Raw genomic sequence first — 56,817 nt, forward strand, 5'->3', positions numbered from 1 at the left:
ACGCCGGCTTCCCCTGCCAGCCCGCGCGGCGACGATGGCGCTCTTTTTCGTCAACGGTGCAACGTTTGCGACCTGGGGTATCCACATTCCCACCGTGAAAGCCCGCTTCGGGCTGTCCGAAGCGTCATTGTCACTGGCGATGTTCATGGTGGCCGCGGGCGCCATCCTCACCATCAAATTCGTGGGCCGCTGGGTGGCGCGCGTCGGCACGCAGCACGCCAGCATGCGCGGCGGCATGGCGTTCGCCGCGATGCTGGCGCTAATCATGCTGATGCCCAGCTACCCGGCGCTGCTGGTGGCGCTCTTTGTGTTCGGCATCAGCACCGTGGGTTTCGACGTGGCCATCAATGCGCAGGCCACCACGGTGGAGGCCAACCACCACAAGCCGATCATTTCGTCGTTGCACGGCATGTTTAGCCTGGGCGGCATGGTGGGTGCTGCCGCGGGCGGCGTGCTGTTGGAGTTGGGCGTGCCGCCGGCCGTGCATTGCGGCGGCATGGCGCTGATCTTGATGGCGACGGCGCTGGGTGCGGGGCCGTTCATGCTGCCCGATCACGCACATGCGGACGGCGACCCCGCGCACCCGAACACGGGCCGCACGCTGTTTGTGCTCGGCCTGCTGGCTTTCTTCGGGCTGCTGGGCGAGGGTGCCATGTACGACTGGACCACCGTCTACATGCGTGAGATTGCGCAATCGCCCGAGGCCATCGCCAGCGGGGGGTATGCAGCGTTTTCAGGCGGCATGGCGCTGGCGCGTTTCGGTGGCGATTTCGCACGCGGGCGCTGGGGCAACATGCGGGTGCTGGGCGCTAGCGGCGTACTGGCCACGGGCGGCATCCTCCTGGCATTGCTGTGGCCGGACCCGGCTGCCGTGCTGGCCGGCTTTGCGCTGATGGGCGTGGGCGCGGCCAACATGGTGCCGATTTTCTTCATTACCGCATCGCGCCTGCCTGGCGTGCCGGCCGCCGAGGGTATCGCCGCCGTGGCGCGCTTTGCCTACGTGGGCTTGCTGATCGGCCCCGTCATCATCGGGTTGATTGCCCACCGCTCAGATTTGCGCTGGGGGCTCTCGGTGGTGGCGCTGACGATGGCGCTGATTGCCGTGGCCGGGCCGGGGGCGATTCGGCAGAAAGGCTCTAAGGGTCAACACTGATTTTGCGCAAATCGCCAATAAAATAGGCACTTCCTGTGCGTTGACTTTCGCTTGCGCTTGCCATAGCTTACGGCGAGGAGAGGGGGTTTCCCGACGCCCTGTCACAGCCAAACCGTGACGACGGCATCGGGACACGTTCAAAACGAGGCTGCACCAAGCGATCAGCCCAAACGACCCATAGGAAAGGAGCTTCAAATGCCGTACAAACGTCTCAACCTCGTGGCAGCGGTTGCTGTCGTGGCAGCCATCAGTGGTGTGGCGCACGCACAAACCGATAAGAAGTTCGACCCCTACAGCCAAGGCGCCAACGCCGACAAGAAGTTCGATCCGTATACCCAAGGGGCGAAGGCCGGCGACAAATTTGACCCGTATTCGCAGGGTGCCAACAAGGATGACAGCACCGCCAGCGCACTCAACCCGGGTGCCCAGCCGGCCAATGTCGAAAAGGGCAAGTACGATACGTACACGCAGGGTGCCAAGGCCGGCGACAAGTTCGATCCGTACAGCCAGGGCGCTCGCCAAGGCGATGCAGCCAGCCCGTACTCGAAGGATCAGAACAAGCAGTAAGCCCATGCCGTTCGGGTTCATGAAGACGCTGATGCATCGCCAGATGCATCGGCGTTTTTCTTTATGGGTTGCAGCCGTGGCGGCCTGTGCCGTGTTGCCCGCGCACGCTGCCGGCCTGTGCTCCGCGCCCTGGGTGCACGATGGCAGCCGCCTGCGGCTGGACGGCAATGGCAAGACGCCGATGATCGTCGAGTTCACGCTGCACGACGTCAATCGCGACATTCAGGACGGCTGCGAGATCGGCCTACACATCTACGCCAAGTCGGGCCTCGTGGCCCTGGGCGGTCGGCCGATCGAGACGGTGCAGGAGCATCAACTGCTGGTGGACGAGGCCGGCGTCGTCACGCGCGTGGTCAGCATCAACGGGCGTGTGTTTGCGCAAAGCGAGCATGCTGACCTGGTCGGTACCGTCAGCACGGCCATCTCCGGGATGTTCCTGTACGGCGCAGGCCTGGCGCCCGAGGCCGAGATGCTGCCGGGCGATACCTATGAATCGAGCTTCGACTTTGATGTGGTATCGCCCCGCCTGGGGATTTCGGTGGGCCGCATGCGTGCCGAGCGCGCCAAGGTGGAAGTGTCCGAGCGCGAGGTCGGGGCGCCGGAGCCGATGAACACGGTCGTCGGCATCCTGCAGTGCAGGCCGATCCGCTATACGCGCACGGCCACGCTGGGGGTGCTCCGGTTGGGGAATGAATCGCTCGAACCCGAGCCGACGGTCGCCCACATCACCGATTGGTTCTGCCCGGAAGCCGGGGTGGTGATGCGTCAGGAAGTCGAGCAGCACGGTCAAATACAGGTGATCGACGTGGTCGACCTCAAGCGCTGAACGGTCGTCCATCACAACAACGCTGTCACCACATCATTCAACGTCGCCGTTGAAGCGATACACGCGCGCCACTGTAAAGGGCGCCTCGGGTTCTGGCTGCGTGAACAGCGCAATGTTGTCGATGGGCATGGTGGGCGGCAGGACCACGCTGCCGGCTTCCAGTGCGCGGTAGCAGGCCAGTTGCTCTGCGTGGCCCAATCGCCCGGTCAGCGTGATATGGAAGGTGAACGTGTCAAACACGTATGGATAGCCCCAACGCTGCAGGTGGCGCTCCTGCGCGTCGGACAGGCCGGCCTGGCGCCGTCGCGCAAGTTCGGTGGACGGGGCTGGGGCGCGGAAGGCGTCGAACTCACGCACGCAGGCATCAGCGAACTGGTGGAGCGCATCGCGCGCCGGATCGCCGTGGCGCAGGCGCCAGGCCAAGAAGCCGCGCAGTGTCTGCAATGCCGGTTCGATCGTGAACGGGGTTTGCTCGGGCGCGAACCGGCGCAGCGCCGCATCCAGGTCATCGACGGTATGCGTCTGTGCCAGGCGGAAGGGCGGCTTGAAGGTGGCATGCAGCCCGTAGTGGCGCGGGGCTTCGGTCCAGCGGTCGAGCGTGGTGAGGTCGATGCGGGCGTCGCGGGCCAGCGGTTGACGCGCGTCGGTGTCGATTGGTGCGCCGTGCCGTGCACAGCGGCCGAGCCAGCGGGTGCCGAGCGTGTACCAGGGCTCGGGCGGCAGCAGGTAGAGCGCGTATCGCCAAGCGTTGGGGAGTGCCGGTAACGGTGGCAGCGGCGCGTCCATCGGCAACAACGCTCTCAGGCGATGAGCGGCAGGTGCCCAGTGGCGTGGCGCAGGCGCCCACCCACCACGGCAGCGACCACGCGCGGCAGGCCGGGGCGGCGGTCGTCGACCACGATGGCATCTGCACGCAGGCCGGTAGCGAATCTGCCGCGGTCAGTTAGACCGGCCGCTTCTGCCGGGTTGGCGGCCACCAGATCCCACGCCCGCGCCAACGGCGCGACACCGCGTTCGGCCAGCTTGAACGGCGCGGCCAGCAGGGCCGGGTAGTAGTAGTCGGAGGCCAACACCGTGCCCAGCCCGGCCGCCACCATGGCAGCGGCATTCGGTGCGCCGTTGTGGCTGCCGCCGCGCACCACGTTGGGCGCACCGAAGACGATGTGCCCACCGTGTCCACGCGCGGCACGCGCCACCGCCTCGGTCAGCGGGAACTCAGTCACGGTGCAGCCATGCGCGTGAAAGGTGTTGCGCGTGGCAACGTCCGGTTCGTCGTGCGAGGCCATGCGGATGCCGTGCTGCTGTGCCGCGCGTGCCAGGGTGCCGAGCACCTCGTCGAGCTTGTGCACGTTGACCGCGGCGGCGTCCAGACGTGTGCGGAAGGTGTCGACGTCGCACTCGGCGCGGTCAGCGTATTGCGCGAGCTTGCGCGCATCGCCCAGCTTGTCGCGCATCATCGGCAGGTGGTCGTTGAACGACAGAAAATGCACGCGACCCGCCGCCATCCAGGCCAGCGCATCGGCCACGCCATCGGCATGGTGCAACTCGAAGCGCAGGTGCATCAGGTGCTCGGCACCCAGGTGCGGGCGCATGGCTTCGAGCGTTTCGAGCATGCGCAGTGCATACGCGTGGCCGCGCAGGCCGCCTTCCCAGGAGTACGTCACGCCGTGGAATTCGGTGGTGATGCCGTTGGCCAGCAACTGGCCGTCCACATCGGCCAGCGCGGTGTCATACGGAAAGGCCACGCCCGGGCGCGGCATGACGGCGCGCTCGAAGGCGTCGCCATGCAGATCGACGATGCCGGGCAGGACCAGCAAATCGCCGCAGTCGAGCATGCCACGCGTCGGGTTGGCATCACTCGCGGCAGTTTTGGCGATATGGCCGTCACGAAACTGGACTGCCGCTTCCACCAGCCCTTCGGCCAGGAGCGTGCGGCGCGAAACGAGGCCGGCCAAGTGACCGACAGAGGACGAAAACGATTGCATGGCCCGTACCTGAGAGAAAGTGTGCGCAATGCAGTGCTCGCGCGCATCGAAGTTGTGTCGGCATTGTGCCGCAACTCACGTGCCATTCGATCTGACATCGGTCATTTGCCCCACTCTGAAGTGGGGAAGACCATCCAAACGCCTTAACTTTCCTGAAACCATTGTCGATAGCAATAGAAACAGGCCCCCCCGCCCATATGGACGCCACTTCCGCAGAGCGGCCCGACCGTCCCGAACCGGACACGACCAGGCCGTTACCGCTTGCTGATGACCGCTACGAGGCGCTTGTCCGGCAGATGCCGGATGCGCTGTATATCGTGGCGGACGACATCATCGTTTTCATCAACGAGGCGGGTGTTCGGCTGCTTGGCGCGCAGCATGCCCGCGACATCGTTGGTCACGAGCTGGACGAGTTCGTGCATGGGGACTCGGTGCACCTGGCCCGCCAGCGCCGGGAGTGGATGGTGGCGCACGGCACAGGCCTGCCGCCGGTGGAGCAGACCTTGCTGCGCCGCGATGGCACGCCGGTCGACGTGGAGGTGCTTTCCGCACCGGTGCAGCTCGGCTGGCGCACTGCCATCCAGGTGGTCGCGCGCGATATCACGCAGCGCAAGCAGGCTGAACAGGCCCTGCGTGACTCCGAAGCCAATTACCGCGCCCTGGCCGCAGAGACGGCGCGTGCCAAGGAATTGTTGCGCTGCGAAAAGACCGTGCTCGAACTGAGTTCGCGCAACTTGCCGCTGCTCGACCTGCTGGCCGAGGTATGCAGGCTGGTGGAGGCGTTGCTCGACGACGGCGCAATGTGCTCCGTCCTGCTGAGCAGCGACGGCGAGCACATTACGCAGGCCGTGGCGCCGTCGCTGCCGTTCATGCTTTCTCAGGTGTTGATCGGGCTAGCGATCGGGCCGGCACACGGCTCGTGCGGCACGGCCATGTTCCTCAACAAGCGCGTGGTCGTGGAAGACATCGACACCGACCCACTGTGGGACGACTACCGCGACATCGTTCAGCCGCTCGGATTGCGTGCCTGCTGGTCCACCCCCATCCGTGGCGACAACGCGCAGATGATCGGCGCGATGGGCATCTACTACGACACGCCGCGCACGCCCACGCACGACACGATGGGCTTGCTCGACGGCATCACCGACATCGTCGGTGTGGCGATCCAGAAGGCACATATCGCGCGCGAGTTGCAGGAGAGCGAAGAGCGCTACCGCCTGGCCGTCGACAACCTGACCGAAGGCATCGTCGTGCAGGCGGCCGACGGCACCATCCTCGCGTGCAACCCGAGTGCGCGGCGCATCCTTCGGGCGGGCAATGTGTCGCCGGTTGGCACGAGCCACCTTGCGCTGATGCGCCGGTCCTTGCGTGAAGACGGCAGCGAGATCCCCTTCAACGAACGGCCCACGCACGTCGTGCTGAGCACGGGCCGCCCATTGCTGGGCCTGACCATCGGCCTGGAACTGGTGGATGGCGATGTGGTGTGGGTGCACGAGAACGTGCTGCCCATTGCGCGCCCCGGCGACGATGCGCCCACCGCTGTGCTCATTTCGTTCAATGACATCGGCCCCGCGCGCCAGGCGCAGCAGCAGCTCAAGTTCCTGGCGCAGCGCGATGCGCTCACCGGCTTGTACAACCGCGCCTATTTCTCGCAGCGCATGCAGGTCGTGTTGGACGAGGCGGCCGCCGATCGTCGTCAGGTGGCCGTGCTGTTCCTGGACCTGGACGGCTTCAAGAAGGTCAACGACACGGCCGGCCATGAAGCGGGCGATCATCTGCTGCGCATCGTCGCGCAGCGGCTAGCGGCCTGCGTGCGGCAGAGCGATACGCTGGCGCGCCTGGGCGGCGACGAGTTTGTCGTGCTGCTCGACAACGTGCGCTCGCTGGGCGAGGCCGAGCGCCTGGCCCAGCGCATCGTCGGGGCCATCGCGCAGCCGTTCTCTACCAGCGGCACGGAGTACTACCTGGGCGCGTCGATCGGCATCGCCGTGTACCCCGAGCACGGCAGCGATGCCGCCACACTGCTGCGCTGTGCCGATGCCGCCATGTACAACGCCAAGCAGAATGGGCGCAACCAGCATCGCGTGTACACCGCACGGCTGTCGCAGCGGGCACAGCGGCGCTTTCAGCTTGAGTACCACTTGCGCCGCGCGCTGGCGGCCGAAGAGTTGTCGCTGCGTTTCCAGCCCATCGTCGATGCAACGTCAATGGAGATTGTCGGCGCTGAAGTGTTGCTGCGCTGGCACAGCACGGAACTGGGCGAGGTCTCACCCGCCGAGTTCATCCCTGTGGCCGAGGATTCGGGGCTCATCGGTGCGATCGGCGAGTGGGTGCTGGCGCAGGCATGTCACAAGGCTGCGCACTGGCGGGCCACCTGCATGCCGAACTTCTTCGTGGCCGTGAACCTGTCGCCGCGCCAGTTTGGCGAGGGGCTGGTGCCGACCATCTCGCGCTGCCTGACCGACGCCGGCCTGCCCGCGTGCGCGCTGGAGATGGAGATCACTGAAGGCCTGCTCATGCGCGACACCGCCGCCGTAATGCCCGTGCTCGATGCGCTCACCGCGCTGGGCATCCGCATCTCGATCGACGATTTCGGCACGGGGTATTCCTCGCTGTCGTATCTCCAGCGCTTCCCGATCGACAACCTGAAGGTGGATCGCTCGTTCGTCTCGGGCATTCCGCGCCATCGCGATTCGGTGGTGATCTCGCGCGCCATCGTGGCGATGGCAGCGTCGCTGGACATGACCGTGACGGCCGAGGGCGTCGAGACCCTGGAACAGGCTGAATTCCTGCAGGCCGCCGGCTGCGACAAGCTGCAGGGCTTCCTGTTTGGCCCACCCATGACGGCGGCTGCCTACGAGGCACGCCTGCGCCGTAGCCGTGCTGCGCAGGCATGACCCCGTCGTAATGCCAGCGTAAGTCTGGGCGCGTAGCGTCTCTCAAGCGCGCATCCGCCCGCGCCGATATGCCCCATAGAGGGTTGCTCCGCCAACGTTGCGCGGGCGCACAGAACAACAACACTTGGAGACCACCGCACGTGAAGCCATTCACCTGGGGCCGCGGCCCCAAAGCCTCTTCCGAATTGATTGCCCGCATTGCCGAAGAAGCCGGCCGCGTGGGCATGGGCATCTGCGAAGTGTCCGGCAACGTGGAGGACGTGGCCGTGCGCCTGCGCCGCCAGGCCGATGTGTTCGATCAGTTGCGCAGCGCCGCCGACGCCACCATGCGCGGCAACCACGACATTGCCGTGGCCGCGCGCCATGCGCGTGAAGTGGCGTCGCACGCCAGCGAAGAGGTGAGTGGCTCTCGCGCCACGGTGGAGGCCTCGTTGCGCGACATCCGCGAGCTGGCGATTGGCGTGGCCAGCATGGAGCAGCAGATCGCAGCGCTGCGCGAAGCGCTGATGCAGGTGGCACAGGCGTCTGAACAGATTTCGCAGATTGCCAAGCAGACCAACCTGCTGGCCATCAATGCCGCCATCGAGGCGGCGCGTGCCGGAGAATCCGGTCGCAGCTTTGCCGTGGTGGCCGGTGCGGTCAAGCAGCTTGCCGGCCAGACGGCAGAGGCCACGCAACGCATTGAGACCACGCTGGCGGATTTGTCGGGCCAGACCGATAAGCTGATCGGTGACAGCAGCGCCAACGTGGCGCGCGCCCAGCGTGTGGACACGGGCACACAAGCCATCGGTGCGGTGATCGGTGTGGCCGGCGAGGCCATCGCACGGTTTGATGCCGAAGCCACCAGCATTGCCGATTCCACCGCCGCCATCGAAGACGAGTGCGCCTCGCTGGCCCACGAGGTGGAGGCCATGGCCGAGGGCGTCAAGCAATCGAGCCACAACATCGACAGTGCGCAGCAGCAGTTGTCGGGCTTGCTGGCGGTATCGGAAACGTTGATCCGGCACACGGCCGCCACCGGTGTACAGAGCGCCGATACGGCGTTCATTGATGCCGTGCAGGCGACGGCGCGCAAGATCGGTGCGCTGTTCGAATCAGCCGTCGCGCGTGGTGACATCAGTGAAGGCGACTTGTTCGACCGCGCGTATCAGCCCGTTGCCAATACCGATCCGCCGCAGTATCTGGCGCGTTTCACGGCGTTTACGGATCGCGTGCTGCCAGCGCTGCAGGAGCCGCTACTGGGGCTGGACCCGCGCGTGGTGTTCTGCGCGGCGGTGGATGCCAACGGCTATCTGCCGACGCATAACCTGAAGTTCTCGCAGCCGCAGGGCAGTGACCCTGTGTGGAACGCGGCCAACAGCCGCAACCGCAGGCTCTTCACCGATCGCACCGGCCTGGGCGCCGCGCGCAATACGGAGGCCTTCCTGCTGCAGACCTATCGGCGTGACATGGGCAATGGTGCCTTTGCGATGATGAAGGATGTGTCGGCGCCGATCTATGTCAAAGGGCGGCACTGGGGTGGGTTGCGGATTGGGTACAAGGTGGCGGGGTAGGGCGCTGGGTCTGCTTCGGAAAGATGCATGGATGGGGGTGGGAACCTTGCCGATGGCGTTCGGAACCTTATGGGTCGTAGTTCGGAACCTGGGCAATGGAGTCTGGAACCCTTTTGATGGGGTTCGGAACTTCAAGCGCGGCGTTCAGAACCTCACCCGTGGTGTTGGGGAACTTCGCCAGTGGCGTTCTGAACCTCATCGGTGGTGTTCGGAACCCCGTCAGTGGAGTTCTGAACCTTGTTGATGGAGTCCGGAACTTCAATCCGTGGTGTTCTGAACCCCACACGTGGCGTTCAGAACGTCGTCGATGGGGTTCTGAACTTCCCTCTGGGGGCGTAGGGTGCTGATTGGCACTAGTGATGTGTCCCCCGTTTCGTCCCCTGCCGGGGCCGACTCACTTTCTCTGTCTTGCCAGAGAAAGTAAGCAAAGAGAGGCGCGCCCGAGATGGCGACTTCCCCTTGAATTTCCGTAACCGGGCGGAGACGGGGAAAACTCGCTGCGCTCAAACAGCTCCCCGTCTTTTTTCCGCCCGCTTACACAAATTCAAGGCGCCATCTAGGGCAGGAACGTCAAAGGACAAACCATCGCGGCGCAGGGGTTTGCGCTGCGATGGTTTCTTTTGGGGCTTGGGTGTTGGGCTTAGTGCTTGCGCGTGCCCAGGATCACCAGCACTGCTGCACCCAGCTCAAGTACGGCTACGAAGTACAGCCCCGCCGACAGGTGGCCCGTGCTCGTCTTCAGCCAGCCGATCATGTACGGCGCCACGAAGCCGGCCAGGTTGCCGATCGAATTGATGAGCGCGATGCCGCCAGCGGCTGCGGTACCGGCCAGGAACACGGCTGGAATCGACCAGAACACCGGGAACGCGGCCAGGATGCCGATGGCCGCCACGGTGAGTGCAACCAGCGCCAGCACCGGGGTGCCCAGCGTTGCACCCGTCGCGATCAGGCCCGCGCTGGCGATGATGGCGGCGATGGCGCAGTGCATGCGGCGTTCACCCGTGCGGTCTGAATGCGCGCCGTTCCACACCATCGCAATTGTGCCGGCGATAAACGGAATGGCGCTGATCAGCCCGATGTGGAAATTGCCCTGCACGCCCAGCTCCTTGATGATCGACGGCGTCCAGAAGGCGATGGTGGCGTTGCCGCTGACCACGCAGAAGTAGATTGCTGCGCAGATCCACACGCGGGCGTTGGACAGTGCCGCGCCAAACGAGGCGTGCTTGGCGGGGTCGCGGTTTTCCGCGTCGATGGCGCGGACGACGGCCTCCTGTTCAGCGGAGGAGAGCCACTTGGCCTGGCGCGGTGTTTCAGGCAGCCAGGCCAGCACGGCAAAGCCGGCCAGCACCGAAGGAATGCCTTCGAGCAGGAACAGCCATTGCCAGTTGGCGAGGTGGCCCACGCCTTCCATGGTGCTCATGATGAAGCCCGCCACCGGGCCACCCACCACGCCCGCAATCGCAAACGAGGTCATGAACAGGCCATTGATGCGCGCGCGGTAGGCCGACGGGAACCAGTACGTCAGATACAGCACCACGCCCGGGAAGAAGCCCGCTTCAAAAATGCCCAGCAGAAAGCGCAGCGCATAGAACGAGGCCGGCGTTTTCACGTAGATCATCGCCATCGAGGCCAGGCCCCAGAGGATGGTGATGCGCGCCAGCGTCTTGCGTGCGCCGATCTTCTCCAGCAGCAGGTTGCTCGGCACTTCAAACAGGAAGTAGCCGATGAAGAAGATGCCGGCACCCAGGCCGTACACCGCTTCGCTGAACTGCAGGTCCTGCAGCATCGACAGCTTGGCAAAGCCAACGTTGACGCGGTCGATCCACGCAAGGATGAACAGGAAGACCAGGAACGGCACCAGCCGCCAGGTGATGCGGCGGTAGGTGGCGTCCAGTGCGGTGCCGTGGGGTGGGCTGCTGGCCGGGTCCGTGCGGTCGGCCGGCAGGGCTTGGGTTTGCGACATGGTTTCCTCCAATAGCGTGCAAGGGCGTCTGCGCGTTGTTGTCAAAACGCAGGCGTGAGTGGGGCCGGACGCGTCTGTAGCGCGCCTTGTCTTCGTGGCTTAGAGAACCGCCTGCGTGGCCCGGACGCCGGCGGGGAAGGTGCTGTCTAGTCGATCACCGCAGCGCAGCCTCCACCGCCCGGCCGACGCGCAGGATGCGCGCATCGTCATTGGCGAGACCGCACAGCGACAGGCCAACCGGCAGCTCGCCGGCGGCATGGACAGGCAGCGTCAGCGCGCAGCCGTCCAGGAAGTTGATGACGCTCGGGTTGCGCAGCGTCAGCGCATTGGTGCGGAAGAACTGGGCGTCATCCGCTTCGAGCGGAGCCACTTCCGGCGGCACGATGGCTACCGTCGGCATCAGCCACGCATCGAAGTTGCCCAGGCGCTTGCGTGCTGTGGCGATCATGCGCTCGCGTGCGTCCAGCACGTCGATGTAGGCGGCGGCGCCCATCTGTTCACCACGGCGGATGCGTGCGGCTACGCGCTGGTCGTATTGCGCCTCGGCACGCGCCAGCACCGGGCGATGCCACGCCCAAGCTTCAGCCGCCGTGAGGCCGCCACCACCGTTGATTTCGGGCAGTTGCAGCAGTTCGGGAAAGTCGAAACGCACGATATGCGCGCCTGCACGTTCGAGGCGTTCTACGGCGCGGTTGAATGCCTTGGAGACGACGTCGTCGAGATCCGCCCCCACGTAGTCCTGCGTGATGCCGAAGCGCAGGCCGGCCAGCGGTACTGCATCTGTGTCGAGCGTTTCACCGCTCAGGATGGCATCGACGATGGCGCAGCAATCCACCGAGTTGGTCAGCGGCCCACCGGAATCGAGCGAGGTGGACAGCGGCACGCCGCCCGTCATCGGTACGCGGCGTGCGGTGGGTTTGAAGCCAGTCAGATTGCAGAAGGCCGACGGAATGCGGATTGAGCCGCCCGTGTCGGTGCCCAGGGCCGCCACCGCCATGCCACCCGCCACCGTGACTGCGCCGCCCGAGGTGGAGCCGCCCGCCGCACGCGTGCCGTCTGCCGGCGTGCGCGGCGTGCCGTAGTGCGGGTTCAGGCCCAGGCCCGAGAACGCGAATTCGCTCATGTTGGTGCGGCCGAGCAGCACGGCCCCGGCAGCACGCAGGCGGGCGACTGCAGCAGCATCCGCAGTGGCGGGCGGTTGATGCGCCAGCGCACGCGAGCCTGCAGCCGTCACCTGGCCCGCCACATCAAACAGATCCTTGATTGACACCGGCAGGCCTGCCAGCAGCGACGGCACGTTGCCCGCCGCGCGGGCGGCATCAGCGGCGCGCGCCATGGCGAGCGCCGCTTGCGCGTCGATGCTCACATAGGCGGCGCCACCGGCAGCGCGATGCGATTCGGCACGCTGCAGCGCGGCTTCCGTCAGCGCAACGCTGGTGGTGCGGCCGCTGGCAAGTTCAGCGGCCAGGGCGCGGATCATGTTCGGGCGGGGCGTCATCATGCGGGGAGTCTCCGATGTTTCCGATGAGGTGGGGCGCTTCAGCCTTCAACAGGCAGCGTGTCGACAGCATAGCGATGACGCAGCTCGCTGCCCGACACGGGGTCGATCAACGCCATGTCAAAGGCCTCGCCAAAACCGAGTTCGCCGATGATGGGCTGCGTGCCGCAGAACATGGCGGTGCCCACCGGCAGCGTGTCGGCACCGGTGTAGCGGCGGATCAGGTCGCGCGGGTCGAGCATGCGCGTGACGCTGCCTTCCTGGTACAGCGCGGTCTGGCCGTCGCGGGTGCGCCAGGTTTTCATCTGCAGGCGGTCCCAGTGATCGGCCAGCGCTTCGAAGCGCCACACGTCGCGGCTCACGGGCTTGGCGCACATCTGCTTGGAGACCGTCACGCCATAGGCTTCGACCTTGCGATCGGTGTGATCCGAGCCGATGCCGACCAGCAGGCCCATCGGCGTGGAATACAGCACGAACTCTGCCTCGCCCGACGAATCGGCACCGGGGATCTCTACGCGCGCATCGGTGGTCAGCAGCGCGTGCGATACGCGATAGAAGCACGGCACACGCGCCGGGCGTGCCACGCCAATGGCTTCCAATTCGGCGATGTGGTGTTCCACGGCTTCGGCATCGCGGCCGGTCCAGCCGGCAATGACGAGGTGGTCGACGGTCACGTCAATGGGGCCGTGGCCGATCAGGTTCAGGTGCAGCGTGGTCATGCGGTATCCGGGAAAGACAGGGGGGAACGGGAAATCAGAGCGTGCGGATGATCGTGCGGCGGAACTCGTCGATGTGCTCGCGGATGGCCTCGCGCGCGGCGGGCACGTCGCGGCGCTCCAATGCATCGAGCACGGCGAGGTGCTCGTCGTACACGTTCTGCAGGTGTTGCGGCTCCGATAGCGAAAGGAACCAGAAGCGCGCCTGCTTTTCATGCAGACCGCGCAGCAGTTCGGCCAGCACGCGGTTGCGCGAGGCGGCCGAGATTGCGAGGTGGAACTTGAGGTCCAGCGCCGCCAGCGCGGCAATGTCGCGGTGCTCGATCAGCGCGGGCGATGCATCGACGATGGCGCGCATGGCCTCAAAGTCGGCCGGGTGGGCGCGCTCGGCGGCCAGCGTCACGCACAGGATCTCGTTGGTCGCGCGCACCTCAATCATGTCGAGCACGTCGTTGAGCGACAGCGGCGTCACCAGCACGCCCTTGCGCGGCAGGATCTGCACCAGGCCTTCCACTTCCAGGCGATGCAGGGCCTGGTGGACCGGGGTGCGGCCCAGACCAAGCAGCGTGCCGAGCTGCGCCTCGTTGAGCGGCTCCCCGGGGCGGAATTCACACGCCATGATGCGGCGCTTGATCTCGCCGTAGGCAAGCTCGCGCAGGGCAGCGCCCTTGGGGGCATGCGCGGTGGGTTCAGCAGCGAACGGCGCGGGCGCTTCAGCGGTAACAAGCTTGATCGGGCGCGACATGAGAGGGTCTCGTGTTCCGTAAAAGTCGAGTGATGGTATTGTGATATATCACTGAGCGTCAAGGCATCCACACGCCACATTGGCCTAGGGATTGCCCTGATCCGGCACGCTCTGGTTGTCTCTGATATTTGTTATAGACTGCAACAAATTTCACGGAGACAGCCATGAAGATCGCCATCATCGGCGCGGGCATCGGCGGGCTCACGCTCGCGTTGATGGCCGAGCGCCAGGGCTTCGAGGTCGAGGTGTGGGAGGCGGTGCAGACGCTGCGTCCGCTGGGCGTAGGCATCAACCTGCTGCCGCACGCCGCGCGCCAATTGTGCGAGCTGGGGCTCGAAGACACACTCAGTGCGTTGGCGATCCGCACCTCCGCGCTGGCTTACTACAACCGGTTCGGTCAGCCGATCTGGCACGAGCCGCGTGGGCTGGCAGCGGGCTACGACTGGCCGCAGTTCTCCATCCACCGCGGCCAGTTTCAGATGGCGCTGGCTGATGCCGTGAGTGAACGGCTTGGGCCCGATTGCATCCGGCTCGGTCACAGCTTTGATGCCATCCAATCGACGGGTGAGGGTGGCGGCCCGGTGCGCTTCACGTTACGCGATCGCGCCAACGACACGCTCGTCGAATCATCGGCCGACGTGCTGATCGGTGCCGATGGCATCCACTCTGCCGTGCGCCGCCAGTTCTATCCGACCGGTGACGCACCGCGCTTTGCGAGTCGCATGCTCTGGCGTGCCACCACGGAAGCCGCACCCTACCTCGATGGCCGCACCATGTTCATGGCCGGCCATCAGGACCAGAAATTCGTCGCCTACCCGATCTCGGAGCCACTGCGGCAGCAGGGCCGCTCGCTCATCAACTGGATTGCCGAGCTGCGCGTGCCCGACGAAGCGCCGCCGCGCAGCGACTGGAACCGCGAGGTCGACCGCGCCATCTTCCGCAGCGCCTTTGCCGACTGGAAATGGGATTGGATCGACATTCCCGCGCTCATCGACGGCGCGCAGGCGGTGTATGAGTTTCCGCTGGTCGACAAGGACCCGCTGCCGCGCTGGACCTTCGGCCGCGTCACGCTGCTGGGCGACGCAGCGCATCCGATGTATCCGATTGGCTCGAACGGCAGCGCGCAGGCCATTCTCGATGCGCGTGCGCTGGTCGAGTGCCTGCTCGCCACGCGCGACACCGGCATCGCCCTGCGTGAGTATGAAGCCGATCGCCTGCCGCGCACGGCCGGCATCGTGCTGCGCAACCGGCTGAACGGCCCGGAGCAGGTCATGCAGCTCGCACACGAACGCGCGCCGCAAGGCTTCGCTCGCATCGATGACGTGATCCCGCGCGCCGAGCTGGAAGGGATTGCGATGCGCTATAAAAAACTGGCCGGCTTTGATCCGCAATCGCTGCGTGACCAGCCGGCGATGCCGGAACGCACACGCGTACCCGCCTGACCCAACACCGCCGGAACACCAGAAGAGGAGAGGAGACCCATGATCATCCGCCGCACCATCTGCGCCGCTGCCGCGCTCTTGCTCGTGACTGCCGCCCATGCCGAGATCGTGGTTGGCGTGAGCCTGTCGACCACCGGGCCGTCGGCCTCGCTCGGCATCACGCAGAAGAACTCGCTGACGTTCTATCCGGACGCCATCGGCGGCGAGAAGCTGCGGTTGGTGCTGGTGGACGACGCCTCCGACCCGAGTACCGGTGCACGCATGGCGCGCAAGCTGGTGACGGAGGACCACGTGGACCTGATCGTCGGTTCGTCCGCCGTGGCGCCGTCGATAGCAATTGCGGAAGTCGCCACAGAATCGCAGACGCCGCAGTTGTCGCTCGCCCCCGTGGAGCTGAAACCGGGCAAGGGCGATTGGACGTATCGCCTGGCGCAGCCGATCTCGCTGATGGCCGAGGCGATTGCCGCGCGCATGGCGTCGAGCGGCGTCAAGACCGTCGGCTTCATCGGGTTTGCCGATGCGTACGGCGAGAGCTGGTTGAAGGACTTCACCGCCGCCGCCACGCCAAAGGGCCTGAAGGTGGTGGATGTGGAGCGCTATGCGCGCGCCGATACCAACGTGACCGGGCAGGTTGCCAAGCTGATCAGCTTCAAGCCTGATGCGATTCTCGTGGCGGGTGCTGGTACGGGCGCCGCGCTGCCGCACACTTCGCTGCGTGATCGCGGCTATGCCGGGCCGATCTATCAGACGCACGGTGCTGCCACCAAGGACCTGATCCGTATCGGCGGCAAGGCCGTCGACGGGGCGATCCTGCCGGCCGGGCCGGTGATCGTGGCCGAGCAGTTGCCAGACAGCCATCCGAGCAAGAAGACTGCGCTGGAGTACGTGACGCGCTACGAAAAGGCCTACGGGCCTGATTCGCGCACGCAATTCGGCGCCCACACGTGGGATGCGCTGCAGGTGCTCCAGCGCATCGTGCCGGTGGCGCTCAAGACGGCCAAGCCGGGCACGCCGGAGTTCCGCCGCGCGCTCAAGAACGCGTTGGAAACCGAGCGCGACATCGTCGTCTCGCACGGCGTGCTGAACTACACGGCGGCCGACCACTTTGGCTTTGACGCGCGCGGCCGTGTGCTGCTGACCGTGGATCACGGCAAGTGGAAGCTGCTGCCCGCCGATCAAGCTGTCGTGAAGAACTGAAGTTCTTCTCAGTTCATGGCTGACGGGCACGCGGCCAACGATAATCGACGGATTCCGTATGCCTGACGCCACCATGCCGCGCCATCCCAGAGCCGACGATTTGTACCCAGCCGTTGCTGAATCCGGTCAGTTCAATCCGCATATCGCGGACGTGGAGTACGGCGCGCTCGACGGGTTGATCGGCTATGCGGTGCGGCGTGCGCAGTTGCATATCTACGAAGATTTTGTGCGCTCGCTGCAGGCGTGGAACATCACGCCGCCGCGCTTCTCGGCCATGACCGTGATCGCGCACAACCCCAATCTCAAGCTGACCGAGCTGGCCAACATCCTGGGGGTAGCGCGCTCTGGTGCGGTGCTGCTGGTCGATACGTTGGAAGCCATGGGCATGGTCGAGCGGCAGCCGTCGCCGACGGACCGGCGTGCTTTCCGGCTGGTGCTGACGGCCAAGGGCGCGACCACGCTCGACGAGATTACGCGCGCGGTCACCGCACACGACGCCCGTGTGACGGCCCATCTGTCCGGTGAGGAGAAGCAGCGCCTGCTGGCGTTGCTCAACAAGTTGGCATCGGGACCAGATGCCGGTTGATGGCGCCTGAATGAAAACGGCCCGGGGTTTGAACCGATTCCGGGCCGCAACATCGTCTTTGGGTTGGCTTAGCGCTTGTCTGCGTCGATGGCCTTTTGCCAGAGGTCTTTGTCGGGCGGGTAGAGCGAATCGAAGTGTTCGCGCAGTGTGCAGATCTCCTGCACGATCTCGAACGGAAAGCCCTGGCGGCCACCGCGGTCATCGATCTGCAGGCTGTCGAGGTAGCGCCGGCAGCCAATGAAGTCGACCCATTTGGCGGCGATGGTGTTGATGATGCGTGGGAATTTGCGGCCGAGCTCAATCGGCCGGACCCCCTCCGGCAAGGACGCAAGCCAGCGGATGGCATCGCGGTTGAGCGCGAAGTCATCGGGTTTTGCTTCTTTGCGTTGGGACACGGGATCGTGAGTCATGTCGGATGCACTTCCATGGGACTTAGTGTACGCCGCCATCGGCCCGATCGGCAGCCCGACGGGCGTGGGTCTTGACGCACCACCTGTTTGATTCGACCGTTGCGCACGCCGACGTTCCCCCGGTGTTTCCGGTTCGAGGCGCGCTACGCGCCGCCTGATCCAGTCTTACCCTCAAGTTTTGTGCAGGGCTGCCGATAAGCCAAGCGCGGTTTGGTTCATTGGTGGCCCCGAGCATCCACCTGGGTCGTAGACCCGAATGGCCAAAACGACGTCAGTGTCGGCTGACGTGCCGCATCCCTATTTCAATCAAAACCGGACTTCGAGCCGAGGCGGGCAGGGTATGAAGCGAATCGATGCGAACCAATTGCGTGTCGGTATGTTTGTGATGAAGCTGGGTGGGTCCTGGCTGAAGCATCCGTTCTGGCGTTCGCAGTTTCAGTTGTCGCACCAGGGCCAGATCGATGACATCCTCAAGGCGGGGATCACCGAGATCTGGATCGACCCAGAGCGCGGCGAGGACATTGTTGCTCAGGGCCTGATGCCCAAGCTGGCACCGGTTGCCGCACCCGAGCCCGAACCGCTCACGCGCGAGACCCTGGCCGCCCGTCCGCCGATCACGCCCACGTCGCTCAAGGAAGAGTGGCAGCACGCCCAGAAGCTGATGCAGAACGGCAAGGCGACGCTCGGCCACATGTTTGCCGAAGCCCGCATGGGCCGTGCACTGGAGACCGACAAGGCGCTGCTGCTGGTGGACGACGTGTCCAACTCGCTGGCGCGTAACTCTTACGCACTGATCGCCCTGGCGCGCCTGAAGAACAAGGATGACTACACCTACCTGCATTCGTTTGCCGTCTGTGCGCTGATGGTGGCGCTGGCGCGCACGCTGGGCCTGCCGGAAGACGAGATCCGCGAATGCGGCCTGGGTGGTCTGGTGCATGACATCGGCAAATCTGCCATGCCGCGCACGCTGCTCGACAAGAGCACGGCGTTGACCAAGGATGAGCTGGCGCTGCTGCAGACCCACGCCGTGGGCGGCCATCACCTGCTGTTGGGTACCGGCCAGTTCAGCGAGATCGCACGCGAGATCTGCCTGCACCACCATGAGCGTATCGACGGCAGTGGCTATCCCGATGCTCAGAAAGCCGACGGGATCAGCCTGTGGGCCAAGATGGGCGCCATCTGCGACGTGTACGACACGCTCACCTCCAGCAGCCCGTACCACCATGCGTGGTCGCCAGCGCAGGCGCTCAAGTACATGATGGCCCGCACCGACACGCAGTTCGATCGCACGGTCTTCCAGGCCTTCACGCGCAGTGTGGGTATCTACCCGGTCGGCACGCTGGTCAAGCTGCGCACCAACCGCCTGGGTGTCGTCGTCAACCAGAACGAGGCGTCCGCCCTCAAGCCGGACATCGTGGTGTTCTATTCCGGCAATACCAAGACCCGCGTGCGCCCCGAGCGCATCAGCCTGGGCAAGTCGGACGATTCCATCGTTACCGTGGAAGATGCCGCCACCTGGGGCCTGTCGGACGAGGAAGTCTCCGACATGTGCTTAGTCTGAACGTGAACCGAAGCGCCGCCCAAGTGCGGTGCTGTTCATTTGGCAAGCCCCTTCAGTTTTTGTGTCTTTTTCTTAACACGGTCTTCAATAAACTTCATGTCGCACCCCTCTAAAGTGGGGTACCGTTGAGTCGTTGATTTTTACGTTGTTGATCGATTGCCACAAAGAGCAACGGCAGCAACCTGTCAAACAAACGATTCGGTCTTCCGGGGGGTGACATGAACGTTTCCAACATGCTGCATGCGGTCTCGGACTGGGCAATCCGGTCGCGGGCCTTCAATGTCACGCAATCGGTTGCGCACCATCGCACCGAGAGCGATGCACTGTCGCACTGGAAGCTCGATATCTGGCACAAGAGTGTGCCGTTCCTGTTCGAGGGCGGGCTGGCCGAGCCCGCGCACCAGCTGTTTCCCAAGCATCTGGCACACGCCGATTGGGTGGACGATCTCCATCACCATCTGAGCCAGCTGGTGGGCGTGCGCCGCGAGCAGTGCCAGATCGACATCCGTGCGGTGACGGGGCTGGCGCAGTCGCCGTGCTCGGTGCACTCGTTTCCGAGCATGCTGGTGTTTGCGCATCAGCATTGCCGGCGCATTCCGCACAGCACCGATGCCGACTTTGCCGCCAACAAGCGCCACGTGTTCCGCTACGCGGATCAGACCAACGTGTTCCGTGCCTATGACTTTGCGGGCGGCGAACTCTTCTTCATGAACGAGTGGGGCGCGCACCATTTCGCCGCGCTGGCGCTGCAGGCACGCACGCAGAATCGCGTGTTGCTGGTGGATGCCGAGGTGCGCCATGCGCGGTCTGCGCTGGGGCTGCGTCGGCTGCTGGATGGTTTCCACGTGATCGCCGCGCGCCGCCAGGGGCAACAGCGCTATGGCACGCGCTTGTCGGAAGCGCTCGCCAGCCACCAGGTGCCGCATCGCTGGATGCACGGCCGCCGCGAGACCGAGGGCTTCGAACTGTGCTTCCTGCCCAGGTCTGACCGATTTGCCAACTGCGTGGGCGAGCAACTCGTGCGCGACGGCTGGTTCGACTACGGCGCGTGGCTGGCCAACCTGCACGATGCGACGGAAGTGGGCATGCCGGCCCAGCGTGCCGAGACTGCACGCAAGGCCCGCTCGAACTGGAAACGCGTGCCAGTGCCGAGTCTTGGCATGCCGACGGGGCTTGCACCGGGCTTTGCGCACACGCGCCTGTAATACAGAGGCACTACGCTCGCGGGTTGTTCTGCCCTCCGCCTGACGGATTGCTGAATCCGGCGGCTGGTGTCAGAATTCGCAACTTGGTTGCATTGAGGTGCGCAAAGTGTGATGACACGGCGTACCCGCTCCCGCGTTTCCTGACCGTGCGTTCCTTCCGCTCCTCCTTCCTGCATCTGCGCTGGCTGGCTTGCCTGCTGGCCGTGCTGCTGCTGTTCGGTCAGCAGGGCGCGTTGCGGCATGCGCTGTCGCACTGGGGCGAAGAGACACCGCTTGAGCTGAGCGTTACGGCCAAATCAGCCGGTGCCGAGCGCAGCAATCAGCCCGCCCAGGAACACGCTGCCTGTCTGCAGTGCGCCGCCTTTGCTGCGCTTGCCGCGGCGTTGCCGGTTCTGCTGCTATTGCGTTTGCGCAGCACGCGGCGCTGGCACTTCCCGCATTTCGGCTTTCGCGCCGCGGCGCCGGTCTTTTCGGTGGCCGTCTGTTCGCGCGATCCACCGTTCTACCTTTGATTCTCGACTTGCCTGTCGGCCTGCGCGCTGTTGTGTTGATGCATGCGCGGGCCGCTGTTTGACGCATTCGCTCGATTCAAAGGTCTTTCCATGATTCCGTTCCAGCCTGCCAAGCTGGTGGTGGCGCTTGCCGCCGTGCTGCCATCCTTTGCCTCCGTTTCCGCTCTGGCTCAAGAAGCCACGGCACAAACGCCTCCAGCCAGCCCCGCCACCAATGCCGCGCCTGCCACGTCAGCGGCACCGGCCACCAACGTGCGCGATCTCAGCGAAACCCGCGTCACCGCCAAGCGCCTGGATGCGGCACGCAATGCGCTGTCGCCGGACACCGGCAGCTCCGTCTACAAGTTTGATACCGACGACATTGCCCGCCTGCCCCTGGGCGATGCCACGCCGCTGAACCAGGTGCTGCTGCAAGCGCCGGGCGTGGTGCAGGATTCGTACGGCCAACTGCACGTGCGCGGCGATCACTCCAACCTGCAATACCGCATCAACGGCGTGATCGTTCCCGAGCCGATCAGCGGTTTCGGGCAGATGCTCGACACGCGCTTCGCCAGCCAGATCAACGTGCTGACCGGCGCGCTGCCAGCGCAGTATGGCTATCGCACGGCGGGCATTGTGGACATCACCACCAAGGGCGCTTCCACCGATGAAGACGGCGAGCCCAAGGCCTTTGGCGGCGAGATCGGCACCGTGCTCGGCAGCAACGCCACGCACGAGGTCAATGCGCAGATCCACGGCACGAAAGACCGCTTCAGCTATTACCTGTCGGGCGTGTTCGCCGAGAACAACCTTGGCATCGAGAACCCCACGGGCAATCGCAACGCCACGCACGACCACACCACGCAGAACAAGTCGTTCGGCATGCTGTCGTACCTGCTCGATAACGACAGCCGCGTGAGCTTCATGTTCGGCTCGTCCAACGGCCGCTTCCAGATTCCGACGCGACCCGGGCTCACCCCGCAGTTCACGCTCGACGGCGTGGTGCCGCCGGCATCGGAAGCGCTCAATGCCAATCAGCGCGAGAAGACCGATTTCCAGATCCTGACGTATCAGCAGAAGGTGTCGCCCAAGCTGGACTACCAGGTGTCGGTGTTCCGCCGCTCCAGCCGGATCGATTACACGCCCGATCCGATCGGGGACCTCGTCTACAACGGCGTAGCGGCAGACCTCACGCGCCGCAACGAGGCCTACGGCCTGCAGGGTGACGCGAGCTACAAGCTCAATGACAAGCACACGCTGCGTGCCGGCGTGTTCGTGCAGCGCGAGCGCTTCGGCACCGACAACACCTCCAGCGTGTTCCCTGCGGACGACACCGGCGCGCAGACCAGCGGCACGCCGTTCACCGTTGTCGATAACCACAGCGGTACTGGCACGACGATGGGCGTCTACCTGCAGGACGAGTGGAAGCCGACCGACAAGCTCACCGTCAACTACGGCGCGCGCTATGACCACGTCAACACCATCGTCAGCGAGCAGCAGTTGAGCCCGCGCGTGGGCCTGACCTACGACCTGACGTCGCGCACCCGCGTGCATGCCGGTTACGCGCGTTACTTCACGCCGCCGCCGACCGAGAAGTTTGACAGCACCTCGGTGGCGAGCTTCCTCGGCACGACCAATGCACTGCCGTCGGATGCCAACACGGCGGTCAAGTCGGAGCGCTCGAACTACTTTGACCTGGGTGTCTCGCACCAGCTGACGCCGCACCTCACGGTGGGCCTGGATGCGTACTACCGCGACGTGCGCCACCTGCAGGATGAAGGCCAGTTCGGCAATGCGCTGCTGTACTCGGCGTTCAACTACGACCGCGGCCGCATCTACGGCCTGGAAGGCAGCGCCAACTATCGCAACGGCAACCTGGGTGCGTATGTGAACGTGGCGGTATCGCGCGCACAGGGCAAGGGCATCGAGACGGGTCAGTTCAACTTCGGTGCGGATGAGCTGGCCTTTATCAACAGCCACTGGGTCAACCTGGACCACGATCAGCGCCTGACCGCTTCGGCTGGCGTGTCCTACCTGTACGCGGGCACGACTTACACCAGCGACGTGCTGTTTGGCTCGGGTTTGCGCAGCGGCTTCGCCAACACCGATCACCTGCCGGCCTACTGGCAGATGAACCTCGGTGCCGCGCGCGACTTCAATTTGCCGATGCTCGGCAAGTTCAAGACGCGCCTGACCGTGCTGAATATCTTCGACCGCAGCTACGAGTTGCGCGATGGCACGGGCATTGGCGTGGGTGCGCCGCAGTTTGCGCCGCGCCGCACGTTCCTGCTGTCGGTCAGCAAGCCGTTCTGATGGCGCGTGGACGTCCGGGCTCCGACGGGGGAGCTTAAACGTCCGGCACCGGACCGCAAAGGTCCGACGTCGGCTCTCGGGGGTGCGACCACGGAGGTCGATGGGTCCAGCGTCGGACCTTTGAGGTCCGGCGCCGGAGGTCTGAGGTCCGACGTTGCACCTAAAAGGTGCGCGCGCGGACGTCGCAAGGTCCGACGCCGGAGGTTTGAGGTCCGAAGGTGGACCTCCGAGGGGCGATGCCGGTGCTTCGAGATCCGGCATCACAGGTCAAAGCTCCGGCGTTGCGGGTGCCAGGTGCGGGCACCCCGCGCATCGTCACATCGGCGGGACGAGACCGTCCTTGCCCACCAGCACGCGCTGCGCCGTCAGCGCGCCTTGCGCATCGGCGCGTACGAACAGCACCACGTGCGCGCCGGCCGTCAGTTCATCACGCCGCCCCGGCGCAAAGGTGACGATCGGCACCTCGGGCGGCACCACGATGCGCTGCTCCCCATCCTTGTACTTGACCGACAACGTGCGGCCCTGCGCGCCTGTCATGGCGCCGGCCTGCTCGACCGTGCCGTTGGTCATGGAGCTGTTCGGGCCCAGGTCATACGGGCGATGGCCATCACCTGTGCCACGCATGGCGTCGGGAAACACGTGCACTTCCAGCGCGCGCAAGGTGCCATCGGGTTGCTTCACAGCGGCCGTGCCGATATAGCTGCCGGCCTGGATGGCTGACGGCTCGATCGGGGCGACTTCCGTGACGGTCACCTCAGCGGGCAGGGTGACGGTGGCCTTGTTCCCCGCCTTGTCGGCCACGTCGATGGTGTTGCCGTGCGTGGCGAGGATGGTCGCGCGCACGCGGGTGGGCGGCGTGCTGTCGGCGGCGAAGGTGGTTTGCGTGAAGAGCGAGGCGGCAGCGATGGCCAGTGCGGCGAAGTTGCCGGCTGTGGGAGACAGGCGTGGCATGGCGGTTTCCAATGGGATACGCCCAAGCGTGGGCGGGGGTGGACGGCTAGTCCGAGCGCCAGTGTAAAGCGCAGGCTGCGCATGCGCTGGCGGCACAGCAGCACGTGGCGCGCAACGCGCGGCGGGTGCGTCGATGTGCTGCTGTTGGCGTTGGCGGTATCGGCGGTGCGTGACCAGGGTGCAGCAAGGCAGATGCCTGCACGGCAGGGCGGTGCGTGCCGTGCTTGCGTGGTACGCCGGTTGCGTCGGCTTGCCAGGGGCCAACACGCCATGCCAAGCAGGAGCCCGACCATGAAGCCGCAGAAGCATCCTTCGCAACACAAGCCCGGCGCCGAGCGTCAGGCGCGCGACGACCCTGTCGATCGTGCCAAACCGAATCTCCCCGTTTTGCCCAGCGAGAGCGCGGTCGGCGAGGAAGACCCGGGAGACTTCGAGAACGCATCCATCCGCCGGGATGACGGCCATCGCAACCCTGGCGCCGCACCGCCGCGAGAGCGCTAGGCTCGCCCGCGCCGCGTCTGCTGCTGCCCGCCGAGCAACGCCAGCCAGCGACGCAGTGGTGTGAGCCATGCCCACCGGTAGGGTGGTCCAACGGGCACGAGCACGCGCAGTTGTGCGCCGTCCGGCCGGTCCGCATACAAGCCCCACCAGCCGGAAGTCTCCAGCACGTACGCATGGCCCTCCGTAAAGGTCTGGCGGACCCGGTACGCCTCGCCGGCCAGCCAGCGCGGCGGGTGCTCCAACGTGATGCTGCCTGCCAGAACCACGATGGTGGTGCGGGCCGGCAGCCATTCAAGGCGGGATTCACCGGTCAGCAAGGCAGGCCATTCGGTGTGGAGTGGGGTGTCGGGGGTGCTGGCAGTCATGTCGATCTCCTGTGCATGACTGCAGCCTAAGCATGTGCCCTGGGCCGTAACAGACACAGAAAGCGCCGCTTGCACCACAACAGCGCCCGCATTGCGCCCATCTGTTGCGGTACAGTTTTGCGTTGTCTGTATCTGTTGCGGTGAAGTCCTTGCCTGCATGATCTGCGGGAGATTCTCACCGTCACCCGCCCGTCATGACCGTCACCGAGTTGACCCTCCCGCCCATGCAGCCTGCACAGCCTCTCTATCGGATGCTGGCTGATCACTACCTCGGCGCAATTCGCAGCGGGGTGCTGATGCCGGGCGAACGCATGCCGTCGGTGCGCACGCTCATGCGTACACATGGGGTGAGCCTGTCAACGGCGCTGCAGGTGTGCCGGCATCTCGAAGCCGAGGGCTGGCTGGAAGCGCGCGAGCGCTCGGGGTATTTTGTGCGCCAGCCGCGCCGTGCCTTGCTTGCGCCGGTCAAGGAGCCGGAGGTGGCCACGCCGGATCCGGCTGCTTACGTGGGCGTGCATGCGCGCGTGTCGGCCATCGTGGCGCGTGGGCAGCAGGCCAATGCGCGTGTTGATCTGTCGGGGGCGAGCGGGGCGCCGGCGCTGTATCCGTCGGCCGCACTCAACCGGATCACCACGCAGGTGCTGCGCCGGCATCCGTTCCTGCTTACGCAGGCCGTGACGCCCAATGGGCACCCAGAACTGCAGATCGCCGTGGCGCGCCGCGCGCTCGACATGGGGATGCAGATTGCACCGGACGAAGTGGTTGTCACGCATGGCTGCATCGAAGCTGTGAACCTCGCGTTGCGTGCGGTGGCGCAGCCGGGCGACACGGTGGCGGTGGAATCGCCCACGTACTACGGCTTGCTGCAAGTGCTGGAGAGCCTGGGCATGCGCGCGGTGGAGATTCCCACCAGCCCGCGCACCGGCATGTCGCTTGAAGCGCTGGAAATGGCGGTGCAGGCATACGACAACATCCGGGCGGTGGTGGTGGTGCCCAACCTGCAAAACCCGCTGGGCAGCATCATGCCCGACGCGGCCAAGCGGCGCATGGCGGCCTTCTGCGAGCAACACAACATCGCCCTGATTGAAGACGACACCTACAGCCCGCTGGCCGACAGCAACACACCGCTCAAGGCACTCAAGGCGTGGGACCGCACGGGCAACGTGATTTACTGCGCCTCTTTGAGCAAGACGGTGGCACCCGGCCTGCGCCTGGGCTGGATGACAGCCGGGCGCTGGCAGGAGCGTGTGCAGATGCTGAAGTTTGCGCAGTCGCGGCCGAACGATTCGCTGCTGCAGGTGGTGGCCGGACGCTTTGTTGCCTCGGGGGCATATGACCGCCATATCCGCACGCTGCGCCAGACATTGCGCGAGCAGCGCGAGCGTATGGCGGAGTCGATTGCGGAGTGCTTTCCGGCCGGTACGCGGTTGTCGGTGCCGTCGGGCGGGTTGGCGATGTGGGTGGAGTTGCCGACCAACGTGTCGTCAGTGGCCTTGTTTGATGCAGCGCTCAAGCACAGCATCCGCATTGCGCCGGGAACGATGTTCTCGAACCTGAACCGCTTCGATCATTTCTTCCGCATCTGCTTCGGGCTGGAGCCCTCGGCCAACCTGGAGGCTGCGTTGGCCACGCTGGGCGAGCTGACGCGGCAACTCACCGAGGCGTAATCGAGGCGCAATCGAGGCGCAACTACCGGCACCAGGCCGGCATGGCTGCGTGCGACTCCAGACCCTGCACGCTCTGTGCGATCTGTTGCGACCACTGCTGCACCAACTGCTGAGTCGATGCCACCACCGCATCGACACCCGCGCTGGCCGGTGCCGTCAACGTGTTCTGGCAGGTGAGGGCGGCGGCCGGGCCCTGCGTTTGCGTTGCCGTATCACGCGCCACACGCCAGGTCACCAGCGCCGTCACGTTCTGGCCGGGGCGCGCGTCATAGCTGCGCATGTCCGCAGCAATGCGGTAGAGCGGCACGCCCGCAGGCGCTACGCCGCCGCCAACATCCACCGCTGACAGTGCGCCGGCCAGATTGGCCGACAGCGCATCACGCAGTTCCGAGCCGAAGGGTGACGCCCACCGCTGTTGCTCCAGCGCCTGCACTTCACTGTCAGACGTACGCAGCACGATCTGCGGCTTGTCCAGGCGTTCAGGCACACGCACGCCTGACAGGCGGAAAGCGCGCTGGAAGCGTGCATCGGGCGCGGGCGCTTCGTTGCGCAGCGACAGCGTATGCAACGTCGGCTCGGGCGAGGCGCACGCCGCTACCAGAGCGGCAGCGGCAACGGCGCCGGCCAATCGAAGAGAAGACGACAGCATCGACGTTTGCATCATTGCGCATCCTTTGCCTTGCCCCGGATCAGCGCTTCGGGGTGGGTTTGCAGGTAATCGGTCAGCACGCGCACCGAGGCGGCGGCCTTGGCGACCTGTTCCAGCGTGTCGCGTGCGTTGCGTTGCAGCGGCGCGTCGTCGGAGAAGGTCTGGCGCGCGGTCTCCAGCGTACGGCGTGCCTCCGCCAGTGTTTCCTTCATTTGCGGAGCCAGGTCGCTGTTCACCGTCTTGGCCAGCTGTTCAGTCTGCTTGAGCGTGGCGTCCAGCGTGCCGAGCGCGCGATGCATGTCCTGGCCGATTTGCTCGAACGGTACCTTGTTGAGCTTTTTGGCAATGCCGGCGAGCTGCGCTTCAATGTCGTCGGTTGGATTGTCGGCGGTCGGGAAGACATAGGCGCCGTCGCGTTCGCGCATGCCGAAGCGAGGCGGCGTCTTCTCGCGGTCGCCCGGGTCGACAAAGTCGAGTTGCACGAATTGCTGGCCGGTCAGCAAGCTGGCGTTTTTCAACTGCGCGCGCATGCCGTTCTTGATGAGCACGTCGAACTGTGTGCGGACATCCTCGGCTGCGTGTTGCGGGTTGTCGTCGCGAATGTCCATGCCAAAGCGCGTCGGGTACAGCGTGGCAGTGACGGGCAGCACGAACTCATGATGCTTCTTGCTGTAGTGGATGCCGATCGATTTGATCTCGCCCACATTGATGCCCTTGAACTCCACCGGTGCACCCACGGTCAGCCCGCGCAGGGAACGATGGAAGTACATCACCACCGTTTGCGAAATGTGCTCCGGATCCTTGAGTGCCGTGGCTTCGTTGCGCACGAGCTGATACTCGGTGTTGGGCGTGGCCGGCTCATGGTCGGCCTCTTCCGGCGTCTGGAAGGCAATGCCGCCGAGCGCGACGGTCAGCAAGGATTGCGTGTCGAGCTTCAGGCCGTTGGCGTCGAGTTTGAGGTCGATCCCGCTGGCGTTCCAGAAGCGTGTGCCGCGTGCGACAAACTTGTCGAACGGCGCATTCACGAAGACATGCAGCGTCACGCCCTTGCCGTCGATATCGATGTCGTAGCTGGTGACCTGTCCTACACGCACGCGGCGGAAGTACACCGGCGAACCGATATCGAGCGAGCCAAGATCCGGCGCATGCAGCGTGAATTGCTTGCCCGGGGTGTCGGCGTAGATGGCGGGTGGTGTGTCCAGACCCTTGAACGTGGATTTTTTGTCGTGGGAGCGCCCGCCGTCTACGCCGATGTAGGCGCCTGAGAGCAGCGTGCCCAGCCCCGAGACGCTGCCTGCTGCAACACGTGGGCGTACGACCCAGAAGCGCGCGTCGGATACCGCAAAGGCCTTGCCGTCGTGAGTGAGTTCGATCAGTGCGACGGCGCCGGAGCGATCGTCCGTCAGCCCGATGGACTTCACGACGCCAATGTCGACGCTCTTGTACTTCACACGCGTCTTGCCCGCTTCGATGCCCTCGGCCGAGCTGAAGGTGACCGTGATCTGCGCGCCGCGCGCCAGGATCACGCGCGCCATGAGCGTCCCACCCACCAGGAGTGCAACGATCGGCACCAGCCAGATCAGCGAAGGCAGCCAGCGCTTGCGTTTTACGCGGCGCGGCGGCGGGACGTTTTCTTTATCAATGGGGTCGGTCATGCGTCGGTCTCATCGGGATCGGGCTCGTCGACGGCGTCCCAGATCAGGCGGGGGTCAAAACAGCGGGCGGCGAACATGGTCAGCACCACCACGGCGGCGAATGGCCCGACACCGGGGCCAGGCTTGATGACAGCTAGCGTGGACAAGTGCACCAGCCCCGCCAGCAATGCCACCACGAATACGTCGAGCATCGACCAGCGGCCGACTGCCTCGACAATCACATACAGCCGCGTGCGAAAGCGCGGGTTCCAGCGCCAGCGCTGCTGCACCGACAGGCACAGCACCGCCAGAATGCCCAGCTTGGCCAGCGGCACAAAAAAACTGGCGATGAACACGATGATGGCCAGGTGCCACGAGCCCGACGTCCACAAGTAGACGATGCCGCTCATGATGGTGTCTTGCTGCGTGCCGACCAGCGTGTCGGTAATCATCACGGGCAGCATGTTGGCCGGCAGGTACATGGCCATCGCAGCAATCAGCAGTGCCCAGCAGCGCATCAGGCTCTCGGGCTTGCGCGCGTGCATGGGCGACAGACAGCGCGGGCAGACCGGCGCAGCGGCGTGCTCGGGGGTATCGTCGTGCGCGAGCGCGGCCTTGGCGGCCGTCTGCGCGCCGGGCATGCGTGCGAGCAGGCCGCAACGCTCACACGTGGCAAGGCCATGTGCGGTGGCCCGGATGGGGGCTGCGGTGTTGCTCATGCGCGGCCCTCGCCATCGGTGGTTTCGCCGGGGCGGGCTGCGGCATCCATGCCGGTGGGTGCGTTGACATGCGTGCCCGGTGGAAGCGTCATGCCGATCTCGCGCCAGAACGGGCGCAGATCGATCGACAGCGCAATCGTCATGAACACCGTGAGCGCGCCGAATGCCCATAAGCCCGCGTCGGCTTGCAATGACACCATGTGCGCCACTTTGATGAGCGCCACCACCACGCCCAGCATGAAGATCTCGATCATGGCCCAGGGCCGGATCAACGCCGCCGCGCGCAGCGCCAATGCCGCCGCCGGATGCTGCCGCCCGCGCAGTCGTGCAATCAGCAGCGGTGCCAGCACAGTCATGTACAGCAGGGGGAACAGCAACGTGGTCAGGCCAACCAGTACAGCCGCGAACACCATGTTGTAGTTGTACAGCGCTTCAACAGCGCCCCACAGCGTAGTGGTGCTGCGGTTGCCGCCGCCGTTGAGCTCGGCAATCGGGAAGCTGTTGGCGACGAAGTAGACGATCAGCCCCGTTACGATTAACGGCAGCAGTACCGAGAGCCGCTCGCTCTGGTTGCGATACAGCTTGACGCCGCAGCGCGTGCAGCGCGCCTCTTCATCCAGCGCGATGACCTCGTGGCGATGCAGCGTGTCGCAATGCTCGCAGGCGATCCACGCGTCGGGATCCCCGGGGAGCGGTTGTGCGACCGGGGCGGCGGGTGAGGCGGAAGCGGTGCCCGATGCGTCATCTGGCGCCAGCCCGGGCAGGGCCGCACGCCACGATTGCGGCAGCGGGAAGGGGAATTTCACGTCGAACAACTCCATCGTCTGGCCGGTGACCGGGCCGTTACATCACTTCTGCGCGATATCGCAAAGCGCAGCCCTGCACCGGATCAAGTGGGGGCGATTATACATACAGGGGTGAATGTATAGTCGCCCACACCTTGGATCCGCATTTTGACGGTGGAGGCGCTGCAAGAATCCCGCCATCCACATTGTTTGAAGGTTGTCCTCCTGCTAACTGCGGCCATGCAACTGCGCAGCGTGGAGCAGCAGGTGGTCCTCGATGAACGTTGAGATGAAGTAGTAGCCGTGGTCGTAGCCGGGGTGGCGGCGCAACTGCAATGGCTGCCCGGCGGTGGCACATGCGGCGGCAAAGTCATCCGGATACAGCTGCTCGGCGAGGAATGTGTCGGCTTCGCCCTGATCGATCAGGATGCCGCCGGGAAACGGGCACTGCGCCTGGTGCATCAGCAGCGTGGCATCGTGCGCGGCCCATGCGGCGCGGTCGTCGCCGAGGTATCCCGTGAACGCCTTGATGCCCCACGGGCACATGGATGGATGCGCAATGGGCGCGAACGCCGACACCGAGGCAAAGCGCTCCCGGTGGCGCAGTGCCAGCGTCAGCGCACCGTGCCCGCCCATCGAGTGCCCGAAGATGCCGATGCGCCCATGGGCGACCGGAAAGGCGATCCGCGCGATGTGGTGCAGCTCCTCGGTGATGTAGCTCTCCATCCGGTAGCGCTCGCGCCAGGGTGCCAGCGTTGCGTCCAGATAGAAGCCGGCGCCGACGCCGAAATCCCAGTGGTCGGTTTCGCCAGGGACGTTGGCGCCGCGTGGGCTGGTGTCGGGCGCGATCAGGATGAGGCCTTCGCGTGCGGCCACGCGTTGTGCGCCGGCCTTGATGGCGAAGGTCTCTTCCGTGCAGGTCAGGCCTGCCAGGTAGAACAGCGCGGGGCAGCGGGTGCCCGCCAGCGCCTGCGGCGGCAGGTAGACCGAAAAGCGCATCGGTAGGCCGATCGCTGACGAGTCATGCCGATAGAAACGCTGCACGCCGCCAAAACAGGCGTGCTCCGAGATCAGCTCAAGTGCGGGCACCGGGATGGTCATCGCGTGGTTCCTCGATCCTCAGTACAGCACGACCGAGCGGATCGACTCACCGCGCTTCATCAGATCAAAGCCCTCGTTGATGCGTTCGAGCGGCAGCGTGTGCGTGATGAGGTCGTCGATGTTGAGCTTGCCCTCCATGTACCAGTCGACGATCTTCGGCACGTCGGTGCGCCCGCGTGCGCCGCCGAAGGCCGAGCCTTTCCACTCACGCCCGGTCACGAGCTGGAACGGGCGCGTGCTGATCTCCGCCCCGGCCTCGGCCACGCCGATGATGATCGACTGGCCCCAGCCCTTGTGGCAGCACTCCAGCGCCTGGCGCATGACTTTCGTGTTGCCGATGCATTCGAACGAGTAATCTGCGCCGCCATCCGTGAGCTGGATGATGTGGTCCACCACGTTGTCCACGTCGTTCGGGTTGATGAAGTGCGTCATGCCGAATTTGCGCGCCATGGCTTCACGCGCGGGGTTCAGGTCGACGCCGATGATCTTGTCGGCGCCCACCATCTTGGCGCCCTGGATCACGTTCAGTCCGATGCCGCCCAGACCGAACACGACCACGTTTGCGCCGGCTTCCACCTTGGCCGTGTAGACCACCGCGCCCACGCCCGTGGTGACGCCGCAGCCGATGTAGCTGACCTTGTCGAACGGTGCATCGGGGCGGATCTTTGCCAGCGCAATCTCCGGCACCACGATGTGATTGGCAAACGTGGACGTGCCCATATAGTGGAACAGCGGCTTGCCGTCGATCGAGAAGCGCGAGGTGCCATCAGGCATCAGGCCCTTGCCCTGTGTGGCACGGATCGCCTGGCACAGGTTGGTCTTGCGCGAGAGGCAGAACTTGCACTGGCGGCATTCCGGCGTGTAGAGCGGGATCACGTGGTCGCCCGCCTTGAGCGAAGTGACGCCTGCGCCCACTTCCAGCACGACGCCCGCACCTTCATGGCCGAGGATGGCCGGGAAGATGCCTTCCGGATCGGCGCCCGAGAGCGTGTAGTAGTCGGTATGGCAGATGCCGGTAGCCTTGATCTCGACCAGCACCTCGCCGGCGCGCGGGCCTTGCAGGTCAACTTCTTCCACGGTGAGCGGAGCACCGGCTTTCCAGGCGATGGCGGCTTTGGTCTTCATGTGTACTCCTTTTGGTAGGTGGGGGAGCCGTTTGGCTGTCGGCGTCATACGAGACGGGCGATTGTAGAGTGTTGCCTGCCACGGCAATGTGTCGCGTGCGTAACAGGCATCAGATCAGGCTTCAGATTTCCTTACGACGGCCGTTTCTTGAGCGACGGCACAGCTGACAGGGCGATGTGCTGCTTGTCTTACATGGCGGAACCGCCGCCATGGGCTTCGTAGGAAACCATACCGTGCTTGCTTCCATTCGTACCCGCATTTTGCTGACCTGCGTTGCCATTGTGGTCGGCGCACTGACTTTCGCTGGTGGCCTCAACTACCTCGTTACGCGTTCATACAACGAAGAATCGACCCGCTTGAGCCTGCAGGCCATTGTGCGTGGCCGTACCTCCACCATTGATGAGTGGGTTGCCATCAAGACGCAGATGGTGGCGTCGTTGCAAGATGTTGCCCTCACCGCTGACCCGGTGCCTGTGTTCAAGGCTGTGCATCAGGCTGGCGGCTTCATCAACATCTATGTCGGTTACCCCGACAAGTCGTACAAGTTTTCGAACCCGGAAGGGATCCCCAGTACTTACGACCCGACCGCGCGCCCCTGGTACAAGCAGGCTGTGGACGCCGGCAAGCCGGTAGTGACGCCGCCGTACGTCAGCGCCAGCACGGGCCAGCTCGTGGTGACCTTTGCGGTGCCCATCCTGCAGGGCGGCGCCCTCAAAGGTGTGATCGGCGGTGACGTGGCGATGGACAGCGTGATCGCCAACGTCAAGGCCATTCATCCGACGCCGGCCAGCTACGGCTTCCTCGTCAACGCAGCCGGCAAGATCGTCGCACACGCGGATGACAAGCTGACACTCAAGCCTGCGACCGATCTGTCTGCGGCGCTGAGCGACAGCGCGCTGACGGCATTGACGCAAACCGACAAGCTGACGGAAGTCACCATCAACGGCGTTCCCAAACTGCTCTGGCGCCAGGGCGTGAAGGGCACCGACTGGGGCCTCATTGTTGCGCTGGACAAGTCTGACGCGACGGCGGGCATGCGCTCGCTGGTGATGACCTCGGCCGGCGCGCTGGTGGGCGTGGCCATCGTGGCCGCGCTGATCGTGGGTGCGATGACCGCGCGCGCATTCCGCCGCCTGTCGTTGATTCGCGATGCGATGGACGACATCGGCTCGGGCAGCGGTGACCTCACCAAGCGCCTGCCTGCGGACGGCGAAGACGAAGTCGCGCAGATCGCGCGCTCGTTCAACACCTTTGCCGACAAGCTCACGGCGGTGATGCAGCAGATCCGCCTGGGCAGTGATTCGGTGCGCTCCGCCGCGCAGGAGATTGCCGCCGGCAATGCAGACCTGTCGCAACGCACGGAAGAACAGGCCAGCTCGCTGGAAGAAACTGCCTCGAGCATGGAAGAGCTCACGAGCATCGTGAAGCAGAACGCCGACAACGCGCGTCAGGCGAGCCAGCTTGCGGTCACTGCATCGGATGTGGCTACGCGTGGTGGCGACGTGGTGGGCCAGGTCGTGCAGACCATGGGCGGCATCAACGAGAGCAGCAAGAAGATTGCCGACATCATCGGCGTGATCGAAAGCATCGCGTTCCAGACCAACATCCTGGCGCTGAACGCTGCGGTGGAAGCCGCCCGCGCAGGCGAGCAAGGCCGCGGTTTTGCCGTGGTGGCCAGCGAAGTGCGCAGCCTTGCGCAGCGTTCAGCCGGTGCCGCCAAGGAAATCAAGGCGTTGATCAGCGACTCGGTGGATCGCGTTTCCAACGGTACGGCGCTGGTCGACCAGGCGGGCGTGACCATGGCTGAGATCGTCGATGCGGTGAAGCGCGTGACTGACATCATGGGCGAGATTTCTGCAGCGTCGGAAGAGCAGAGCAGCGGCATCGAGCAGGTCAACCAGGCCGTCAACCAGATGGACCAGGTGACCCAGCAGAACGCCGCGCTGGTGGAGCAGGCCGCCGCCGCTGCGGAATCGCTCGAGGAACAGGCCCACAACCTCAACGAGGCCGTGGGGCAGTTCCGTCTGTCGCACTGAGCCTGATTCAGGCGCCCGGGGCGGCTGCACTGGCCGCCGCCTTGGCTGCGTCTTGTTCTGCCGCCAGCGCCAGATCGGCCGCCTGCGCACGTTGCATGGCCGGGCGCGCCATGATGCGGTCAATGTAGGCGCGTACCAGCGGTGTTTCCGGCATCAGCTTGAACATCGTGATCCAACCCAGTGCCGCTCCCCACAGTACGTCTGCCGCTGTAAAGCGTTCGCCAAGCAGGTAAGGACCCTTGGCGAGTTGCGCGTTGATCGTGTTGATCACCGTGTCGAAGTCGCCATACGGCGACTGCGAATAGGCGGCCGGCTCGCGCTTCATCGAGCGGTCCACCACGGCGGGCTCAAAGCACGCGCCGTAGAACGCCACCCAGCGCAGATACGCACCGCGCAGCGGGTCCCCCACCGCCGGTGACAGACCCGCCTCCGGATACAGCTCCGCCGCATATAGGTAGATGGCAACCTGCTCGGTCACCACCTCATCACCGCGGCACAGCGTCGGCACTTTGCCCAGTGGGTTGAGGGCAAGGAAGGCCGGCGTCTTGTGTTCGCCTGTGCTCAGGTCGAAGGGGCGCAGTTCATAGTCGGCGCCCAGTTCTTCGAGCAGCATGCGCACGCCCCGCGAGCGGCTGCGCGGCGAGTGATACAGGATCAGGTGGCGGTCTCGCGACATCGTGGTCTCCGGTGTGTGGTGGATGCTGCGGTGGCTGTGTGCATCAGAGACTGCCACTGTAGGCTGACGATCCGTCCCCGTCTTGGAAAAATCCGCTGTGGCGGTGCATCATCGCGGCATCGCTTCTGATGGCACTTCCATGACCGACCTGCGTGACGTTGTCGACAGCCCCAAGGGCGTGGTCGACCCGCTAGCCTTTCGTCAGCGTGTTCGCCTGAACCGCTACCAGCCGAGTGCCGCGCTGGCCGGCGTGCTCGATCACCACTGGATTGTCGAATGGGATTTGCGTGGCCAGCCGCCGTTCACGCAGCGCACGCTGCCGTATCCGTGTGTGAACGTGGTGTTCGACCAGCGGCAGACGGGCATCTTTGGCGTGGTGTCAGGCGCCTTTGAGACCACGCTGGCCGAGGCGGGTCGCGTGATCGGCCTGCGGTTTCGGCCCGGTGCCTTTCGTGCGTTTTTCGGCAAGCCCGTGCACCTGCTGACCGACAAGGTGCTGCCGGTGTACACGCTGCTTGGTTGCGACGATGCGCAGGCCGAAGCGTTCGTGCTCAGCGCGCGGGATGACGCGGGCATGGTGGCTGCCGCAGAAACGCTGCTGTTGCGCGTCTTGCCGCAACCCGATCCGCAGGTCGAGCGCATTCACACCATCCTGCAGATCCTGCAGCAAAACGCGGGTTTGACCCAGGTGTGTGATCTCGCCGAACGCGTGGCCCTGAGTGAGCGCACGCTGCAGCAAGTGTTTTCAGAGTACGTGGGGGTGACGCCCAAGTGGGTGATTCGCCGTTACCGCCTGCATGAAGCGGCCGATCAACTTGCCAACGGCGCGGCCGTCGATCTGGCCGAACTTGCGCACGCGCTGGGCTATTTCGACCAGGCGCACTTCACGCGCGATTTCCGTCGTCTTGTTGGCAAGGCACCGGCAGAGTATCGGCGTACCAATCAGCCCTGACGCGCCATGCGCCTCAGTCGGCCGCTGCGGATAAGTCGTGTGCGGGCGACGGCGGATCGCTCTTCATACGGTTGCGCCCGGCCAGCTTGGCCTCATACAGCAGACGGTCTGCACGCTTGAGCAGCGATTCCAGCGTCGGGTGGTCCGCTGCCTTTGCCACGGCCACGCCAAAGCTGGCCGTCATGCGGCAAGGCACGTCGGTGCCAGTCGGCACGGCCACCTCGGCAATGCGTTTGCGCAGGCGCTCGGCTACGCTGCGTGCCTGGTCCAGGCTGTCCGCCCACGCCATCACCGCGAATTCTTCGCCGCCAATGCGCGCCACCAGGTCGGCCGCGGGACCATCGGTGCGGCACAAGCGCGCGACGGTGCGCAGTGCCTCGTCACCGATGGCGTGGCCGTAGGTGTCGTTGATGCGCTTGAAGTGGTCGATGTCAAACATCACCAGGGCGATGAACGGCGCCTTGGGTTCGGGCGCCTTGCAGATCGCAATCGACTGATCTTCAAAGGCGCGGCGGTTGAGCAGTTGGGTGAGCGGATCGGTCTCGGCCATGCGTGCGAGTTCCTGCATCAGGTGCGCACGCTCCAGTTCAAGCCGGCGCCGCTCGATGCTGTTGATGCGCAGCACGCGGATCGCCTCGAACATGGCGCGGATCTCGCGCCGCGTGAAGCTGGTCGGAATATGCAGGCTCAGGTTGCCGCCCGCGATGGCATCGATCAGGCGCGTGGCGTTGACGAACGGGCGCACCACGTCACGGCGGAACGAGACGATCATCCACGCCAGCGCCCCCAGCGCCGACAGTACAGCCGCCGCCGAGCCCAGCAGCACCCACAGCATGGCGCGCCGGTGCGCGCGGATGTCGTCTTCGGCCAGGCGCAGCACGCTGTCGCGGAAATCGGTGATGGCGTGCATCGTCGGCACGTAGCGCTCGGCGAACTGGCCAGTGGTGACGTCCGCCCCGCCTGGCTGGTCGGTGGCGGCGCGCACGGCTTCGAGATAGCGCAGGCCGTCGCCAAAGTACTGTGCGTTCAGCGTGTCCATGGCGTGCTGGCCGAGCGCTGACCCGCGCACGAGGCGTGTCTCAATCATGACGCGCAGCTGATCGATGCGCCCGTGCGTGCGCGCGATGGCGAGCTGTTCGTCCAGCGTCAGCTTGCGGTGCATGGCCAGTGCGCTGGTGAAGCGCGAGCCGAGCTGGCCGGCGTATTCGCGCAGGTCGGCCGCCAGTCGGGCCAGTGTCAGGCAGTTGAGCACGTCGGGGTCGCCGCGCGTGATGTTGGCCGTGCGTGCGTTGATGATCGGCATGAATTCGGGAATTACCCCGATCATGCGGTCCACCGCATCCGCCAGCGCGCCGCTGGTGCGCGACGGTAGGGGCAGGGCGACGAGGTTGTCGACGTTCTGGCGCGCGCGGGACAGGTCGGCCTGTGCCTGGCGCGCGGCATCGGCGTCGGCAACGCAGCCGGGGCAGTGATCAGGTTGCAGTGCGTTGAGCAGCGTGGCGATGTGCTCATCGCTGGCGGCGCGCATGCGTTGCAGGGCGTCGGTACGTTCGGCCGGCAGCGGCAAGTCCTCGCCCAGCACCGCGTTGGTCGGGCCACGCTCGGCGGAGACTTTCTCCATCGTCAACAGCACGGCGCGCAGTGCCTGGAAGCTGCGAGCGGCGTCATCTGCCCGACCATAGGCGAGCCATGCGTAGCCGAGCAGCCAGCATGACAGCGTGAGCACCGGGATCAGGACGATGGCGACACTGGCGCCGAAGCGCCTGTCCATCGACGTTTCTGAGGACATGAGCGGGAGCGGTGGCGTCTTGGCGGGCGACTCGGCGAGGGAGGGCGCAGCGGATGTGCGCGGTGCTTACCCAGCCTAACGGCAAGACGGAGGGCATCTTTACGTCGTCATTGAACGCTCACGCTGCTGTCAGACTGCAAACAAATGAAAAGGGATTCTTGCGGATCCTTTAAGGCGGGCAGGGCCCGTTCTGGGCGGCGAGGTACCTTTGTTACGGCAGATATTGTTTCGCCCGCCGACAACGCAGATCTGCGTCAAGCCATCAATGACACCTTGAGTCTTGCGCCTCGGCAGACCATCCGGTTGCGTTTGTGCGAACCTGCCACGGCAATGCCAAATGGTTTCCATGCGTGGATGGAGCGCGAGACCGGATCACCCAGCGCACCCCGCCCTTGCTCGACCAACGTCACGAACGCCACGCTCGTGATCGGGACAGGCAGCTCAGGTAGCCGTGGAGGGTACGGCGGCCAGCGGCGATGCTTCTGCGCTGGCACGCCACCAGGCCGGTGTGGGGGCCGGTTGCACCATGTCGAGTTGTGCACCGATGGTTGGCGTCAGTACTTCCACCGAGTGAGCTCGAGCTGCTGCGGCAATGCGTTCGAACGGTTCCTGCCAGGCGTGGAACGCCAGATCAAACGTGCCATTGTGGATCGGCACGAGCCGACGCCCGCGCAAATCCAGATGCGCCTGAACGGTCTGCTCCGGCAGCATGTGTACATAGGCCCAGCGCGGGTCGTAGGCACCGGTTTCCATCAGGGTCAGGTCGAATGGCCCGAAGCGCTCGCCGATGGTCTTGAAGCCCGGGAAGTAGCCGGTGTCACCGCTGAAGAAGACCCGCAGGTCGTCATCGATCATGACCCACGACGCCCACAACGTGCGATTGCCATCAAACGGCGTGCGGCCCGAAAAGTGTTGTGCGGGTGTAGCGGTGAATTGCAGGCCGCCCACCGTGGTCGATTCCCACCAGTTGAGCTGCCGCACCTTGTCGGCGGCGATGCCCCAATCGATCAGCCGGTCACCCACGCCCAGCGGTGTGAGGAAGTGCTTCACTTTGGGCGCGAGCGTGCGGACGGTTTCGTGGTCCAGATGGTCGTAGTGATCATGCGAGAGGATGACCGCCTCGATCTCCGGCAGGTCTGCCAGCGTGATCGGGGGCGCGTGAAATCGCTTGGGGCCGAGCCACTGCACCGGCGAGGCGCGCTCTGCAAAGACCGGATCGGTCAGCCAGAAGACACCGCGCAGCTTGAGCAGCACGGTCGAGTGGCCGAGGCGAAACAGTGAGCGATCGGGCGCTGCGAGCAGTGCTTCACGCGTCAACGCTTGGGTCGGCACCGGCTGCTCCGGCACGGTACCCGCGGGCTTGTTGAAAAAAGCCCACATCAGGCGCAGCCCTGCCCAGAAACCCGTTTTGGTTTTGGGTCGGCTGATCGGGTTATGAAACTTGTTGTCCGCGCTGGGCGTTGCCGATGTAGCGGGGGCGGCAGCAGGCGAGGACGACGTGGCGGGACGCAGCGACATGTGGAGAACTCCAACAGCAAGGGGCAAGCGGATCAGGCAAAGCCTCAAGCCCTGACTGACGCGTCCTCCAGGCAAGTGTGCCTTGCGCCGCCGGATGGGAGGACATAACATGAGGCGGCCTCCGTTTAATATGCGGAGGCTTCCTCCGTTTGTCAAGTGAGACCCGATTCAGTGGCCGAGAAGATCACAAGCCGAAAACCCCGCGCCGATGCCGAACGCAACCGCCAACGCCTGCTGGACGTGGCAAAGGCGGCGTTTGCGCAGAAGGGCGTTTCCGCCAGCCTTGAAGACATTGCGCGTGAGGCGGGCCTGGGCATCGGCACGCTGTACCGGCACTTTCCGACACGCGAGGCGCTTATCGACGAAATCTACCGGGATGAGGGCAACCGGCTCGTTGAGGCGGCACAACAGCTGTCCGCACAACTCGCGCCGTTGGACGCCATTCAGGCATGGCTGCTCCTGTTCATCGGTTATCTGTCCAACAAGCAGATTCACGCCGACGTACTCAACTGCATGGTCAGCGGCGAGGATGGCGAGGGTGGCGACAGGCTGTGCACCTTGTCTGCCGAGGCGATCGTCGAGGCACTGACCTTGTTGCTGCAGCGTGCAAGAAAGGCAGGCGAGATTCTGCATCCGATCGAGCCGCTTGAACTGCTGTGTGCAATCGCCGGTGTGGCGACGTTCGGCGCCGACACCGACTGGGAAGCCGGTGCCAAACGCCTTGTTGCACTGATGGTTTCCGGGTTGCGCAACCCGATGCCCGTGTAGCGCCACCTTTGCGCGCGCTGGCGGCGGTGCGCGCAACTGCTATGCCAACAGCATCGTCGCGGGCATACTCCGGTTCAACCCACGTCGCTCTGGCCTTACCCGGAGCCTTCAGACTTCACCTTCACGCGAAGGCGCACCATGGATAGCGGACACGACCGCCAGTATTTTTTCTACCTTCTGCTATTCGCCGTTACCGTCGGGCTTTGCTGGATACTCTCGCCGTTCTTCGGGGCGGTGTTCTGGGGTGTCATCCTGGCGATTCTGTTCCAGCCCGTGCAGCGCTGGCTGGTCGCCCGGTTCAACAAGCGGCGCAATCTGGCCGCGCTTGTCACGCTCACCCTGATCATCCTGATCGTGATTCTTCCGCTCTTGTTCGTGGCGATTACGCTCGTGCAGGAAGTGGCCTACGTCTATCAGGAAATCAAGAACGCGCAGCCCAACTATTCGCAGTACTTTCAGGACGCCATCCATGTGCTACCGGCGTCGATCCAGCAGTTGCTCGCCAAGTACGGTCTGGCCAATCTGCCCGGCATCCAGCGCAAGCTCAGCGATGGTGCCGCACAGATCAGCCAGTTTGCGGCCACCCAGGCGCTCAGCATCGGTCAGAACACGTTTCAGTTCGTCGTCAGTTTTGGCGTGATGCTTTACATGGTGTTCTTCCTGCTGCGCGATGGCGGTGAGATCGGCCGTCGCGTGCGCCGCGCACTGCCGCTCGACGAGGAGCACAAGAACCTGCTGCTGGCCAAGTTCACGACGGTCGTGCGCGCCACCGTGAAAGGCAACATCGCAGTTGCGCTCGTGCAGGGTGCGCTCGGCGGATTGATCTTCTGGGTTCTGGGTATCCAGGGCGTCGTGCTGTGGGGTGCACTGATGGCATTTCTGTCGCTGCTGCCTGCGATTGGCGCGAGCCTTGTCTGGGTGCCCGCCGCGCTGTACTTCCTGGCGACGGGCGAGCTGTGGAAATGCGCGATCCTCGTGGTGTTCTGCGTCGGCGTGATCGGGCTCGTGGACAACCTGCTGCGCCCGATCCTCGTCGGCAAGGACACAAAGATGCCCGACTGGGTCGTGCTGATCTCAACGCTGGGCGGGATGGCGCTGTTCGGCATCAACGGCTTCGTGATCGGGCCGCTGGTCGCCGCGCTGTTCATGGCTAGCTGGGACATCATCGCGCGCGCCGGGCAGGCTGAGTGACACAGACTGCGCCGTGATGGGCATCACGCTCATGCCCACGGCGTTGCTGATTTCAGGCACAATTCGCCATCTTGTGGAGATGGCATTCCTCCCTTAACCGCCGGCAGCAACTGCTGGCTGATGATGCCTACAAGTTCCTGGGCAAGGAAGTTGTAGGCTCACGTCCACACGACATCCTGTCGTCCAGGTTTGCGTTCTTCGAATCTGGTCATCATGAAGAGAAAGATCACACGTTCCGAGCCACTGCTCATGCTGGCGTATCTACTGCGCTGGCTCTCGCTCGGGTCGCTCGTTGGCATGCTCGCCGGGCTCGGCTCTGCCGTGTTGCTGCTGGCGCTCGACTGGGCGACTGACACGCGCTTGGCACACCCGTGGCTGCTGTGGCTGCTGCCCCTGGCCGGCCTTGCCGTCGGCCTGCTGTATCACTACACAGGCCGTTCGGTGGAGGGCGGCAACAACCTGCTGATTGACGAGATTCACGACCCGAAGCGCGTGGTGCCCAAGCGCATGGCGCCACTGATCCTGCTCGGTACCGTTGTCACTCACCTCTTTGGCGGCTCGGCCGGGCGTGAGGGGACTGCTGTTCAGATGGGGGGGAGCTTTGCTGACTATCTGACGCGCTTGTTCAAGCTCGACCCGGGCGACCGCCGCATCCTGCTGATGGCCGGCATCAGCGCCGGTTTTGCTTCGGTGTTTGGCACGCCGCTGGCCGGTGCCGTGTTTGGCCTGGAGGTGCTCGCCATCGGGCGTTTGCGGTACGACGCGATTCTGCCGTGCTTTATCGCAGCCATCGTTGGCGATCTGGTGCCGCCACTGCTGGGGGTGCATCACACGCCGTATGCGATTCCGTTTGTTCCGCACCTCACGCCGGTTGCGATTGGCATGGTGGTGCTTGCCGGCATCGTCTTCGGCTTGGCAGGCAAGACGTTTGCAGCGCTGACGCATAAGCTCGGTCGCCTGCTGAAGCACCGTATTCCGTTTGGGCCGCTGCGCCCGGTGTTGGGCGGCTGCGTCGTCGTGGCTGGAGCCATGGCGCTGGGGACTGACAGGTACCTCGGGCTGGGCGTTCCCGTCATCGTCGATGCCTTTCACAATCCGTTGCCGGCATACGATTTTGCAGGCAAGGCTGCCTTTACCATCGTGACGCTGGCTTCCGGCTTCAAGGGCGGTGAGGTGACGCCGCTGTTCTATATCGGTGCGACGCTGGGCAATGCGCTCGGTTATGTGTTGCCGCTGCCGTTCCCGCTGCTGGCGGGGTTGGGGTTTGTTGCGGTGTTTGCGGGCGCAGCCAATACGCCCATTGCATCGACCCTGATGGCGATGGAGCTCTTCGGCCCCGAGGTCGGCACGTTTGCCGGCATTGCCTGCGTGGTGAGCTACCTCTTCTCAGGTCACGCCGGCATCTATCACGCGCAGCGCATCGGCCATGCGAAGCGCCCGTCAGAGCCCGACGGAGCCGGCCTGTCTGCCGCGCAGGCGATCGAGCAGGCATCCACAGACTCCACCGAGCGCCCGCAACGCTGATCTGCGGATCCGGCCGCGCGCGATCTCCATCCTCAATCGTCTTCGACGAGTTGCATCACAGTGGCTCTGGCTGAATTGAGATGCGCGATGGTCATCGAGCGCGCGCCGCGAGCGTTGCGCTCCCGGCAGGCCTGGAGGATGGCATCGTGCTCTAGCTGGAACGACGGTGTGTCGGCAAGCAGCGTGTTCTGCAGCCGCTCATAGCGTTCAACCTGGCCGCGCAATTCTGCAATGGCCTTGAGCTGGCGTGCGTTGCCACAGCACGCATACAGCAGCGCATGGAATTCGCGGTTGAGCTCGCCTTGTCTTGTCGTTGAACTCGCGTCGTCCAACAGCCGATGGACAAGCTCCGCGCGTGCCAGCGTTTCGTCATCGAGCTGCTTCACGCTTTGGTAGATCGCATCCCCTTCGAGCAGGGCGCGCAGGTCGTAGATTTCCTTCACGTCTGCCGCGGTCAGCATGCGTACGACGGCACCGCGGTTTCTGAAGGTCTCCAGCAGCCCCTCACGCTCCAGTTGCTGAATGGCTTCACGCATGGGAATGCGGCTGACCCCAAAGCGGTCGGCCAGATCCCGTTCGACCAGCCGCTCGCCGCCGGTCAGCTCGCCGTTGGCGATCATTTCCCGCAACGAAGCGGCCACTGCGTCTGCGGTGGAATCCAATTTTGCTTCCATCATGTTCATCCGTTCATTTGGAATAATGGTATACCAAATGAAGAATCTCATGCCAGAATGCGCCCGCAGGTCAGTGAGGCGAGTGAGACCCAGCGCGGCTGGTCCGACGCCACCGTTCAACGTTTCGATATCGATAGAGGGCACCATGGCATACGGCGAGCACAACTACCGCGTTGCGGTGCAGTGGATCGGCAACAGGGGCACGGGCACATCGGGGTACCGCGCATACGGCCGCGATCACGTGATCCGCGCGGGCACCAAGCCGGAGATCTCCGGCTCGTCCGATGCGGCGTTTCTTGGGGATGCGGCGCGCTGGAGTCCGGAGGATCTGCTGCTGGCTTCGGTGTCGGCGTGCCACAAGCTTTGGTATCTGCATCTGTGTGCCGACGCCGGCATCTGCGTGCTCGACTATGTCGACAACGCGGAAGGGACGATGGTGGATCGCCCCGATGGCGGACGGTTCACCAGCGTTGTCTTGCGCCCCCGGGTGGTCATTCGTGATGGCGATGACCATACGCTGGCCGCCGAACTGCACCACAAAGCGCATGCGCAATGCTACGTGGCGAACTCCGTGAATTTCCCCGTCCGCTGCGAGCCGACCATCGAGTTTTCCGGTGCCTAAGGTGTTGGCGCGATGGGCGCGACATGGGCGGGCCGCTGCTGGATAGGCCGGCCACCACTATCTGAAATTCGGATAGTCGATATTGGTGCTATGTATTTGCGTAATTTTGGTCTCATTCCTAGGATTCACGACACATCCGCTATGCGCACAGCTGTTCATAATTAGAACAAATGGTGCGTGAGATGGGTGGACGGCGATGCGTTGATCGACGGCTATTCCTCCCCGATCCACTGTCCGTTCTGCGGCTTCGCCTTCAGACGATGTGCCTTTGTCCACACAGCCCCAAGGAGTGTCACCATGAAAGTCCTCTCTTACGCAATCCGCACCGCTGTCGTCGCTTTCTCTGCAGTGGCGCTTAGCTCGAACGCAACGGCCGCCGCGCCCGTCAAGAACATCGTGCTGGTGCACGGCTACTTTGCCGATGGCTCGGGCTGGCAGGCCGTTGCCAAGATTCTCATGCGCGATGGCTATAAGGTCTCCGTCGTGCAGCAACCAGAGACGTCATTCGATGAAGACGTGAAAGCCACCACCCGCGTGGTTGAGGCGCAAGACGGCCCCAGCATCCTGGTTGGCCACAGCTACGGTGGTGCTGTCATCACGGAGGCCGGCAACCACGAGAAGGTCGCGGGTCTTGTCTACGTAGCCGCGTTCCAGCCCGACACCGGCGAAAGCCCGCTCGACCTGACCAAGAAGATGCCGCCCGCCACCCAGGCCATCAAACCGACCCCCGATGGCTATCTGTACTTTGACCCGGTGTCCTTCCATGCCGATTTTGCTGCCGACGTGCCTGCCGCTGAAGCCAAGTTCATGGCGATCTCGCAGGTGACACCGGCTGCGCAGTCATTTGGTGTGCCGATCAAGCAGGCTGCCTGGAGGACGAAACCGAGCTGGGCCGTCGTCGCCACCGCAGATCGTGCGATCAATCCTGATCTGGAGCGCTTCATGACGTCACGCGCAGGCAGCAAGACGATCGAGATCAAGAACGCCAGCCACGTCGCTTACATCTCGCATCCGGCCGAAGTGGCGAAGCTTATCGAACAGGCCGCAGCGCAATCCATCAAGAACTGAAGCCACGCGAGGTTCCGCTTCAGGCTGGTGAGTGGGGCTGAAGCGGCGCGGACTGGCAGTGCGGTAGCGGTTGGATCGCTCAGCTGTTGATACGAGGCACCCGGATCACGGCTTGTTGAGGTCTCCCGCTGCAGTCGCGAGCGTATTCCCCAATCGCTGCTGCAGCACATCTCGGAGCAACAAGCCCGGCAGCGCTAGGGAAAACCATAGTGCCTGCCACACCGCTCACGAGGGGCCGAGTAAGAGTTCAGTCAGTTTCGCTATCCAGAATCGCCGCACTCATTCAAGAGCAATTCAGGAGACAGGCGATGCAGGATGGTTTGGTAGCAAAAATCGCGGCGCATCCGAAATATGCGCAGCTCAAGCGCCGGCGCAATGCGCTCGGCCTCTTTCTGACAGTGGCGATGCTGGTTGTGTACTACGGCTACATCGCACTGATCGCATTCAACAAGCCGTTTCTCGCCAAGCCCATGAGTGCAGGGGTGATGAGTGTCGGCGTTCCGGTCGGCATGGCGGTGATTGTGTTCACAGTCGTCATCACCGGCCTCTACGTGCGCCGCGCAAACAACGAATACGATCAACTGACGCAGGACATCCTGCAGGATGTCGCCAAATGAAGAAGACGCTTTCCATGATGCTGGTGGCGCTGCTGGCCGCCGGTGCCTGCGGTGTGGCCTTTGCAGCGGGCGGTGATGTTGGCGAGACGGCCAAGCAGGCAACCAACACCACGGCCATCGTGCTGTTTGCGCTGTTCGTGGCAGGCACGCTGTGGATCACCAAGTGGGCGGCCAAGCGCACGCGCTCGGCGGCAGATTTCTACAATGCCGGTGGCGGCATCACCGGTTTCCAGAACGGCCTGGCGATCTCGGGTGACTACATGTCGGCCGCCTCCTTCCTGGGTATTTCTGCTGCCGTGATGACCTCTGGTTACGACGGCCTCATCTATTCCATCGGTTTCCTGGTCGGCTGGCCGATCATCACGTTCCTGATGGCCGAGCGGCTGCGCAACCTTGGCAAGTTCACCTTTGCCGATGTGGCGGGCTACCGTTTTGAGCAAGGGCCGATCCGCAGCTTTGCCGCCGTCGGCACGCTGGTGGTGGTGGCTTTCTACCTGATCGCACAGATGGTCGGCGCGGGGCAGCTCATCAAGCTGCTGTTCGGGCTCGACTACTGGGTGGCGGTAGTGATCGTCGGTGCGCTGATGATGGTCTACGTGCTGTTTGGCGGCATGACCGCGACGACCTGGGTGCAGATCATCAAGGCGTGCATGCTGCTGGCCGGCGTGACGTTCATGGCGATCATGGTGCTGGCGCAGTACGGCTTCAGCCCCGAAGCGCTGTTCGCCAAGGCCGTCGAAGTGAAGACCGCCATTGCCACCAATGCCGGCAAGTCGTCGGACGATGCCACCAAGATCGGCCTGTCGGTGATGTCGCCGGGCGGCTTTATCAAAGACCCGATCTCGGCCATCTCGTTTGGCATGGCGCTGATGTTCGGCACTGCTGGGCTGCCGCACATCCTGATGCGTTTCTTTACGGTGCCGGACGCCAAGGAAGCACGCAAGTCGGTGTTCTGGGCGACCACCTGGATCGGCTACTTCTACGTCCTGATCTTCATCATCGGTTTCGGTGCGATCACGCTGGTGCTGACCAATCCGGAACTCTCTGATGTGGCCAAGGGTGTGATCAAGGGCGGCGCGGGCACGGCCAATATGGCTGCGGTGCTGGTCGCCAAGTCGGTGGGCGGTGATGTGTTCTACGGCTTCATCTCTGCTGTGGCCTTTGCCACGATTCTTGCGGTGGTGGCAGGGCTCACGTTGTCCGGCGCCTCGGCGGTGTCGCATGATCTGTATGCCACTGTCTTCAAGAACGGCAAGGCCAACAGCGCGGATGAGTTGAAGGTGTCGCGCATCACCACGCTGGTGCTCGGTGTGATCGCCGTGCTGCTGGGCATCGCCTTCGAGAAGCAGAACATCGCGTTCATGGTGTCGCTGGCGTTTGCGGTGGCGGCGTCGGCCAACTTTCCGGTGCTGTTCCTCTCGATGCTGTGGAAGGGCTGCACCACGCGCGGTGCTGTCATTGGCGGGTTCCTGGGGCTGATCTCGTCGGTGGGGCTGACGATTGTGTCGCCGTCGGTGTGGGAAGCCACGCTGGGGTATCCGAAGGGCTCTGCATGGTTCCCATACACCTCGCCGGCGCTGTTCTCGATGACGATCGGTTTTGTGGGCGTGTGGCTGTTCTCGGTGCTGGATACCAGCGCGCGTGCCAAGGTTGAGAAGGCGTCTTTCGATGCGCAGCAGGTGCGTTCGGAAACGGGCCTCGGTGCGGCGGGCGCTTCGGGTCACTGAGCGGCCGCGCGCCAAAACGGGAGGCGGGCGGTGCGCTGCCGCGTCGCCTGCCTTCCAGTGTTGTCCCCTCTCGCGATCTTCTACGCGTCGATCATAGGCGCTCGAAGCGCAGGCCTGCGTGGCGGGTCAGGCGCGCGATGAAGCGGTCATCGAACATGGTGGCCGGCGTCCAGAAGCCGCCGGGGCGCCCGGTCTTGATGCCGTCCTTGATATGGTCGAGCGCGAGGCTGGCGGCGGCCTGGCCCAGCATCTTGCCGGTGGAGCCGTAGCCCGGATCGCGATCCCCCGTAACTTTCACGCGCAAGGTCTTGCCGTCGTCAGTGCGCGCGAAGAAGCGGATGTCGTAGCGGCCAGCCAACTGGGCTGCGGGGCTGGGGCCTTCGCCCGGCTTGGGCAGCAGGAAGCGCTCCATCAGGAGCCGCGTGGGCTTGATGACGATCCCCACCATGAACGCGCCCAGGCCGGCGACCATCGTCACGGCTCTCAAACGGCCTTGCAGGCCACTGCCGGTGATCACTGCTTCGTCATACGTGAACTGGTTGCCGTAGGCGTTGCCGGACAACGCATTGGAGCGGTGCACCACGCGCTCGTTGATGGCCGCCATGACAAAGGGCGCGATCCACGCATCGAAATCGGTATCGAACGCCGCACCCCTTGTGGAGTGCTGGCGTGCCGTGAAGCCGTGGCCGTTGGGGCAGAGGGCATACGGGTTGGCCAGCGCCTTGCGCAAGGCGGGGTTGGCGGCGGCCTCCTGCACCACGTTGATCAGGCTGGCCACGGTGCCGCCCGATGCGCCACCTTTGAGCGTCTTGACGCGCATCTTCACGTGGGTGGCCGGCGTGCCCCATTGCTGCATCGCCTGTTGCTGCAGGAAGTAGACGCCCATGTCCGACGGTACCGAGTCGAAGCCGCAGCAATGCACGATGCGTGCACCTGATTGCTGCGCGGTCGCTTCGTACTTCTCGATCATCCGTTTGATCCACTGGGTTTCCCCAGTGAGGTCGCAGTAATCGGTGCCGCTTTCGGCGCAAACCTTGACCAGCGGCTCGCCATACAGTGCGTAGGGGCCAACCGTAGACACCACCACCCGGGTCTGTGCACACAGCGCGCGCAACTGGGCTTCGTTGGCCGCATCCGCCACGATGACGGGCAGGGCGGCGCCTGCCGCACCCAGTGAGCGCTTGAGTTCGTTGAGCTTGGCTTCGGACCGACCCGCAATGGCCCAGCGCAGGGTCTCGGCCTGGCCCGAGAACTGCTCGGCCAAGTAGCGGGTCAGAATCTGGCCGACAAAGCTGGTGGCGCCAAACACGACGAGGTCATGTTGCGGGGTGGTCATGGGGTCTTCCTTTCCTGGGCGGATGAGTGGGCCTGCATGAACGCCTTTTCCTCATATGAGGGCATGCTCGAAAGCCTTCAGCGGCGTTGGCAGATTCAAAACCAGTTGCGCGTCTTTGACAACGTCCAACCGAAGAACGGTAGACGCTCCCAGTCCGTCTAGCAGCTGGCTCAGCGGGCCGCCGTTGCGCACCAGCTTGATGTCGCGCGGAAACAGGCGTTGGGCGAACGACAGCGTGTTGCTCTGCACCGTGCTCTGGTGCCATGCGCCGTCGACTTTGTTGATCATGGTCGTCGTTCCCATGCGGGACTGGGGTACGACGTTGCGCAGGGCGGGAAGCGGCGCATGCAAGGTCAGATCCGGTTTGCCGCCGGGCGTGGCAATGCTGGCACTCACGGCGGTCTCGATGTGCATGTCGATGTCGGCGCGCCACTTGGGCAACTGATAGCCATGTACGCCGCGCACGCGCGCGATCTCCGTGGTGACGGGCAGGGCCAGCACGTGCGCGACGAAGCTGCGACGGCGCATGGAATCGAGCAGTTCCAGCGCATGTGACCCGCGTGCCCCAGGCCGACGGATCACCACAGCAACGGACACCTCGTCGTACGGGTCGTTGTCGCACACCGCATACGAGAAGAAGGTCAGTGCGACGAGCCCATGGCCCGGGAATGCCCGAAGCGGTTCGAGCGGCTCAGGCACGGTCGCCCGCAACCGCGCGAGCGGTGCAAGAAACAGCAGTTGAATGCTGCTGGAGCGGTAATAGAAGTTGGGCGCCCAGGTTGGGCCGACGCGCGAGGCGGCCAAGCGCTTGGGGATCCGGCGGAAGAAATCGATATTTCCTGCCGCAGGGTCCAGTGCCACTTCATCCAGATTCGGGTTCATCCGATAGCGGTCGTAGTAGCCGCCTCTCAACACTTCCACCTTGTGCGGCCCGAATTCGACCTGTGTAAACCGCGTATCCATGTGCGTTGACCTTTCCTCTGTGGGTTGACCGGCGAACACACTCTAAGATTGAACTTGGCTTGAAGGTCAAGGCGTTGGATTTCGTCGCAACGGTCGGCTTGACCTTCAAGTTGACTTCAACGTTAGTCTTCTGCCTACAACTAGGAGAGCAACTTCTCAAAGGCGGACGAAATGCAGACGATATTGGGAGCGAACGGCCAGATCGCCATGGAACTGGCGCGAGAACTGCATCGCAACTACACGGGCGAAGTGCGGCTGGTGAGCCGCAACCCGCGCAAGGTGAACGACACCGATACCCTGGTGCCGGCCAACCTGCTCGATGCGAAGCAGACGGCCGAGGCAGTGAAGGGTAGCAGCGTTGTCTATTTCACCGCGGGTCTGCCGCCGGACACTCAACTGTGGGAAGCGCAGTTTCCCGTCATGCTGAAGAACGCGCTGGATGCCAGCCGGGCGGCTGGTGCCAGGTTCGCCTATTTCGACAACACTTATATGTATCCGCAGGATGCCAGGCTGCAGACGGAGGCAACGCCGTTCGCGCCGGTAGGGCGCAAGGGTAGGGTGCGGGCGGCGATGGCGTCGATGGTGCTGGAAGAGATGGCACGCGCAGAGATCCCCGTGCTTATTGGCCGGGCGCCCGAGTTCTATGGCCCGGGTAAGACGCAGAGCTTCACCAACGCGCTCGTCATCGAAAATCTGGAGGCCGGCAAGAAGCCGCGCGTGCCGGTGCGCGACGACACCCGGCGCACACTCATCTGGACCCCCGACGCCAGCCGCGCGCTGGCGGCGCTGGGCAACGCGCCCGATGCGTTCGGGCAGACCTGGCATCTGCCCTGCGACGACGATCGGCCGACGTACAGACAGTTCGTCGCCATGGCCAGCGAGGTGTTTGGCCGGCAGCCGTCCTACACAGTCATCGGCAAATGGGTCATGACTGCCGCGGGCATCTTCTCCAAGCCCGTGCGGGAGATCCGTGAGTTGCTGCCCCGGTACGAGCAGGACAACCTGTTTGATTCCACCAAGTTCAAGCATCGCTTCCCCGAGTTCAAGGTGACGAGCTATCGGGAAGGGGTGGAGCTGATACGGCGCGAGTGGGCGGGAAGCCATGCCTGAACGACCGCAGTGGGTTGCGGATTCAACCGGTCAATGCAACGTATTGATGGAATCGTTCCGCTGGCGTATCGCAGTTTAGAGTCTTGCGCGGACGTTTGTTGAGCCGTCTGGCGACGGCATTGAGCTTAGCCTGCGAACTGAGTCCGTTGCTTTGAGTTGGTTCGCCTCTAGCATGGCGTGGTCTTCGTCTCCAACGACAGCGATATCCCAGCCCGGATGGTTCGATACGCTCGAAACGTCCCGCCGCCCGTCAGCTAAACTTGCGCGCCGCATCGCGCGCCAGGCCAGAACCGATCCCGCCGAACAGGTCACCTTCGACGCGCCGCGCCGACGGCAGCACTTGCGCCAGTTGCTCGCGCAGCAACGGCACCCCGCTGGAGCCGCCGGCGAAGAGAATGGTATCGACTGTTTCCGCTGCGACGCCCGCCGTCTTCAGCATCGCCTGCACCGTCGAGACCGTCTTGCCGACCAGCTTCCCAATCGACTGGTCGAAGTCCTCGCGCGTGACGGGCTGCTTCAACTCGGGCGCGATGCGGTGCAGGTCGATCTCCGCCACCGGGGCGTCCGACAGCGCGATCTTCGCGTCTTCCACCTGGATGGCCAGCCAGTGGCCGGCGCGCTCGCGGATCAGGCGGATTAGGCGGTCGAGTTTTTCGGTGTCGGCGGCATCTCGGTAGTTGTCCATCACCACCGCCCACGCCTTGCGCGTGTACACGTGGTTGATGGTGTGCCAGCTCGCCAGGTCGAAATACTGGCCGGACGGCATCGCCTTGCCGTTGCGCAGCGTGCTGTTCAGGCCCAGTAGCGGCATCACGGTGGCTAGGCTCAAGGCGCGGTCGAAATCGGTGCCACCAATGTGAACGCCGCCGTTGGCGAGGATGTCCTCGCGGCGGTCAGGGCGTTTCGCGCGGTCGGGCGACAGGCGCACCAGCGAGAAGTCCGACGTACCGCCGCCAATGTCCGCCACCAGCACAAGTTCTTCACCGCTGATGCCGGCTTCGTAGTCAAACGCGGCGGCGATGGGCTCGTACTGGAAGGCGATCTCGTCGAAGCCGGCGTCGCGCGCGATTTCCGACAGCGTGTCTTCGGCGAGCTGGTCGGCCTTGGGATCTTCGTCGATGAAGAACACCGGGCGGCCCAGCACGGCGCGGCGGAATTCATGGCCGGCGGCGCGCTCGGCGCGCCTCTTGAGTTCGCCGATGAAGTGCGCCAGTAGCTTGCGGAAGGGCATGGCCTGGCCCATGACCTCGGTGCTGTCGTCCATCATCGACGTGCCGAGCAGGCTCTTGAGCGAGCGCATCAGGCGGCCCTCGTAGCCGGCAAGATAGTCGGTCAGCGCGGCACGGCCGTAGCTGACCAGCGGGTCTTCAGCGTGAAAGAAGATGACGGAAGGCAGCGTAACCTTGCCGTCTTCGAGCGGCAGCAGGGTGGGTGCGTCCGATCTCAGCCAGCCGACGGTGGAGTTGGACGTGCCGAAATCGACGCCGCAAGCGTTTGACATCATAGGATTGTGGCTTCTCGAGTGCAGCGGGAGGCATGCGCCTGCACGGGATGTCAGGAGCGGGCGCCACCGGCGAAGGGGCGCTATTGTAGTGGCTTTGTGCGACGGATCCCCTCACGGTGCCCGCTGTTGCGCGCCGTCATGCATCAGCGGGCTCGCGACCTGTGATGCTAGTGGGGCAACGAGAGGCAGGACCGCGAAATGAAACGCAGAGCTCAGCTCGATGCTTGGCTCCGCGTTCCTATGTGAAAGGCTAAGGGCAAGCACGACGTTGGTATGTGAAGAAGGTTGGTTCGAACCCGGCCACGACCAGACAGTCATCAACCTTAGCTGCCACTCGTGAGGCAGGAGATCAAAGACAGCTGCCGTCCCATTGCGGCCGCTAATGTCTACTAGCAGCGGTCGCGGTCCTACGTAAGGCCAATTCGACTCCTGAATGTGGTCGTTCGACTTTTGAGTGCATATGCTGCTGTAGGTCGTCGCCCGCAACGACCTGTTATCTAGCCGGCAGGGGGTGGTCAGCGCTCGCGGCGTATCCAGCAGTCCATTAAGACCAGCATGCCCAGGCCTGCCACCCACAGCGGAAAACGCGTAATTCCGAAGACCAAGGCCCGGTAACCACCGAGTGAGGCATACCACTCGGTGGTTTGGGTTGGCTGGGCTGGCAGTACGTACACCAACAAATGAACGGTGACGCCAATAAGCCAAGCGCCAAAGACTAGCCATCGGATCAACGTCAACTTGCGGGGTGTGTTGAGCTTCATTCTGGATCACGGAAATGGTTCTCAGGCCTTGAATGTTATCCACGGCTTGAGACGCACAGCACCTCGAATCAGGCCCGCTTCCTCCTGTGCCTGAATGACAGGGCCGATTGGCTTGTAGGCTTGGGGGGCCTCCTCAATCCGGCGTTCTTCCCGAAGCGTGACGCAGGTCCATTGGTGTTCGGCTTGTTCCGTACGCAGCCTCCGTACCGCTTGGCGACGCACGCTTCTGCCGGCGCCGTGACTGCACGACCACAGCCAGTCCGGGTGACCAAGCCCCGTCACAACGAAAGACGAATCCCCCATCGACCCTGGGATGAGCGCCAAGTCACCATCGCGTGCCGGCGTGGCACCTTTGCGATGGATGTTCAGACCGTTCTCCGTCAACACAACGTTGTGTGGAACGTCCACTACCAAGTTGGAGCGCGCCTCCCCTGTCAACTCGGTCAACTCTTTGCGGACCATTTCGGCAAGCACGACTCGATTGAGCCAGGCATACCGTGCGGCGGTGCCCATGGCGGTCAGGTACTCACTCGCAAGGTCTCCGGCCAGTCCGTACAAACCGCTCTCCGGATGCTTCAAGCCAGTTGGCCATGAAGCCCGAGCGCGATCCATCCAACGTTGACCGACATAGAACCCAACATCACGCGATCCGCTGTGGATCATCACGACGATATCGCCTAGACCCAGCCCCGCGCGATAGGCCGCGTGCCGGTCAAAAACCTCTTCGACGATCTGCAGCTCCACGAAATGGTTGCCGGAGCCCGGCGTGCCCAACGCAGGATCGCGGAAGACTTCGCGCAATCCGACGTGCGCGTCCGGCGCGTATTTCGAGCTGGCCTTGAACTGGCTGAGGCTGACGCACTGTGAGAACTCGCGCGCCAGCCGCTCGCGGTCAACCTGTTGCCAGAGGCCTTGTTGGGCAATGCTGTCGACGAAGGCCTCGGGACCAACGTCAAAGAGCGCCCGAAAGGCCGAGCTATTGACGGGCACGTCTCGCCCGTCCGCGAGAATCGCTCGGGTCAGACGTTCAATCAGTTTCGGCTTGAGCGGCTCCAGTTGCGACAGCGTAAGACCGGTGGTCAGCAAGCGCATACCGCAGTTGATGTCAGTGCCGACTGCCGCCGGAATGACGAAATCCGGGTCAGTTGCAACGATGGAGCCAACCGGAGCGATACCACCTGGATGGAAATCAGGTGTTGCGCATGCTTTGCAAACGCCATGGTGGCTGTCTGGTGAGCGCACGGCTGCGAAAGACAGGAGCTGCCGTACCGCCTTTTCTTCTAGGGGTAGAGACTCGGGCAGAAGTACGGAGGCCTGCGAATGCTCATTGCGCAGGTGATAGATGCCGGCGTTGTAGTCGACATGGACGCCTTGCCGTTGCAAGGCTTTCTTCAAGCGGGGAATGGAAGACATAGCTGCTGAGAATGCATAAGGTACGACGGTGCCTCCGGCAAAGTTGGAGGCCTTCAGTACCTTCCTGCAGCAGCGTCGAGGAAGGGCGCGCGGAGTATAGCAAGACCGCTAGATCTCGGACAGTAGGGGCGCCAGTGGCATTACTTGCTCTCAATCTGCCGTTTGGTTGCCTCATCCCTACTTGGCGGCTGTCGCTAAGGGCGACTATGGCAAGCCTCCTTGTGCCTTAGCGCTGGTGGTGGTCTGTTCGGGCCCGAGGCTCGGGCGGATTCTCTTTTGTGTGATCCATGGAGTACTTTTTGGGCGAAGATCCGTCCGACTTCGCATGCGTCTCCTTCGTCGAGCACTATGCACTCTCCTCATTCCTTGGCTCCAGAGGCATAAGTTGTTGAAGAAAAAGAGGTTTTTCGAGGCGACGTCGAGCACGCGCCAGAAGAAGTTGAGCGCTGATGTCGAGATTCACTCAACACTGAACCGGCAGGTCCCGACTTATAAGCATTTCCGGCGGAGTTGCTCGGCCAACTTTGAACTCGTGGTTCGCTTAACTTTGAACTATCTGTGTTTGGGTTCACGTAACTCTGAACTTTCGCGGGTACCCGTGTACGCGATGACTCATAGGACCTCCTGGAGGCCCGCTTTGACTCGCGATCCACCAACGCACAGGGGTGAAGTAGTGCGCATCAGTTACTCCCGCGCGAGTCGTTGCGCTTGTCGCGCCAGCCGTCGGATATTGATGAGACGCAGACCAACGCGGTCACGCACTGCATCCCCCGTTTGCTCATATCCGTGTTCCTGGTAATAGCACCGCCACTGGTGCCAACTCCGTTGAGTCATTTCGCCGTCGCATGGTCATGGCTGCGACGTGAGGTTCAACGAACGCTTCAACGAGCTGCCGGCAAGCTCGAACAAACGACGGGCTCCAGGCGTCACTCCCAGCATGTGGATGCAGGCATGCACCATGCCGTCCAAGCGATGACACTCCGTGGCGACGCCAGCCTCGCCGAGACGACGGGCATAGGCTTCACCTTCATCACGAAGAGGGTCGTATTCGCAAACCAGGATCGTGGCGGAAGGGAGATTTGCGAGGCTTGCCGCTCTGAGTGGGGACGCCCACGGCGAGTCACCATCCGCCTTAACGTGCAGATAGGCGGACCAGCAGAACTCCATCGTACTGCGGGTCAGGAAGTAGCCCGTCGCAAACTCGCGATAGGACGTTGACGACATCGCCGAATCCAATGGTGGATACAGCAGCAGTTGGTGCGCTATGGCCGGGCCTCTCGTGTCATCCCGCGCACACAATGTCGCCGCCGCAGCCAGGTTGGCACCCGAGCTATCGCCACCTGCCACCAGGCGGGTGCGGTCGATCCCTAACTCGTCCGCATGACTCGCGGCCCAGCACAAGGCCGTGTAGTAGTCGTGCAGAGGAACTGGAAACTTGTTCTCGGGTGCCAGTCGATAGTCAACTGACAGGACGACACAGCCCGTGGCGTGAGCCAACGCCCTGCAAGGGTTGTCGTACAGCTCGAGCGAGCATCGAAACCAACCGCCGCCGTGGGCGTAGACGATGGCCGGCAAGGGCACGGAATTCGGCGTGACCGGTGTATATGCACGAATCCGGATCGAATGGCCATCGCTGCTCAGAATACTATGAGTTCGAACGTCGGCGATGGATGCCAGCGGGCCATGCAAGAGCCGCAATTGCACTTCGCCGGCGGTACGCAGGGCATCCAGTGAGGCGGCGGGCCCGCCCACAGGCGGAAGTTTGGCGAGAAAGTCGGCGATGAGAGGATCGAGCGCCACGTTCAGGCCCCCGGTTCAGAGGAAGCCATGGAGGCAAACACATCCTTGGCTGTTTGCATTGCCAGCAAAGTCGCCGGCATACCGGCGGCAAAACCGACCTGAATGAAGGTCTCAACGATAGCCTCTTGGGTGAGTCCCGAGCGCAGGGCTGCTCCCACATGCA

The 56,817-nt window shown here is 64.1% G+C and carries 49 protein-coding genes and 1 riboswitch (2 of these 50 only partly in view); of the genes, 24 read left to right on the forward strand and 25 right to left on the reverse strand.

What is annotated here, in order from left to right:
• The 3 genes from R2N11_RS23090 to R2N11_RS23100 form a co-directional block, all read left to right on the forward strand.
• Positions 1-1,153, forward strand: the 3' portion of a protein-coding gene (locus R2N11_RS23090) for an MFS transporter (RefSeq protein ID WP_316682510.1). The gene continues 41 nt to the left of window position 1, outside the view; 1,153 of the gene's 1,194 nt are visible here — the last part of the coding sequence; its start codon lies beyond the left edge, outside the window; the stop codon is at positions 1,151-1,153.
• A gap of 195 nt (positions 1,154-1,348) precedes the next feature.
• A complete protein-coding gene (locus R2N11_RS23095; protein WP_199032930.1) occupies positions 1,349-1,720 on the forward strand; it encodes a hypothetical protein in 372 nt (123 codons plus the stop codon).
• 4 nt (positions 1,721-1,724) lie between these two features.
• The gene (locus tag R2N11_RS23100) at positions 1,725-2,546 is read left to right on the forward strand and encodes a hypothetical protein (RefSeq protein WP_316682511.1); all 822 of its coding nucleotides are present in this window, start codon (positions 1,725-1,727) and stop codon (positions 2,544-2,546) included.
• Positions 2,547-2,579: 33 nt separating this feature from the next.
• Here R2N11_RS23100 and R2N11_RS23105 read toward each other — a convergent pair whose 3' ends face one another.
• The gene (locus R2N11_RS23105; protein ID WP_199032932.1) at positions 2,580-3,332 is read right to left on the reverse strand and encodes a DUF1045 domain-containing protein; all 753 of its coding nucleotides are present in this window, start codon (positions 3,330-3,332) and stop codon (positions 2,580-2,582) included.
• Between the two features lie 14 nt (positions 3,333-3,346).
• On the reverse strand, positions 3,347-4,531 hold the full coding sequence (locus tag R2N11_RS23110) for an alpha-D-ribose 1-methylphosphonate 5-triphosphate diphosphatase (RefSeq protein ID WP_199032933.1): 1,185 nt from the start codon (positions 4,529-4,531) through the stop codon (positions 3,347-3,349).
• Positions 4,532-4,728: 197 nt separating this feature from the next.
• Here R2N11_RS23110 and R2N11_RS23115 point away from each other — a divergent pair, with 197 nt between their 5' ends.
• Both R2N11_RS23115 and R2N11_RS23120 read left to right on the forward strand, forming a co-directional pair.
• Positions 4,729-7,428: a sensor domain-containing protein gene (locus R2N11_RS23115; RefSeq protein ID WP_316682512.1), complete on the forward strand. Its 2,700-nt coding sequence runs from the start codon at positions 4,729-4,731 to the stop codon at positions 7,426-7,428.
• Between the two features lie 140 nt (positions 7,429-7,568).
• Positions 7,569-8,981, forward strand: a complete 1,413-nt coding sequence (locus R2N11_RS23120; protein ID WP_316682513.1) for a methyl-accepting chemotaxis protein — start codon at positions 7,569-7,571, stop codon at positions 8,979-8,981.
• Between the two features lie 640 nt (positions 8,982-9,621).
• Here the strand turns inward: R2N11_RS23120 and R2N11_RS23125 are convergent.
• The 4 genes from R2N11_RS23125 to R2N11_RS23140 form a co-directional block, all read right to left on the reverse strand.
• Positions 9,622-10,944 carry an MFS transporter gene (locus R2N11_RS23125; protein ID WP_199032150.1) on the reverse strand — a complete coding sequence of 441 codons (1,323 nt, stop codon included), beginning with the start codon at positions 10,942-10,944 and terminating at the stop codon, positions 9,622-9,624.
• Positions 10,945-11,098: 154 nt separating this feature from the next.
• A complete protein-coding gene (locus tag R2N11_RS23130) occupies positions 11,099-12,445 on the reverse strand; it encodes an amidase (RefSeq protein ID WP_316682514.1) in 1,347 nt (448 codons plus the stop codon).
• Positions 12,446-12,483: 38 nt separating this feature from the next.
• Positions 12,484-13,161 carry a DUF2848 domain-containing protein gene (locus R2N11_RS23135; RefSeq protein WP_316682515.1) on the reverse strand — a complete coding sequence of 226 codons (678 nt, stop codon included), beginning with the start codon at positions 13,159-13,161 and terminating at the stop codon, positions 12,484-12,486.
• Between the two features lie 34 nt (positions 13,162-13,195).
• Positions 13,196-13,903 (reverse strand): GntR family transcriptional regulator, encoded by a 708-nt coding sequence (locus tag R2N11_RS23140; RefSeq protein ID WP_316682516.1) that lies wholly within the window; start codon positions 13,901-13,903, stop codon positions 13,196-13,198.
• A gap of 164 nt (positions 13,904-14,067) precedes the next feature.
• Between R2N11_RS23140 and R2N11_RS23145 the strand changes: the two genes are divergently transcribed.
• From R2N11_RS23145 to R2N11_RS23155, 3 genes are all read left to right on the forward strand, one after another.
• On the forward strand, positions 14,068-15,345 hold the full coding sequence (locus R2N11_RS23145; RefSeq protein WP_316682517.1) for a flavin-dependent oxidoreductase: 1,278 nt from the start codon (positions 14,068-14,070) through the stop codon (positions 15,343-15,345).
• A 39-nt stretch (positions 15,346-15,384) separates the two neighbouring features.
• Positions 15,385-16,542 (forward strand): ABC transporter substrate-binding protein, encoded by a 1,158-nt coding sequence (locus R2N11_RS23150; protein ID WP_316682518.1) that lies wholly within the window; start codon positions 15,385-15,387, stop codon positions 16,540-16,542.
• A gap of 73 nt (positions 16,543-16,615) precedes the next feature.
• Positions 16,616-17,128 (forward strand): MarR family winged helix-turn-helix transcriptional regulator, encoded by a 513-nt coding sequence (locus R2N11_RS23155; protein ID WP_199032153.1) that lies wholly within the window; start codon positions 16,616-16,618, stop codon positions 17,126-17,128.
• Positions 17,129-17,196: 68 nt separating this feature from the next.
• On the opposite strand, the gene R2N11_RS23160 is transcribed toward R2N11_RS23155, so the two are convergent.
• Complete coding sequence (locus R2N11_RS23160; RefSeq protein ID WP_199032144.1) at positions 17,197-17,538, reverse strand: hypothetical protein; 342 nt, start codon at positions 17,536-17,538, stop codon at positions 17,197-17,199.
• Between the two features lie 340 nt (positions 17,539-17,878).
• Between R2N11_RS23160 and R2N11_RS23165 the strand changes: the two genes are divergently transcribed.
• The 4 genes from R2N11_RS23165 (at position 17,879) to R2N11_RS23180 (ending at position 23,108) form a co-directional block, all read left to right on the forward strand.
• Positions 17,879-19,099: a cyclic di-GMP phosphodiesterase gene (locus R2N11_RS23165; protein WP_316682519.1), complete on the forward strand. Its 1,221-nt coding sequence runs from the start codon at positions 17,879-17,881 to the stop codon at positions 19,097-19,099.
• Between the two features lie 218 nt (positions 19,100-19,317).
• On the forward strand, positions 19,318-20,304 hold the full coding sequence (locus R2N11_RS23170; protein ID WP_316682520.1) for a DUF6685 family protein: 987 nt from the start codon (positions 19,318-19,320) through the stop codon (positions 20,302-20,304).
• Positions 20,305-20,450: 146 nt separating this feature from the next.
• Entirely contained in the window at positions 20,451-20,816 is a 366-nt protein-coding gene (locus tag R2N11_RS23175) for a hypothetical protein (RefSeq protein WP_316682521.1), read from the forward strand.
• A 90-nt stretch (positions 20,817-20,906) separates the two neighbouring features.
• Complete coding sequence (locus R2N11_RS23180) at positions 20,907-23,108, forward strand: TonB-dependent receptor (RefSeq protein ID WP_316682522.1); 2,202 nt, start codon at positions 20,907-20,909, stop codon at positions 23,106-23,108.
• Positions 23,109-23,423: 315 nt separating this feature from the next.
• On the opposite strand, the gene R2N11_RS23185 is transcribed toward R2N11_RS23180, so the two are convergent.
• Positions 23,424-24,059 carry a hypothetical protein gene (locus R2N11_RS23185; RefSeq protein WP_316682523.1) on the reverse strand — a complete coding sequence of 212 codons (636 nt, stop codon included), beginning with the start codon at positions 24,057-24,059 and terminating at the stop codon, positions 23,424-23,426.
• A gap of 291 nt (positions 24,060-24,350) precedes the next feature.
• Here R2N11_RS23185 and R2N11_RS23190 point away from each other — a divergent pair, with 291 nt between their 5' ends.
• Entirely contained in the window at positions 24,351-24,560 is a 210-nt protein-coding gene (locus R2N11_RS23190) for a hypothetical protein (RefSeq protein WP_316682524.1), read from the forward strand.
• On the opposite strand, the gene R2N11_RS23195 is transcribed toward R2N11_RS23190, so the two are convergent.
• Complete coding sequence (locus R2N11_RS23195; protein WP_316682525.1) at positions 24,557-24,925, reverse strand: hypothetical protein; 369 nt, start codon at positions 24,923-24,925, stop codon at positions 24,557-24,559. The two genes, R2N11_RS23190 and R2N11_RS23195, sit on opposite strands and share 4 nt — an antisense overlap.
• 194 nt (positions 24,926-25,119) lie before the next feature.
• On the opposite strand from R2N11_RS23195, the gene R2N11_RS23200 reads away from it, so the two are divergent.
• Positions 25,120-26,592 carry an aminotransferase-like domain-containing protein gene (locus R2N11_RS23200; protein WP_316682526.1) on the forward strand — a complete coding sequence of 491 codons (1,473 nt, stop codon included), beginning with the start codon at positions 25,120-25,122 and terminating at the stop codon, positions 26,590-26,592.
• A 22-nt stretch (positions 26,593-26,614) separates the two neighbouring features.
• Here the strand turns inward: R2N11_RS23200 and R2N11_RS23205 are convergent, their stop codons facing one another.
• From R2N11_RS23205 to R2N11_RS23230, 6 genes are all read right to left on the reverse strand, one after another.
• Positions 26,615-27,256: a PqiC family protein gene (locus tag R2N11_RS23205; RefSeq protein ID WP_316682527.1), complete on the reverse strand. Its 642-nt coding sequence runs from the start codon at positions 27,254-27,256 to the stop codon at positions 26,615-26,617.
• Entirely contained in the window at positions 27,253-28,896 is a 1,644-nt protein-coding gene (locus tag R2N11_RS23210; RefSeq protein ID WP_316682528.1) for a PqiB family protein, read from the reverse strand. The genes R2N11_RS23205 and R2N11_RS23210 overlap by 4 nt, the downstream gene beginning before the upstream one ends.
• Positions 28,893-29,594, reverse strand: coding sequence for a paraquat-inducible protein A (locus tag R2N11_RS23215; protein WP_316682529.1), 702 nt, complete (start codon positions 29,592-29,594; stop codon positions 28,893-28,895). Before R2N11_RS23215 ends, R2N11_RS23210 begins: the two co-directional genes overlap by 4 nt.
• Positions 29,591-30,415, reverse strand: coding sequence for a paraquat-inducible protein A (locus R2N11_RS23220; RefSeq protein WP_199031201.1), 825 nt, complete (start codon positions 30,413-30,415; stop codon positions 29,591-29,593). The genes R2N11_RS23215 and R2N11_RS23220 overlap by 4 nt, the downstream gene beginning before the upstream one ends.
• Before the next feature lie 192 nt (positions 30,416-30,607).
• Positions 30,608-31,480 (reverse strand): S-formylglutathione hydrolase, encoded by an 873-nt coding sequence (gene fghA / locus R2N11_RS23225; RefSeq protein ID WP_316682531.1) that lies wholly within the window; start codon positions 31,478-31,480, stop codon positions 30,608-30,610.
• An 18-nt stretch (positions 31,481-31,498) separates the two neighbouring features.
• Positions 31,499-32,605, reverse strand: coding sequence for an S-(hydroxymethyl)glutathione dehydrogenase/class III alcohol dehydrogenase (locus R2N11_RS23230; protein WP_316682533.1), 1,107 nt, complete (start codon positions 32,603-32,605; stop codon positions 31,499-31,501).
• A 233-nt stretch (positions 32,606-32,838) separates the two neighbouring features.
• Between R2N11_RS23230 and R2N11_RS23235 the strand changes: the two genes are divergently transcribed.
• Positions 32,839-34,641 (forward strand): methyl-accepting chemotaxis protein, encoded by a 1,803-nt coding sequence (locus R2N11_RS23235; protein WP_199031198.1) that lies wholly within the window; start codon positions 32,839-32,841, stop codon positions 34,639-34,641.
• A 7-nt stretch (positions 34,642-34,648) separates the two neighbouring features.
• On the opposite strand, the gene R2N11_RS23240 is transcribed toward R2N11_RS23235, so the two are convergent.
• Positions 34,649-35,317 (reverse strand): glutathione S-transferase family protein, encoded by a 669-nt coding sequence (locus R2N11_RS23240; RefSeq protein ID WP_316682534.1) that lies wholly within the window; start codon positions 35,315-35,317, stop codon positions 34,649-34,651.
• 139 nt (positions 35,318-35,456) lie between these two features.
• Between R2N11_RS23240 and R2N11_RS23245 the strand changes: the two genes are divergently transcribed.
• Positions 35,457-36,269: a DUF6597 domain-containing transcriptional factor gene (locus tag R2N11_RS23245; RefSeq protein WP_316682535.1), complete on the forward strand. Its 813-nt coding sequence runs from the start codon at positions 35,457-35,459 to the stop codon at positions 36,267-36,269.
• Positions 36,270-36,282: 13 nt separating this feature from the next.
• Here R2N11_RS23245 and R2N11_RS23250 read toward each other — a convergent pair whose 3' ends face one another.
• The gene (locus R2N11_RS23250; RefSeq protein ID WP_316682537.1) at positions 36,283-38,040 is read right to left on the reverse strand and encodes a GGDEF domain-containing protein; all 1,758 of its coding nucleotides are present in this window, start codon (positions 38,038-38,040) and stop codon (positions 36,283-36,285) included.
• Between the two features lie 459 nt (positions 38,041-38,499).
• Positions 38,500-39,576 carry an MBL fold metallo-hydrolase gene (locus R2N11_RS23255; protein WP_316682538.1) on the reverse strand — a complete coding sequence of 359 codons (1,077 nt, stop codon included), beginning with the start codon at positions 39,574-39,576 and terminating at the stop codon, positions 38,500-38,502.
• Positions 39,577-39,732: 156 nt separating this feature from the next.
• Between R2N11_RS23255 and R2N11_RS23260 the strand changes: the two genes are divergently transcribed.
• The 3 genes from R2N11_RS23260 (at position 39,733) to R2N11_RS23270 (ending at position 43,059) form a co-directional block, all read left to right on the forward strand.
• Entirely contained in the window at positions 39,733-40,344 is a 612-nt protein-coding gene (locus tag R2N11_RS23260) for a TetR/AcrR family transcriptional regulator (RefSeq protein ID WP_316682539.1), read from the forward strand.
• A 138-nt stretch (positions 40,345-40,482) separates the two neighbouring features.
• The gene (locus R2N11_RS23265) at positions 40,483-41,535 is read left to right on the forward strand and encodes an AI-2E family transporter (protein ID WP_199031191.1); all 1,053 of its coding nucleotides are present in this window, start codon (positions 40,483-40,485) and stop codon (positions 41,533-41,535) included.
• Between the two features lie 66 nt (positions 41,536-41,601).
• Positions 41,602-41,672, forward strand: a riboswitch (Fluoride riboswitch).
• 76 nt (positions 41,673-41,748) lie between these two features.
• Entirely contained in the window at positions 41,749-43,059 is a 1,311-nt protein-coding gene (locus tag R2N11_RS23270) for a voltage-gated chloride channel family protein (RefSeq protein WP_316682540.1), read from the forward strand.
• 32 nt (positions 43,060-43,091) lie between these two features.
• Here R2N11_RS23270 and R2N11_RS23275 read toward each other — a convergent pair whose 3' ends face one another.
• Entirely contained in the window at positions 43,092-43,880 is a 789-nt protein-coding gene (locus R2N11_RS23275) for a GntR family transcriptional regulator (protein WP_316682541.1), read from the reverse strand.
• On the opposite strand from R2N11_RS23275, the gene R2N11_RS23280 reads away from it, so the two are divergent.
• The 4 genes from R2N11_RS23280 to R2N11_RS23295 all read left to right on the forward strand — a co-directional run bounded on the left by R2N11_RS23280 (position 43,879) and on the right by R2N11_RS23295 (position 47,767).
• Entirely contained in the window at positions 43,879-44,355 is a 477-nt protein-coding gene (locus R2N11_RS23280) for an OsmC family protein (RefSeq protein ID WP_199031189.1), read from the forward strand. The two genes, R2N11_RS23275 and R2N11_RS23280, sit on opposite strands and share 2 nt — an antisense overlap.
• Before the next feature lie 297 nt (positions 44,356-44,652).
• A complete protein-coding gene (locus R2N11_RS23285; RefSeq protein ID WP_316682543.1) occupies positions 44,653-45,423 on the forward strand; it encodes an alpha/beta hydrolase in 771 nt (256 codons plus the stop codon).
• A gap of 308 nt (positions 45,424-45,731) precedes the next feature.
• Positions 45,732-46,040 (forward strand): DUF485 domain-containing protein, encoded by a 309-nt coding sequence (locus R2N11_RS23290; protein ID WP_021196673.1) that lies wholly within the window; start codon positions 45,732-45,734, stop codon positions 46,038-46,040.
• Positions 46,037-47,767, forward strand: a complete 1,731-nt coding sequence (locus R2N11_RS23295) for a cation acetate symporter (RefSeq protein WP_316682545.1) — start codon at positions 46,037-46,039, stop codon at positions 47,765-47,767. Before R2N11_RS23290 ends, R2N11_RS23295 begins: the two co-directional genes overlap by 4 nt.
• 91 nt (positions 47,768-47,858) lie before the next feature.
• On the opposite strand, the gene R2N11_RS23300 is transcribed toward R2N11_RS23295, so the two are convergent.
• Together R2N11_RS23300 and R2N11_RS23305 are read right to left on the reverse strand one after the other, a co-directional pair.
• Complete coding sequence (locus R2N11_RS23300) at positions 47,859-49,103, reverse strand: saccharopine dehydrogenase family protein (protein ID WP_316682546.1); 1,245 nt, start codon at positions 49,101-49,103, stop codon at positions 47,859-47,861.
• A 51-nt stretch (positions 49,104-49,154) separates the two neighbouring features.
• Positions 49,155-50,066 carry an acetoacetate decarboxylase family protein gene (locus tag R2N11_RS23305; protein WP_316682547.1) on the reverse strand — a complete coding sequence of 304 codons (912 nt, stop codon included), beginning with the start codon at positions 50,064-50,066 and terminating at the stop codon, positions 49,155-49,157.
• A 171-nt stretch (positions 50,067-50,237) separates the two neighbouring features.
• Between R2N11_RS23305 and R2N11_RS23310 the strand changes: the two genes are divergently transcribed.
• Positions 50,238-51,176: an SDR family oxidoreductase gene (locus R2N11_RS23310; RefSeq protein WP_316682548.1), complete on the forward strand. Its 939-nt coding sequence runs from the start codon at positions 50,238-50,240 to the stop codon at positions 51,174-51,176.
• Between the two features lie 250 nt (positions 51,177-51,426).
• On the opposite strand, the gene R2N11_RS23315 is transcribed toward R2N11_RS23310, so the two are convergent.
• The 4 genes from R2N11_RS23315 to R2N11_RS23330 form a co-directional block, all read right to left on the reverse strand.
• Positions 51,427-52,680 (reverse strand): Hsp70 family protein, encoded by a 1,254-nt coding sequence (locus tag R2N11_RS23315; protein ID WP_316682549.1) that lies wholly within the window; start codon positions 52,678-52,680, stop codon positions 51,427-51,429.
• 782 nt (positions 52,681-53,462) lie between these two features.
• On the reverse strand, positions 53,463-54,854 hold the full coding sequence (locus R2N11_RS23320) for an RtcB family protein (protein ID WP_316682550.1): 1,392 nt from the start codon (positions 54,852-54,854) through the stop codon (positions 53,463-53,465).
• A gap of 849 nt (positions 54,855-55,703) precedes the next feature.
• Entirely contained in the window at positions 55,704-56,654 is a 951-nt protein-coding gene (locus R2N11_RS23325) for an alpha/beta hydrolase (RefSeq protein ID WP_316682551.1), read from the reverse strand.
• Positions 56,655-56,656: 2 nt separating this feature from the next.
• Positions 56,657-56,817, reverse strand: the 3' portion of a protein-coding gene (locus R2N11_RS23330; protein ID WP_316682552.1) for a carboxymuconolactone decarboxylase family protein. The gene runs 274 nt beyond the window's last position; only the last 161 of its 435 coding nucleotides appear in the window; its start codon lies beyond the right edge, outside the window — the gene reads right to left on this strand; the stop codon is at positions 56,657-56,659.

It is taken from the genome of Ralstonia flaminis (assembly GCF_958415495.1).
In the GTDB taxonomy this organism is placed as follows: Bacteria; Pseudomonadota; Gammaproteobacteria; order Burkholderiales; family Burkholderiaceae; genus Ralstonia; species Ralstonia flaminis.

What these genes read in the sequence shown, in the direction of transcription:
- R2N11_RS23095 (WP_199032930.1), top strand. Translation starts at nt 1,349, where the DNA reads ATGCCGTACAAACGTCTCAACCTCGTGGCAGCGGTTGCTGTCGTGGCA.
- R2N11_RS23100 (WP_316682511.1), top strand. Translation starts at nt 1,725, where the DNA reads ATGCCGTTCGGGTTCATGAAGACGCTGATGCATCGCCAGATGCATCGG.
- R2N11_RS23105 (WP_199032932.1), bottom strand. Translation starts at nt 3,332, where the DNA reads ATGGACGCGCCGCTGCCACCGTTACCGGCACTCCCCAACGCTTGGCGA.
- R2N11_RS23110 (WP_199032933.1), bottom strand. Translation starts at nt 4,531, where the DNA reads ATGCAATCGTTTTCGTCCTCTGTCGGTCACTTGGCCGGCCTCGTTTCG.
- R2N11_RS23115 (WP_316682512.1), top strand. Translation starts at nt 4,729, where the DNA reads ATGGACGCCACTTCCGCAGAGCGGCCCGACCGTCCCGAACCGGACACG.
- R2N11_RS23125 (WP_199032150.1), bottom strand. Translation starts at nt 10,944, where the DNA reads ATGTCGCAAACCCAAGCCCTGCCGGCCGACCGCACGGACCCGGCCAGC.
- R2N11_RS23130 (WP_316682514.1), bottom strand. Translation starts at nt 12,445, where the DNA reads ATGATGACGCCCCGCCCGAACATGATCCGCGCCCTGGCCGCTGAACTT.
- R2N11_RS23135 (WP_316682515.1), bottom strand. Translation starts at nt 13,161, where the DNA reads ATGACCACGCTGCACCTGAACCTGATCGGCCACGGCCCCATTGACGTG.
- R2N11_RS23140 (WP_316682516.1), bottom strand. Translation starts at nt 13,903, where the DNA reads ATGTCGCGCCCGATCAAGCTTGTTACCGCTGAAGCGCCCGCGCCGTTC.
- R2N11_RS23145 (WP_316682517.1), top strand. Translation starts at nt 14,068, where the DNA reads ATGAAGATCGCCATCATCGGCGCGGGCATCGGCGGGCTCACGCTCGCG.
- R2N11_RS23150 (WP_316682518.1), top strand. Translation starts at nt 15,385, where the DNA reads ATGATCATCCGCCGCACCATCTGCGCCGCTGCCGCGCTCTTGCTCGTG.
- R2N11_RS23155 (WP_199032153.1), top strand. Translation starts at nt 16,616, where the DNA reads ATGCCGCGCCATCCCAGAGCCGACGATTTGTACCCAGCCGTTGCTGAA.
- R2N11_RS23160 (WP_199032144.1), bottom strand. Translation starts at nt 17,538, where the DNA reads ATGACTCACGATCCCGTGTCCCAACGCAAAGAAGCAAAACCCGATGAC.
- R2N11_RS23165 (WP_316682519.1), top strand. Translation starts at nt 17,879, where the DNA reads ATGAAGCGAATCGATGCGAACCAATTGCGTGTCGGTATGTTTGTGATG.
- R2N11_RS23170 (WP_316682520.1), top strand. Translation starts at nt 19,318, where the DNA reads ATGAACGTTTCCAACATGCTGCATGCGGTCTCGGACTGGGCAATCCGG.
- R2N11_RS23180 (WP_316682522.1), top strand. Translation starts at nt 20,907, where the DNA reads ATGATTCCGTTCCAGCCTGCCAAGCTGGTGGTGGCGCTTGCCGCCGTG.
- R2N11_RS23185 (WP_316682523.1), bottom strand. Translation starts at nt 24,059, where the DNA reads ATGCCACGCCTGTCTCCCACAGCCGGCAACTTCGCCGCACTGGCCATC.
- R2N11_RS23190 (WP_316682524.1), top strand. Translation starts at nt 24,351, where the DNA reads ATGAAGCCGCAGAAGCATCCTTCGCAACACAAGCCCGGCGCCGAGCGT.
- R2N11_RS23195 (WP_316682525.1), bottom strand. Translation starts at nt 24,925, where the DNA reads ATGACTGCCAGCACCCCCGACACCCCACTCCACACCGAATGGCCTGCC.
- R2N11_RS23200 (WP_316682526.1), top strand. Translation starts at nt 25,120, where the DNA reads ATGACCGTCACCGAGTTGACCCTCCCGCCCATGCAGCCTGCACAGCCT.
- R2N11_RS23205 (WP_316682527.1), bottom strand. Translation starts at nt 27,256, where the DNA reads ATGATGCAAACGTCGATGCTGTCGTCTTCTCTTCGATTGGCCGGCGCC.
- R2N11_RS23210 (WP_316682528.1), bottom strand. Translation starts at nt 28,896, where the DNA reads ATGACCGACCCCATTGATAAAGAAAACGTCCCGCCGCCGCGCCGCGTA.
- R2N11_RS23215 (WP_316682529.1), bottom strand. Translation starts at nt 29,594, where the DNA reads ATGAGCAACACCGCAGCCCCCATCCGGGCCACCGCACATGGCCTTGCC.
- R2N11_RS23220 (WP_199031201.1), bottom strand. Translation starts at nt 30,415, where the DNA reads ATGGAGTTGTTCGACGTGAAATTCCCCTTCCCGCTGCCGCAATCGTGG.
- fghA (WP_316682531.1), bottom strand. Translation starts at nt 31,480, where the DNA reads ATGACCATCCCGGTGCCCGCACTTGAGCTGATCTCGGAGCACGCCTGT.
- R2N11_RS23230 (WP_316682533.1), bottom strand. Translation starts at nt 32,605, where the DNA reads ATGAAGACCAAAGCCGCCATCGCCTGGAAAGCCGGTGCTCCGCTCACC.
- R2N11_RS23240 (WP_316682534.1), bottom strand. Translation starts at nt 35,317, where the DNA reads ATGTCGCGAGACCGCCACCTGATCCTGTATCACTCGCCGCGCAGCCGC.
- R2N11_RS23245 (WP_316682535.1), top strand. Translation starts at nt 35,457, where the DNA reads ATGACCGACCTGCGTGACGTTGTCGACAGCCCCAAGGGCGTGGTCGAC.
- R2N11_RS23250 (WP_316682537.1), bottom strand. Translation starts at nt 38,040, where the DNA reads ATGGACAGGCGCTTCGGCGCCAGTGTCGCCATCGTCCTGATCCCGGTG.
- R2N11_RS23255 (WP_316682538.1), bottom strand. Translation starts at nt 39,576, where the DNA reads ATGTCGCTGCGTCCCGCCACGTCGTCCTCGCCTGCTGCCGCCCCCGCT.
- R2N11_RS23265 (WP_199031191.1), top strand. Translation starts at nt 40,483, where the DNA reads ATGGATAGCGGACACGACCGCCAGTATTTTTTCTACCTTCTGCTATTC.
- R2N11_RS23270 (WP_316682540.1), top strand. Translation starts at nt 41,749, where the DNA reads ATGAAGAGAAAGATCACACGTTCCGAGCCACTGCTCATGCTGGCGTAT.
- R2N11_RS23280 (WP_199031189.1), top strand. Translation starts at nt 43,879, where the DNA reads ATGGCATACGGCGAGCACAACTACCGCGTTGCGGTGCAGTGGATCGGC.
- R2N11_RS23275 (WP_316682541.1), bottom strand. Translation starts at nt 43,880, where the DNA reads ATGGTGCCCTCTATCGATATCGAAACGTTGAACGGTGGCGTCGGACCA.
- R2N11_RS23285 (WP_316682543.1), top strand. Translation starts at nt 44,653, where the DNA reads ATGAAAGTCCTCTCTTACGCAATCCGCACCGCTGTCGTCGCTTTCTCT.
- R2N11_RS23290 (WP_021196673.1), top strand. Translation starts at nt 45,732, where the DNA reads ATGCAGGATGGTTTGGTAGCAAAAATCGCGGCGCATCCGAAATATGCG.
- R2N11_RS23295 (WP_316682545.1), top strand. Translation starts at nt 46,037, where the DNA reads ATGAAGAAGACGCTTTCCATGATGCTGGTGGCGCTGCTGGCCGCCGGT.
- R2N11_RS23300 (WP_316682546.1), bottom strand. Translation starts at nt 49,103, where the DNA reads ATGACCACCCCGCAACATGACCTCGTCGTGTTTGGCGCCACCAGCTTT.
- R2N11_RS23305 (WP_316682547.1), bottom strand. Translation starts at nt 50,066, where the DNA reads ATGGATACGCGGTTTACACAGGTCGAATTCGGGCCGCACAAGGTGGAA.
- R2N11_RS23310 (WP_316682548.1), top strand. Translation starts at nt 50,238, where the DNA reads ATGCAGACGATATTGGGAGCGAACGGCCAGATCGCCATGGAACTGGCG.
- R2N11_RS23315 (WP_316682549.1), bottom strand. Translation starts at nt 52,680, where the DNA reads ATGATGTCAAACGCTTGCGGCGTCGATTTCGGCACGTCCAACTCCACC.
- R2N11_RS23320 (WP_316682550.1), bottom strand. Translation starts at nt 54,854, where the DNA reads ATGTCTTCCATTCCCCGCTTGAAGAAAGCCTTGCAACGGCAAGGCGTC.